Source organism: Propionicicella superfundia DSM 22317 (genome assembly GCF_000423465.1).
Taxonomy (GTDB): Bacteria; Actinomycetota; Actinomycetes; order Propionibacteriales; family Propionibacteriaceae; genus Propionicicella; species Propionicicella superfundia.
This window is the reverse complement of the sequence record NZ_KE384021.1, coordinates 57,672-104,395: the sequence shown is the minus strand read 5'-3', so window position 1 is coordinate 104,395 and position 46,724 is coordinate 57,672. Positions and strand designations below refer to the sequence as shown.

Here is a 46,724-nt window from a genome sequence, read left to right as displayed (position 1 = left end):
TCCTTGAGCTTGTCGAAAGGACCTCGGCCTACGTCACGCTCCTTGAGCTTGTCGAAAGACCTTGAGCTGCAGTCACGCTCCTTGAGGAGACAATCCGTCCCCGCCAGGGTCGCCCGATCCTCTCATCGCCGCGTCCGGGGCGAGATGTCACATTCGCCCACGACTCGCCGCGTGACAAACCATCCGAGATCACGTTCCACCAGCACCGTCCGGAGACCTCGCCGCCGCACCCGGCTCACAATGTCACAGCGCGTCCACGCGCTGGGCTCGCCACGATCGAGGTTGCGGACGTGTGCACCGTATGGCGGCGGCGCACCCCGCCGAGCGGCTCGGTCGCGCAGTCATGTACCGAATCGCGACGCTCAGCCGGCCCAATCGGTAGAGAAATCCGCATCCGGTGACTGGACCGCTTGAGACCACGTCCGGTCCGGCGTCATTCTGCGCACAACGTCGCAACCGCGACCGTCGGCGTCGGCCTGGTGGAGTGGCGGTCTGCGCTGCCGGCGGGACTCGCGACCAGGAGATCGCGTAGTCGGGTTTGCCGGCGCCTCGGCGAACCCGTCACCCACTGTGACATCCTGCCCACGCCTGCGCCTCACCGGCCTCCGCTGGCGACCGCATCCGCGCACTTTGGACGGAATGTAACGCCCCACCCCGGCGGCACCGGGCGTGACAAACCCTCCAGGATCACGTGCCCATCGACCTCTCCTGGAGGCCCCATCACCGCATCCGGGCCGGAATGTCACAGCGGATGCGTTCACGGCTTGCCCGGTCACGCGCCACGCGCGGCAGGCCCATCTGCCCGCCGACTCCGTTCGGCACCAGATCCCGCCCGGGGTCCCACGCGCGGTAGGTCCATCTTCCTGAGACGCCACGTGGCCCTTGGCCGACCCTCTGACCTGCGAGACAACGGCCCTAGCCGCAAGCCCGCGTCCCGTCGACTACCCGGTTCCGGAAGCTGCGGCGCCGCAACACGCGATATCCCCTATCTGATTGACGTCCGCGGGTACGCGACGTTACGTTTCCTGTCACCGGCAACCCCGCCGCGACCCGAGAGGATCACCCCAATGTCCGCCTTCACGACGTACCTCGCGGCCGCATCCGCGCGGATGGCCGTAACTGACGTGATGTGAGCAGAAGCCACCGCGCGTGGGGTTGGATCCTGCTGGCCTCCCTGGCCGTGACCGTGGTCGGTGGCGGCGCGTCCTATGCCCTGGGCTACGTTGCCGACGAGCGGAACCTCAGCGACACTCCCCTGCCCTGGCTGACGGGCGCGACCCTCGTAGGCCTGCTGGGCGTGCTCGTCGCGCTGTCGGCGTGGCTCGGGACCAGGCGGTCCACGTAACCGGGCCTCCCCGGTTCTCCTGGCAGGACCGTCACCACCGTGACATTCCGTCCAGGCCTGCCTCTCATCGACGTCCGGACGCGCCTGCCTCCACGTACATGGGACAGTTCGTCACACCCGACCCCCAGAGCCCGGTGTGACACACCGGCCACGCCCGCCCGCCTCCGACCCCCGACAGCGCCTCCCCCACACACACGGCACGGCCCGTCACACCCGACCCCCAGAGCCCGGTGTGACACACCGGCCACGCCCGCTCGCCTCCGACCCCTGCGCGCCCCGAACGGCACCGCTCCTGAGCGGAATGTCACACACCCCCGCCGAGGGGGTTCCACATGGTCGTCGCGATCTGCGGTCTCGGTGAGTCGCCGGGGCGACACCGGGCGTGACAAACCGGCCAGGACCCCATCTCATCAGGCTCTCCCCGACGCCCCGCCACAGCATCCGGGCCGGATTGTCACACCCCCGTGCATCGACACCGTGCCTCGCTTCTCTGCTCACCGGGCACTCGCACGGAACGGCCACATTCTGAGACGTCAGGGTGGCCCACGGGTGAGCGCTCCCGCACGACGACGCCGCTTGCCAAGGGTCGATTCCGGACGGCCGCAGCGGCACGGGCGCAGGGCGCCCGAACCTCAGATGTCCCCTATTTGATTGACATTCGCGCGGCGGCGACGTTACGTTCCCTGCCACAGGCAACCCCGCCAGACCCCGAGAGGACCACCCCGATGTCCACCTCCACCACGGACCTTGCGGCCGCATCCGCGTTCGCCGTCATCGGAGCCGGCGCCATCGCGTCCGCCACCCCCGCCCACGCAGGGCCCGTCTCCATCAGCGGCGACTCCAACTGGCGGGTCTCCGCCCAGTCGACCGTCAGCACCCACTACCCGCGCGTCGGCAACACCGTCACAGCGACCGCCACCATGAAGTACAACGCGCAGTTCCTCGGCCTTCCGGTGCCGGTCACCGGGTACTACACCCAGACCTTCCCGACCAAACCGTTCGCCACCCCCACGCTGGTGAGCGTGGTGAACGCTGACCTGTACCGTCGCCACTACGTCTCCAGCCGCGACACCTACGTGGGCAGCAGCGCATGGGTTGTCTCCGGCCAGAGCACCTTCTGGGGGAGCAAGACCGTCACAATCAAAGCGAGCGCGAAGGCCCGGTCGAAGGGCTCCAGCGGCTACGTGCATGGCGGTACCGGGAGGGGACACTCGATCGACGCCAACTCGATCGACTACATCAAAGTGTCCTGAGGCTCCGCCGAAGGAGACCCGAGATGTCCTCTCCCGCCGCGGCCCTGTGGCCCGTCGTCCGGCGCGAGCTGGCCAGGCTGGGGCTGACGGTGCTGGTCGGCGCCGGCCTGGCCGTCCTACTCGGCATGATCTATCCGATCCAGCGAGAGATCGAACTGGGCGCCTACAGCCACGGTCAGTTCGATCTGTGGTCCAGCACCGCCATTCCCGCCGCGCAACTGCCGATCGTCGACGCGGCGATCGATGCTCCGCATTGCGTGACGGCGCTCTGGTTCACCCGCCTGACCGCGGCGGACCACGTCATCGACAACGTGCAGCTCGCGCCGCTGGCGCCGACCTGCGACGAGCGCGTCACTCCCTTCCCCGACGCCACCGTGATCGCCGGCTCGCGCTCGACGACCACCGAACGCTGGATCGACCTGACCGCCGACGCCGCGAAGGATCTCGGGGTCGCCCCCGGTGACACGGTGGACGTCGGGACCGGGGAGGATCTCCCTCCGGTCACGCTCACCGTGCGCGCCGTCTTCGCCGTCCGGCAGACGGGGGCCGAGTACTCGGCGCAGGCCCCGGCCGAACCCCTGTTCGCCGCCGCGCCGGAGCCGCAGGAGTATGGGCAGGTCTACGTCGCCGGGCTCAGCGCCGACGAACTTGCCGCGAGGCTCTCGACGCCGGAGATCCGCCGGATGCTGGAGGCGACCGGCAGCTACCCCGTGGACTCGGAGTCGCGCGCCGGGCTGGAGGCACGAACGGACCAGGCCGCGACCACGGGGCTCGGTCTGATCCGCGTCATCGGGGCGCTGGCGATCCTCGGCGGTCTCGGGCTGGCGGTGCGCGAGCTGGACGTCTTCCGGCGTGCCGTGTTGCCGGTGCTGGACCTCACCCATCAGCTCGGCGGCGACCTTGGGCGGATCGTGCCGCGCGTCACGGCCATGGCCACCCTGACGGCCGGCACCGCGATCGTGGTGGGAGCCGCGCTCGGCTCGCTCGCCTTCTTCGGAGCGTGGCTCACTCCCGGGCTCCCGCCGACCCAGGTTCGGCTGCTGGGCCTCGTCGTGGCCGGCACCGTCGGGGTCGTCGCGGTGACGGGCGCCGCCTTCGGCGTCCACACCCTCCGCTCGCTGGAAAGGACATCGTGAGACCCACCCTCGTCACCTGGGGCACCCTGCCCCGCCATCTGAAGCCTGCCGAGGTCGCGCGTGACCTCGTGATCCTTGTTCTCGTGGGCGCGCTGGCGGGCTTCGCGGTGCTGTACTGCTCACGGGGGTGGTTCGACCGCCTGCGCTGGGAAAGCGGCCTCGACTACGCCGCCAAGAGCCCAGGCACCAACGCGGATGGCCTGACGGTCGCGACCAGCAGCGAGGTCTCGACCTCGCGTCCCGCCGACGACATGTTTCTAGACTCCATGCGCCCGACGACGTGGATCTACCCCGACGGGCGGCAGGCCGATGTGGCCCGTCTCGTGGCCGGAAACCTGGTGGAAGGAACTCTTCGCGACGGTCAGGCGGTGCTCGACCAGGCGAGCGCGGCCACCCTCGGCGTCGGCGTCGGTGACGAACTGATGGTCGAATGGGCTCCGTCGGTCGATGAGGAGCCGCGCCGCACCGTGACCGTCAGCGGTATCGTGCGCCCCTTCCACCTTCCCGACAACGGCGGCAACGGCGGGCTGCTGATCCTGAGCGCCACAACGGCAGAGCAGACTATCCCCGGCCTCGACATGACGTCGCTGGACTCGACCACCTACGACGGCTCCGCCCCGAGCGGAGTGACGAGCCAGACGCACCTGTCCGCGCTGCTGGACATAGCGTTTGGCAAGCTCGCGATGACACCTTTCCTGTGGTCCCTCATCCTCATCGGCCTCGCGATCTGGCTGCTCGGAGTGGCACGCGTCACGCGCACCCTTGTCGATCGGCTCTCGCCCATCGCCTCGGTCATCGTGGACCTCGGTCAGACCCCGCTGATCGGGCGACTGTTCGCGGTGTTCGCGATGGCCCTGCTCGCCGGGACGGCCGCCGCCGTCGCCTCCTGGGCCGCCCGCGAGTTCATCATGGCCTGGACACGCTTCTACGTCACCAGCGCGCAACTTCTCGTCGCCACCGGCGTCCTCGCCGGCCTCGCCGTCGTCTTCACCCTCGCCCGGACGCGTCAGGTCGGGCTCGCCACCACCCACAGGAGCTGATCGTGCCCGTCCCCAGCGTTCTCGAACTCGACGACGTCTCGTTATCCTTCATACACCGGCGGCGACGCGTGCACGTGCTCGACGAGTTCTCGATGACCGTCGCGCCCGGCGAGCGGGTCGCGCTGCTGGGCGAGTCCGGGTCGGGCAAGTCGACGGTGCTCGCGCTCGCGTCCGGCGTCCGGCTGCCCGAGACGGGCGACGTGCGGTTGTTCGGCGACTCCCTGGTCGGCGCGAGCAGCGCCGCCCGGGCGGCGCTGCGGCTGAGGCACCTCGCGCACATCTACCAGGACTTCCGGTTGCTCCCGATGCTCACGGCACAGGAGAACGTGGCGTTCGTCCTGCGGCTCCGCGACGAGTCCCGGCAGTCGGCTCTGGCGAAGGCCGAGGAGGCCCTGCGTGAGGTGGGCATGGCGCGCCGCCTGGGGCACCGTCCCGCCGAGCTGTCGGGCGGCGAACAGCAACGGGTCGCGATCGCCCGGGCGCTGGTCAGCCGTCCCTCGCTCCTGCTGGCCGACGAACCCACCGGGTCGCTCGACGCGACCAAGCGCGACGGCATCCTCGACCTCATGCTGCGCGTGATCCCGGACGCCGCGATCATCCTCGTCACGCACGACCCCGCCGTCGCCGAGCGGGCCAGCCGCGTGGTGGAGCTGGCCACGGAGACGTCGGCCGCCTGACCCGGGACGCCGAACGCTCCCGAACTGCCGGAAAACGGCCCGGATCCGGCGGTTTGGGAGCGTTCGGCGCGGGTCCGGGGGCTATGAACCGGCGGCCAGTTCCCGGCTGCGGTCCCGCGCGGCCTCGATGGCGGTCATGAAAGCCGCCCGCACCCGGTGGTCCTCCAACTGGCGAATCGCCGCGGCGGTCGTGCCACCCGGGGACGTCACCTGTTCGCGGAGCCGGGTCGGATGCTGGTTGGTCTCGCGCAGCAGCTTCGCCGAGCCGTACATCGTCTGCACGGCCAGTTCGGCCGCGATATCACGCGGCAGTCCCAGCAACACCCCGCCGTCGATCATCGCCTCGACGACGTAGAAGAGATAGGCCGGGCCGGTGCCCGACAGAGCCGTGACCGCATCCAGGTACTTCTCGGGGACGACCAGCGCCTCGCCGACGGCCTCCAGCAGACCCTTCGCTGTCGCGACCTGCTCACGGCTGGCGTGCCGTCCCGCCGCGAGGGCGGCCATTCCGGCCGCGACGAGGGCCGGAGTGTTCGGCATGACACGGACGACCGCCGTGCCGGCCGGCAGCCGCTCCTCGATGAAGGACGTCGTGATCCCGGCGCACAGCGACACGACCAGCGTGGACGGCCGCACGGCCGGGGAGATCTCCTCCAGCAGGTCGGCGACGTCCTGCGGCTTCACGACGAGGACGAGCGTGTCGGCCACCTCGGCCGCCTCGGCGTTCGAGACGGCGCGCACACCGTACTTCTCGGTCAGCTCGGCCTGCCGCGACTCACGCCGGTCGGTGACCACGATGTCGGCGGCCTCCCAACCGGACGCCAGCAGACCCGAGAACAGGGCCTCGCCCATGACCCCCGCGCCGAGGACCCCGATCACCGGGCTGCCACCAGCTCGGCGATCTGGATCGCGTTGAGCGCCGCGCCCTTGCGCAGGTTGTCGCCCGCGATGAACATCACCAGGCCCTTGCCTTCGGGGGCGGCCTGGTCGACGCGGATGCGGCCCACATACGACGGGTCGCTGCCCGCGGCCAGTCGCGGCGTGGGCACATCGGCCAGCACGACGCCCGGAGCCGACGACAGGATCTCGGCCGCTCGCTCGGGCGACAGGTCATCGGTGAACTCGGCGTGGACCACGAGCGAGTGCCCCGTGAAGACCGGCACCCGGACGCACGTGCCCGACACGAGCAGGCCCGGCAGGTGGAGGATCTTGCGGGACTCGTGGCGCAGCTTCTGCTCCTCGTCGGTCTCGCCGGTACCGTCGTCGACCAGGCTCCCGGCGATCGGCAGCGCGTTGTACGCGATCGGCGCCACGTACGGGCCGAGATCCGCCGTCAGGTCCTCCAACCCGTCGTAGGTGAGGCGAGCAGGATCGTCCAGAGCCGTCGTCTGCGCCGCCAGCGTCGCGACGCCGGCCAGGCCCGACCCGGACACCGCCTGATAGGTGGCGACGCGCAGGCGAACAAGGCCCGCCGCGTCGGACAGCGGCTTCAGCACCGGCATCGCGGCCATCGTCGTGCAATTCGGGTTGGCGATGATGCCCTTGGGCGGGTTCGCGACATCCTCCGGGTTGACCTCGCTCACGACGAGCGGGACCTCGGGATCGCGCCGCCACGCCGACGAGTTGTCGACCACGACGGCACCCGCGGCGGCGACCCGGGGAGCGAACTCGCGCGACGTCGCGCCACCGGCCGAGAACACGGCGACGTCCAGCCCCGTGAAGTCGGCCTTCGCGGTGTCCTCCACCACGACCTCTCCGCCGCCCCACGGCAGCGTCCGGCCGGCGGACCGGGCGGAGGAGAAGAAACGGATCTCGGACACAGGGAAGCGGCGCTCGGCCAGCAGCGTCCGCATGACGCCCCCGACCTGCCCGGTCGCCCCGAACACACCAACACGCATGGGGTGAACTCTACCGGCGGCCCGCGCCGCGCCCGGCACGCGTCCGGGCTACAGCCAGTCGACGTGCGGCGCGAGCGCCGCGTACCCCACGAACGCCGCCACGTCGAGCAGGGTGTGCGCGACGACCAGCGGTGTCACGCGCCGCCAGTGCAGGTACAACAGGCCGAAGACGATGCCCATGACGAGGTTCCCGACGAACCCGCCGAATCCCTGGTACAGGTGGTAGCTCGCCCGGATGAACGCGCTCACCAGCAGGTACGCGACCGGTCCCCACCCGATCCTGCGCAGCCTGTTGAACAGGAACCCGAGCATGACGACCTCTTCGACGACGCCGTTCATGCACGCGAGGAGGATCAGCACCGGCACCGTCCACCAGTGCTCGGCGAGGTTCGCCGGAGACACGTTGGTGTTCAGCCCCACCGCGCGGGCCCCCAGGTACAGCGCCAGTCCGGGGATGCCGATCCCGGCGAACACGAGCGCCCCCCGCGACAGGTCGAACCAGGGACGGCTCCGGTCGAGGCCGATCTCGCGGCGGTCCCCCGACAGATGCATCAGGTACAGGGCCAGCGCCACCGGCACCAGCGGGAAGACGATGTAGGTGAGCTGGTAGGCGAGGTCCAGCCAGGGACGGTCGGGCGTGACCGAGCTGTTGATGGACGTCGTCTGCTGGTTCAGCGGAGTGTTGACCGTCAGCTTGTCGATGATCGAGAGGATCGAGTACACCGCCGAGCGGCCGAGGGAGATGCCGAGGACGATGATGACCTCCCAGCCGAACCTCGGCCGCGCGGACGGCGCGGACGGCTCCAGCAGTGACCGCAGCGCTTCGGGACGGTCGGGGGGCGGCGCGCTCACGGGCGGCGCCTGCCCAGGGCCCGCAGCATGAGACCCAGGTTGGCGGGACGCTCGATGAGGCGGCGCGAGAAGTAGCGGTACCACTCCGTGCCGTACGGCAGGTACAGGCGGACGCGTTCCCCGGCGTCCCGCAGCCGCTCCTGGTCCTTGGCGGCCACGCCGTACAGGAACTGGAACTCGTAGCTGCCCGGCTCGCGCCCGGCCCGCGCGGCGAGTTCCTGCGCGATCTCGATGAGCCGCGAGTCATGGGTCGCGATCATGGGGTACGCGTCGGCGGCGAAGAGCTGCTTCAGGCCGCGCACGTACGCCTTGTCGACGTCGCGGGACCTGCGGTGCGCGATCTCGGCCGGCTCGGTGTAGGCGCCCTTGCAGAGGCGGATCCGGCGACCGTCGACCGCCAGCTCGTTCAGGTCGTCGGGAGTGCGGAACAGCCGCGCCTGCAGGACGGCCGCGGTCCGCGGGTAGTCGGGCAGCAGGGAGCGCCAGGTGCCGAGGGTGAGGTCGGTCGTGGTGTGGTCCTCCATGTCGAGGGTGACGGCCGACCCGATGCCGTGCGCGGCGGCACAGATGAGCCGCGCGTGCTCGCCGCTGAGGCCGTCCCCGTCGGGAAGCGCCTGCCCCACGGCGGACAGTTTGAGGGACACCTCCACGGCGTCGGTCAGCCGTTCGGCCGCCAGCCATTGCAGCAGGTCGAGGTACTCGGTGCTGTTCTTCTCGGCGGCGGCCGCGGTCTCGACGGCTTCGCCGAGGACGTCCATGGTGACGAGGAAGCCGTCGGCGACGAGGCTCTTCACGACCGGGAGCGCCTCCCCGAGCGTGTCGCCGGCCACGAACTGGGCGGCCAGCGCGCGGGCGGGCGGGAACGCCTGCCCGACGGCGGCCAGTGGCTTGGAGCCGACGACCGCCGCGACCGTCCTGCGCAGCATCGGTGTTCCCTTCGTCTCGTTGCGAGCCTACTGCCGTCCCCGCAGGCCAGGGACCGGCTTTGTCGCTAGCTGGGCTGCTCCACCCGCTGGCCGAGGTGGGTACGCGCGAAGTCGAGGGCCTCGGCGAGCTGGGCCTCCCGGTTCGCCCGCGAGCCGGCGCTGCGGCTGTTGATCTCCAGGACGACCTGCCCGTCGAAGCCGTTCTCGCCGGCCAGGCGGAGCACCTCGGCGGCCTGCTGGTCGCCGTGCCCGGGGATCAGGTGCTCGTCCTTGAAAGAGCCCGTCCCGTCGGTGAGGTGGATGTGGCGCAGCCGGTCTCCCCAGCTCCGCACGTAGTCGACGGAGCTCATCCGGGCGGTGGACGCGTGGGACAGGTCGAGCGTCAGATGGTCGTGGTCGAAGTCGGTCGGATCCCAGTGGGGGCTGTACGCCTTGAGCTCGCCCGCCGGTGTTCGCCAGGGATACATGTTCTCGATGCAGAACAGGATCCCGGTGTCCTCGGTGAGCGCACGCACGCCTTCGACGAAGTTCCCGGCGTAGCTCGACTGCCACCGAAACGGGGGGTGGACGACGACGACGGTCGCACCGAGTCGCTTCGCGGCCTCGGCCGAGCGGACGAGCCGCTCCCAGTGGTCGCTTCCCCAGACGCGCTGCGTCACGAGCAGGCACGGGGCGTGGATCGAGGTGACCGGCATCTCGTGGTAGTCGCGGAGCTTCTCCACCGCGTCGATGTCGACGGCGACGGGGTCGATTCCGATCATGAGTTCGATGCCGTCGTACCCCAGGGAGCTGGCGACCTCGAAGGCGCTCGCCGTGGACTCGGGATAGACCGACGTTGTGGACAGGACCACGGGTGTGGTCGCAAGCGCATTCACGCGGCAAGTGTAATCCGGTCGGCGGAGTTCGCCGTCGGGGAGTCATCCGGGGCTCCCGGGGCTCCGGTCCAGCACGGCTTCCTCGGACGCCTCGGCGACCAGGCAGGCGCGTGGCGCCCCGCCCGGGCAGGACACGTCCGGGCGCCCGAGGGGTTCGTGTCGCCGCGTCGGTGCCCGGGCCGGGGGCGTCCCCCGGGACCGCCGATTTCGTCTCTTCCGCCCGGCGAGTCCAGAATGAGGACATGCATGTGGATCACCTGGTGTTCGCGGCCAGTCCCGGCGGTCTTCTCGCCGAAGCGGATCGCCTCGGTGCCGCGCTCGGATGCAGGTTTCGCGACGGGGGGTTCCACCCGCGATTCGGCACGCGCAACCACATCCTCCCCCTGCAGGACGACCGCTATCTCGAAGTGGTCGAGGTGCTGGAGCATCCGGCCGCTGAGAAGGCGCCCTTCGGGCAGGCCGTGCGGGCGCGTACGCACCTGGGCGGTGGATGGATGGGATGGGTCGTGTCGGTCGACGACCTGTCGTCCTACGAGGACCGGCTCGGCCGCCCGGCCGTCGCCGGGTCGCGCCGGTTCCCCGACGGCCGCCTTCTGGAGTGGGAGCAGATCGGCGTTCGCGACCTGATCCGTGACCCGGAGCTCCCCTACTACATCCGCTGGAAGAGCGAGGAGGACGTCCTTCCGAGCGCCCTTCCGGCCGCCGCCCGGCTTGTCGAGTTCGAGATCGCGGGCGCGCAGTCCGTGGTGGAGGACTGGCTCGGCGAGAGCGTCGCCGACGCGTTCGACGGTGTTCGCGTGCGGTTCCGCGAGCCGGAGGGCCCGGCCGGGATCGTCTCGGCGACCTTCGAATGCCCCAACGGGATCGTCAGCATCTGAGCCTGCGGTCTGCGCCGCGGAATCGGCGCGACACCGCGGCGGCGCGCCCGGCGCCGCGGCACCATCGAAATCCTGTCGGTGCCGCGCGCTAGGTTGCGGATGTGGGCAAGAAGACGCAGGGCACCGCGTACCGGTGCAGCGAATGCGGCTGGCAGACCGCCAAGTGGGTCGGCCGCTGCGCGGAGTGCGGCCAGTGGGGCACGGTGGCCGAGCCGGCCGCGGCGACGGTCGGCCGCGGGGAGGTCCTGCCGATCACCGAGGTCCCCGCACAGGGGACGGTGGGCAGGCCGACGGGCATCGGCGAACTCGACAGGGTGCTGGGCGGCGGGCTCGTCGCCGGCGCGGTCGTGCTGCTCGCCGGCGAGCCGGGAGTCGGCAAGTCCACGCTGCTGCTGGAGGTCGCCCGGCGGTGGGCAGGCCGGCACGGCCGCACGCTCTACGTGACCGGCGAGGAGTCGACGACGCAGGTCCGCCTCCGCGCCGAGCGCACCGGAGCGGTCACCGACGGGCTGCTGGTGGCGGCCGAGACCGACCTGGGGACGATCCTGGACGACATCGACGCCGTCGACCCGGGGCTCGTCGTGGTCGACTCGATCCAGACCGTGCAGGTCGCCGGGGGCGACGGTGTCCCCGGCGGGGTGAGCCAGATCAAGGAGGCCACGACCGGTCTCATCCGCGTCGCGAAGGCCCGCGGGCTGCCCATCGTGATCGTCGGGCAGGTGACGAAGGACGGCTCGGTCGCGGGGCCGCGCTTCCTGGAGCACCTCGTCGACGTCGTCCTCTCCTTCGAAGGAGACCGGCACACCGGCATCCGGCTGGTGCGGGCGACCAAGAACCGGTTCGGCCCTGCCGAAGAGGTCGGCTGTTTCGAGCTCAGCGAGCTGGGGATCGTCGAGGTGACCGATCCGTCCGGGCTCTTCGCCGGGCAGCGCCGCGATCCGGTGCCCGGCACGTGTCTCACCGTCACGCTCGAGGGCCAGCGTCCGCTGCTCGCCGAGGTGCAGGCGCTCGCGGCGCCGAGCGCGTCCACGCCGCCGCGGCGCATGACCCACGGTCTCGACGCGGCGCGCGTCGCGATGGTGCTGGCCGTCGCCGAGCGGAAGGGCCGAGTGCGCCTGCCCAACCACGACGTCTACGTGTCGACGGTCGGTGGGGCGCGCATCGGCGACCCCTGCTCCGACCTGGCCGTGGCCGTGGCGATCGCGTCCGCGGCTCGCGAGCAGGCGGTCCCCGACGGGCTCGTCGTGTTCGGTGAGGTGGGGCTGTCGGGCGAGCTGCGGCCGGTGCGGGCACTTCCGCGTCGGCTCGCCGAAGCCGGCCGGCTCGGGTTCACGCGGGCACTCGTTCCGTCGTCGCTCGGTGGCGAGCCCCCCTGCGATGTTCCCGACTCCATGCGGGTCGTCGACGTCGCCACGGTGTCCGACGCGCTGACGATCCTGGGCCTCTCGCGACGGCTCGCGGCGGTCGAGCACGCCGCGGACGGCACTACACTTCCGGCAGGACGGGCCACGACGGCCACCTGAGCGAACGGGAGGGGACGTGCACGATCGCCTGCGCACGTACGAGGCGCAACTCGCGCCCGGAACCGAGCTGCGGGCCGGCCTCGAACGCATCGTCCACGGACGCACCGGCGCCATCATCGTCCTCGGCACCTCGCCCGCCGTGCAGCAGATCAGCACCGGAGGCTTCGGGCTCGACGTCGCATTCAGCGCCACGAACCTGCGCGAGCTCGCGAAGATGGACGGCGCCATCGTCGTCAGCGCCGACCTGGCACGCATCCTCGCCGCCGGTGTGCATCTCATGCCCGACGCGTCCGTGCCGACCTCCGAGGTGGGCACGCGGCACCGCACAGCCGAGCGTGTGTCGCGTCAGACGACCCAGGCCGTCGTGACCGTGTCGGCGTCGATGGCGACGATCGCCCTGTACCTCGACGGGACGCGCCACTGGGTGCAGAGCACCGAGCAGTTGCTGATCCTCGCCAACCAGGCGCTGCAGACGCTCGGGCGCTACCGCACCCGGCTGCGAGAGGCAACGGCGAGGCTGTCGTCGCTGGAGGTGCAGGACGAGGTGACCCTCCGCGACGTGGCGCTCGTGGCACAACGGCTGACGATGGTCGATCGCTTGACCGGTGAGCTCGGCGACTACGTCGTCCAGCTCGGCACCGACGGCCGCCTCGTGTCGCTGCAACTTCACGAGATGACGGCGGGCCTGGCAGAGCTCCACACCCTGCTGGAGCGCGACTACGACTCTCCCGGGCGCCCGTTCACGCTCGCCGCGCTGGCCGACCTTTCCACCGAGGACCTGCTCAACCCGAACGCGGTGGCCGTGGCGCTCGGGTTCGACCCCAACGAACCGCTGGAGACGCCACTCACCGGGCGAGGCTATCGCCAGCTCGCCCAGATCACGCAGATCCCGGCATCGCTCAGCGACCGGCTCATCGAGCACTTCGGCAGTCTTCAGCAACTCTTCGGCGCCAGCATCGCCGACCTTCGCGGCGTCGAGGGCGTCGGCGCCGGGCGTGCCCTGGTCATCCGGGACGGTCTCGAACGGCTCGCCGACGCGAGCTACCTGGAGCTCGCGAGCGACACCTGAGTCGCGCGTGAGGTCAACGGAGGGCGAAGACGAAGCGGGCGGACGGAACGTCGGTGAGGGTCGCGGTGGCCACGTAGGTTCCCGCGCCGAGCGTCCCGCCCGCGAGCCTGCACCCGGACTGCGAGCGCTTCGCCGACCAGGGAACCTTCCACTCCTGGGTGCCGCCCGGTTCGATCGTGGCGTCCCCCGTCAGGCCCCAGGCATCGCAGTCGGCACTCCCCCAGATCCGATCCGATCCCGATGACACGGTGAGCGTCAGCGGCCGGGACTCGAGCGTGAGTCGACACGCCTCGGCACCCGAATTCGTGACACGGACAGTGAAGGAATGGGTCGAGCCGCGCTTCATCTCCGACGATCCGGTGATCGACGTCGCGAGGAAGCCGGGTGCGCACTCGCGCGCCGTGTGCGTCGCGACTTTCACGACGGCGGCCGGAGTCACGTCGGAGCCGGCCGTGGGCCGATCCTGGGCGTTGAGCCACACGACACCGCCCGCCACCGCCAGACCGGCCACCAACGCCGCGGTCACGAGCAGGCGGCGCCGCCAGTAGACGGACGCGGATCGCGTGCCCACGGGGCGAAACCAGCCGGCCATGGCCTCAGCCTATGGGTTCGGGTGCCATCGAGACGCTCCGCTCGGACCCTGTCCGGCGGCGGTTCACCGGGCGTCCTGGAGAAAACTCGGCGCGGCCGACCGGAACCACCACGAGGCCCGGCACGTCGAGAAGGCGCAGGATCTGGCGATATGCCATGTCTTTCTGTCATGATTCGGCTTCGAGAGACCAACAACCAAAGGAGAAGCATCAATGGCGAGTTACGGCAACACTCAGCTTCCGGAGCACCCGAAGGCGCAGAACGTGTTCATTCTGGGTATCGTGGGTATCTTCGTGGGCATCTGCGCCCCGATCGCCTGGTACCTGGGCGCTCAGGCGCAGAAGGAGATCGCTGCCAACCCCGGCCAGTGGAACCCGGCAGGTAACCTGAAGACCGGTACGCTCCTCGGCAAGATCTTCACGATCCTCTACATCGTCGGCATCGTCCTCTACATCATCTTCATCGTCCTCATCGTCGGGCTGGCCGCAACTCAGCAGTGAGCTCAACCGATGTGGGCGCGGGCTGTTGCCGCGCCCACATCGGATACGATCCGTTCACGGCGGAACCACCAACCCGGCGGTGGCGTCGTGTCTTTCGACACCGACACCCACGTCACCCGTCCTGAGGGGACACCACAATGAGCAACCCGTACCAGACGCCCGATCCGCAGTCCGACCCCTACGCGGCACCCACGGATCCCTACGCGGCACCAGCCGATCCGTACGCTGCGGCCAATCCGGGTGCGGCGCCCGCCGATCCCTACGCGGCACCCACCGCGCCCTACACGGCACCCGCAGATCCCTACGGCGCGCCCACCGCGCCCTATGCGGCACCCGCAGATCCCTACGGCGCGTCGACCGATCCCTACGGCGCCGCCGCCGTGCCGTACGCGGCACCGACGGATCCCTACGCGCCGCAGGGGTACGCCTCGGGCAACTACAACACGTCACCCTCGACGTTCGGCTCCCCGTCGGCGTCCGACGCTCAGGTGTCTCCGGCCGGCTACGGGACGCCTGCGCCGGCCCCGCAGTACAACACCTACGAGTCGCAGGGGTACGCGACCTACGGGCAGCAGACGCCGTACGCCGCGCCCGGTATCGCGCCCGGCTACCCGATGGTCCTCCCCGACCATCCCCAGGCCACCACGGTGCTCATCCTCGGGATCCTGTCCATCACCGTGCTGCAGCTCTGCGGACCGTTCGCGTGGTACTTCGGCAGCAAGGCTCGCAAGGAGATCCAAGCGAATCCCGGCGTCTACAAGGACGGCGGCTCGCTCACCGCCGGCTGGGTCATGGGCATCATCGGGTCGATCCTGATGATCCTCTGGGTCGCCTTCATCATCATCTACATCATCTTCATCGTGTTCGTGGTCGCCGCCAGCACCTACTGACGGTCAGGGACAGGCCCCGACACAAAGGCCCCGCGCTGAGCGCGGGGCCTTTTTGTGCGGCGCAGACGGCGACGGGCGGCCATCGCGAAGGAATGACCGCCCGTGCGCCGGGATGATGCGACCGGATCAACCGACGTCGACGACGTCCGGCACCGGGGACTGCTTGGTTCCCGTGAACGTGAACGCTGTCTCGGACCCGTCCTCGGCGACGTCCACGACAACGATCTCGCCCGTGCCGACCTCGCCGAACAGGATCTTCTCGGCCAGGATGTCCTCGATATCCCGCTGGATCGCACGGCGCAACGGCCGGGCGCCGAGCACGGGGTCGAAACCGCGCTTCGCGATCAGCTTGCGCGCCGCGGGCGTGAGCTCGATACCCATGTCCTTGTCCTTGAGCCGGTCCTCGATCTCGCCGACCATCAGGTCGACGATGTTCTCGATATCGGCCTCGGTGAGCTGGTGGAACACGACGATCTCGTCCACGCGGTTCAAGAACTCCGGACGGAAATGCTGCTTGAGCTCGTCGGAGACCTTCGCCTTCATCTTCTCGTACGTGCTGGCCGAGTCATCGGAGCGGCTGAAGCCGAGGTTGACCGACTTCGAGATGTCCCGTGTGCCCAGGTTCGTGGTCATGACGATCACGGTGTTCTTGAAGTCGACCACCCGTCCCTGCGCGTCGGTGAGACGGCCCTCGTCGAGGATCTGCAGCAACGAGTTGAAGATGTCGGGGTGCGCCTTCTCGATCTCGTCGAACAGGACCACCGAGAACGGCTTGCGACGCACCTTCTCGGTGAGCTGCCCACCCTCTTCGTAGCCGACGTATCCGGGCGGCGAGCCGAACATCCGCGAGGCCGTGTGCTTCTCGGAGTATTCGGACATGTCGAGCGTGATGAGCGCGCTCTCGTCACCGAACAGGAACTCGGTCAGGGCCTTGGTGAGCTCGGTCTTCCCGACACCGGACGGCCCTGCGAAGATGAACGAACCGCTGGGTCGCTTCGGGTCCTTCAGGCCGGCACGGGTCCGCCGGATCGAACGCGACAGCGCCTTCACCGCGTCGTGCTGGCCGATGTACCGCTTGCCGATCTCCTCCTCCATCTTCAGCAGACGCGAGGACTCCTCCTCGGTCAGCTTGAACACGGGGATGCCGGTGGCGCTGGACAGCACCTCGGCGATCGCCTCCTCGTCGACCTCGGCGGGGACGTCCTGGTCGCCGACCTTCCACGCCTCCTCCTTCTCGGCGCGGGCGGCGAGCAGCTTCTTCTCGTCGTCGCGCAGACCCGCGGCCCGCTCGAAGTCCTGCGCGTCGATCGCGGCCTCCTTCTCGAGCCGGACGGCGGCGATCTTCTCGTCGAACTCCCGCAGGTCGGGCGGGGCGGTCATCCGCCGGATGCGCAGCCGAGCGCCCGCCTCGTCGATCAGGTCGATCGCCTTGTCGGGTAGGAAGCGGTCGGAGATGTACCGGTCGGCCATCTGCGCCGCGGCCACCAGCGCGTTGTCGGTGATCGTGATCCGGTGATGCGCCTCGTAGCGGTCGCGCAGCCCCCGGAGGATGTCGATCGTCAACGCGATGGACGGCTCCGCCACCTGGATGGGCTGGAAACGACGCTCCAACGCGGCGTCCTTCTCGATGTACTTGCGGTACTCGTCGAGCGTCGTCGCGCCGATCGTCTGCAACTCACCGCGCGCGAGCATCGGCTTCAGGATGGACGCCGCATCGATCGCGCCCTCGGCGGCACCCGCCCCGACGAGAGTGTGGATCTCGTCGATGAACAAGATGACGTCGCCGCGCGACTTGATCTCCTTGAGCACCTTCTTCAGGCGTTCCTCGAAATCGCCACGGTAGCGCGACCCGGCGACCAACGCCCCGAGATCGAGCGTGTAGATCTGCTTGTCACGCAGGGTTTCCGGGACGTCCCCGCGAACGATCGCCTGAGAGAGTCCCTCGACGACGGCCGTCTTGCCGACGCCGGGCTCGCCGATCAGGACGGGGTTGTTCTTCGTGCGCCGCGACAGCACGGTCATGACACGCATGATCTCGGTCTCGCGGCCGATGACCGGGTCGAGCTTGTTCTCGCGCGCCGCGACCGTCAGGTTCCGCCCGAACTGGTCGAGGATCGTCGCCGCCGTCTGCGAACCCGCGGCCTCGGGCGCGCCGGCCGTCGCGGCCTCCTTGCCCTGGTAGCCCGACAGCATCTGCAGGACGGTGCTGCGCACGCGCGGCAGATCGGTGCCGAGCTTGATCAGCACCTGGGCGGCCACGCCCTCGCCCTCGCGCACGAGGCCCAGCAGGATGTGCTCGGTCCCGATGTAGGAGTGGTTGATCTGCAGCGCCTCCCGCAGGGACAGCTCCAGCACCTTCTTCGCGCGCGGCGTGAACGGGATATGACCGGTCGGAGCGGCCTGACCGCGTCCGATGATGTCCTCCACCTGCTCGCGGACGGCCTCAAGGGTGATCCCCAGCGATTCCAGCGCCTTGGCGGCGATCCCCTCGCCCTCGTGGATCAACCCCAACAGGATGTGCTCGGTGCCGATGTAGTTGTGGTCGAGCATCCGCGCCTCGTCCTGCGCAAGTACGACGACGCGGCGGGCACGGTCGGTGAACCGTTCGAACATGTGCACTCCTCACTATCGGCGCCTGCACGCAGAAGCCTGCAGGGACGCGTTCAGTCTAGTGAACGTCCCCTGCAGGCCATCTGTTCCGCTGTTCGCCTGCGGCTCAATCCCGGATCGTGGCCGGAGACGAGCCGTACGATCTCAGCCGTTCTCCGCCTCGTACGCGGCCTTGATCTCGGCCGGGACACGGCCACGCGCATTCACCTGCATGCCCTTCTCCTGCGCCCAGGCCCGGATCTCCGATCCCGTGGGACCACCTGTGCGCGTCCGCTTGGCGCCGCCGCTCGCGCGCCGCACCTTGCGCGCATGAGCGATCCAGACGGCCATCTGATCGCGGAACTTGTCCTGGTTCTTCTCCGACAGATCGATCTCGTACGAGACCCCGTCGAACGCGAAGTTGACGGTTCCCGCTGCGAGACTGCCGTCGACATCGTCCGACAGGATGATCTCCACACGTTGTGCCATATTGCTCCTCCGACTTTCACCTTGACCTAGAAACCACTGAGCCCTGTCGCCGCGAATGTTGCCCGCGCTCGTCCACGACGTAGCCAGCCTAAATCATTACCTATTCACCATCAAGGCCGGGTCGAGTTAGTGTCAGGCCTTCCCGGTCTTTTCCGAGAGAGTACCCCTCGCCGGGGTAATCTCGGCCGTCATCACAGAGCGGATCCGGCGGGCCGCACTCGCCACGAGCAGCGGATCAGCCGCCGGATGACACACAGGGATTTGAAGCCGTCCGGGCCGGAAACCGCCCGCGCCACCGGGATCGCGGCGCCAGAGCCGGTCAAAGCCGTGCGCACACACCGGGATTCAGTGCTATCGGGGGCCGCATTCCGGCCACGAAGGCGAGCTCTCCCGAAGGTCCCCCGCAAGGGTGACTCCACCGGGACCGAGACGTGGATAGCCCGCGGCAACCGATCTCGCGCGACATCACCACGAGCACCGGAATTCCCAATTCTCCGGCCAGAAGGCGTCCGCGCAGCAACCGGGCCCTTGGCCCACGGCGATTCGGGCCAATGCGGGCCGGATTACTCCCGAGTCGTCGGGAACGATCCCAGCAGCACAGGCCACGAATCGGGACAAGGCACGACCCGGTCCTCCATTCGCGTGGACGGGCCGGGTCGTGAGCCGACGTTCGGTTCAGGCGTGATCGCGGCGGACCTCCTCGACGAAGGGGAGGGCGAGCGCTTGGAGGTCGATGACCGTCGGGAAAAGGTCGTCGTCGGGGCGCGCCTCCGCGCCGTCGCGGCCGACCCGTCGCGGCAAGGACAGGACCTCGGCGTCGGCCGGTTCGAGGACCAGTTCCGCCTCCAGCGCGGCGACGCGCTCCCGCAGCGACGCGATCTCGGCGGCAGCGCGCTCCACATCAGAGGTCAGGGCGGTCTTGTCACCACGCAACGTATTGAGTTCGATCAGCAGATCCGCATGCGTGATGCGCAGCTTTCGGAGCTGCGCTCGCAGAGCGTCCTGTCTCGCGTTGAGCGTGTCGAGCACCTCGGTGTGCTGCTGCCGCTGCTCACTCGCCGCCACGGCCTGGCGATGCATCGCCGCCACACGTTCGGCCTCGCGGTCGCGCTGAGCCTCGGTCACCTGGCGCCAGGCCAGGAAGCAGGCGATCACACCCGCGACAAGGGCGATGGCGACACCGGCGCGCACCACCCAGATAGGGCCGAAGGCGGCTGCAACGCTCAGCACGCCACCGGCGATGAGGACGACGAGTCCGGCACGACGCACGGACGAGGAAGGGGTCGCCAACTCGGGCTTCTTACTGCTCACGGCCCCCACGGTACCGCCGTATACCCGAGGTCACCGGACGTCGGGGGGCGCGTCGCCCGAATCCTTACTTCGTGGGTCCACACAGGATCTTTCCAGAAACCACCCCGCGACCGCGAGCACGACGGCGCACAATGCAGCGATGCCGCCGTTGACGACACGTTCCAGCGGCAGCGGTGCTGCGATTCGCGGCACGTACAACGCGACGATCGTCAGATATCCGCCGGCGAATGCGGCGCCCGCCAGAAGCGCGGTCTTGCCGAGCACGAGTCTGGCCACAGCCCGGCCGGGCTCGATCCTCTCGCGACGTCGCTGAACCTGCTGATGGGTCACCCACGCCAGCACGGCCGTCGCCGCGGCCACGGCCGCCAGAGCCAGCCAGGACACGGCGGTCACACGCGGAGCGGACTGGCCGAGATTCTCCACCGTCCCGAAGAACATGTACGAGGCGAGCGCGCCGAGCATGGCGGCGACAGCCACCACGGTGGGCGGCGTCGGGCGGAGCTTCTCCCGATCGTCCTGCGGCTCGGTCACGGCACGATCACCTCCGGCACGACGCGGATCCCCTCGTCGGTGACGGCGTCGGCAAGGTCGCGCACGGCTCCGCGGCCCGGCAGGACGGCGTCCGGCTCGACGTCCAGCCACGGGAAGAGGACGAACGCGCGCTCGTGCGCCCGAGGATGCGGCAAGGTGAGCCTCTCGGTCTGCAGCACACGGTCTCCGACCACGATCAGGTCGACGTCGAGCGTCCGCGGCCCCGGCTCGTGATCCGCCGGACGCCCGAGTGCCGCCTCGATCGCCTGCGCCCGCTCCAGCAGCACAAGCGACGGCAGCGTGCTGTCCATCACCACCACGGCGTTCAGGAAGTCGGGCTGCGGATCCCCGACGGCGACGGTCTCGTACACCGGCGAGACCCCGACCAGGCGGGTCAGCGGCGTCCGGCGGAGCGTGGACACGCCCAGCCACAGATGCTCCAGCCGATCGTCGATGTTCGAACCGAGGGAGAAGACCACCCGCCGCACGGGCCGCAGGCCGACCTCGTCGTCACACATCGTCCCCCCTCACATGCCGCACCGTCACCGCCACGTCGGCGACCGGCACCGGCATCGGCGCCTGCGGCTTGTGGACGGTCACCTCGACCCAGGACACCCGCGCCAGGGACAGGCAGTCCCGCGCCACCCGATCGGCGACCGTCTCGATGAGGTCGACGGGGTCGGCGGCGACGAGATCGTGCACGCGCTGCGCGAGCGCCGCGTAGTCGACCGTGAGGCCGATGTCGTCCCCCTCCGGATGCGTGATCCCGCAGCGGACGTCGACCACGAACTCCTGGCCGCTGCGGCGTTCGGCGGGCAGAACGCCGTGCCGGGCGAAGACACGGATGCCCGTCAGCTCGACGCGCGTCGTCCCAGCCATCGTCACCCCTGCTCGCCCGCGGCGCGGATTCGTTCGGCGACCGAGATCGCCGCCACCTGGGAGAAGACCTCATGGGTCCGCACCGCCCACACCCGCCGGGCGGCCACGAGCGCCGTGACGGCCACCGTCGCCGCGTCCCGATCGGTCGGCCGCGCGTCGAGCCCGCCAGGACGGCCGAGGAAGCCCTTGCGGGACACACCGACGAGAACGGGGTACCCGAGCGCCTCGACCCGCTCCAGGCCGGCCAGCAGCGTCCAGTTGTGGGAGTAGTCCTTGGCGAAGCCGAAGCCGGGGTCGATCGCCAGCGACGCCGGCTCGATGCCGGCCTCCAGCGCCGCTTCGACGCGGGAGGCGAGCTCGGCGCACACCTCGGCGACGACGTCGTGGTAGCGGGCCTGGTCGTACATCCCGAACGAATGCCCGCGCCAGTGCATGGTGACGTACCCCGCGCCGGAGGCGGCGACCGCCGCCAGCATCTCGGGGTCGGCGAGCCCACCCGACACGTCGTTGATGATCGCGGCCCCCGCGGCGACCGCCGCGGCCGCCACATCGGCCCGCATCGTGTCCACGGACACGACCGTCCCCTCTGCGGCCAGCGCTTCGACGACCGGCAGCACACGCCGCAACTCCTCCGCGGCGCTCGGACGTTCCGCACCCGGACGGGTCGACTCGCCGCCCACGTCCACGATGGCCGCTCCCGCAGCGACCAGTTCGCGCCCGTGCGCGACGGCGCGGTCGAGGTCGGTCCAGCGGCCGCCGTCGGAGAACGAGTCGGGTGTGACGTTGAGAATCCCCATCACCCTGGTCGGTCCGGCAGCGAAGACCTCCATGGCTCAGCCGATGATGAGGCTCATGGCCTCGGCCCGGGTGGCGGTGCGGCGGAGCAGCCCGCGCACGGCGCTGGTGACCGTCCGCGACTCGGTCTTGCGGGCACCGCGCATCGTCATGCACAGGTGCGAGCACTCGATGACGACGATGACGCCCTGTGGCCGGAGATGCTCGACCAGGGCGTCGGCGACCTGGGACGTGAGCCGCTCCTGCACCTGCGGGCGACGGGCATACACGTCGACGAGACGGGCGAGCTTGGACAGGCCCGTGACCTGCCCGTCGGGGATGTAGCCGACATGGGCGACCCCGGTGAACGGGAGCAGGTGGTGCTCGCACACCGACCACACCTCGATGTCCTTGACGAGGACGAACTCGTTGTGGTCGATGTCGAACCGGGTCGCCAGCACCTCCGCCGGGTCGGCGTGCAGGCCCGCGAAGATCTCCTCGTACGCGCGGGCGACCCGCTGAGGCGTCTCCACGAGGCCCTCGCGGTCGGGGTCCTCACCCAGTCCGAGCAGCAACTCCCTCACGGCCGCGGAGATCCGGGCCTGGTCGAACGCAGCCACGGCTAGGCCCCCTGCGGCCCGCCAGGACCCTGCGGCCCGGCCGGGGGCTGGTTCTGGCCGGGCGGTCCGTACGGGTTGTCGCCACCACCGTTCTGCTGAGGCGGCCCGTACCAGGGACCACCCGCCGGCGGCTGGGTGTCGAATCCGGGCGGGGTCGAGCTGTACGGCGGATGCGATCCGGTGCCCGGGGGCGGCACGACGATCTTGCCGTGGGAGGGAGCGTGGCCCTGCGTGACGGGGCGCGGCTGGCGCGGCGGCACCGGCACCGGCGGGATGTCCGACGGCACACGCGTCTCCGAGCCCGTCCACGGGCCCCGCTTCGGCCACCTCTTGAGCGGTGCGAAGACCCGCGCGAGCTGGTCCTTGTCGAGGGTCTCCTTCGCGAACAACTGCCGGACGAGCTCGTCCAGCACCTCGCGGTTGGCCGAAAGCACCTCGAACGCCTCCTGGTGGGCGTTGTTGATGAGCTTGGCCACCTCTTCGTCGATCCGTGACGCGACGGCCTCGGAGTAGTCGCGGCCCTCGCCGAAGTCCCTGCCGAGGAAGGGCTCGCGGTCGCCCGAGCCGAGACGGACCGCGCCGAGCGACTCGGTCATTCCGTACTCGGTCACCATCGCCCTGGCGACCTTGGTCGCCTTCTCGATGTCATTGCTCGCGCCCGTCGTCGGATCGTGGAAGATCATCTCTTCGGCGGCACGTCCGCCGAGCATGTACGCCAACTGGTCGAGCAGTTCGCCGCGGGTCCGCGAGTACTTGTCCTGATCGGGCATCACCATCGTGTAGCCGAGCGCCTTGCCGCGCGGCAGGATCGTCACCTTCTGCACCGGGTCGTTGCCCGGCATCGCGGCGGCGACCAGCGCGTGCCCACCCTCGTGGTAGGCGGTGATGAGCAGTTCGCGCTCGTCCATGATCCGGCTGCGCCGCTGCGGACCCGCGATGACGCGGTCGATCGCCTCATCGAGCGCGTGTGCGTCGATAATCCGCTGATTGTTGCGGGCGGTGAGCAAGGCCGCCTCGTTGAGGACGTTGGCCAGATCGGCACCGGTGAAGCCCGGCGTCCGCGCCGCGACCCGTTCAAGGTTGGCGTCGGCGGCCATCGGCTTGTTCTTGGCGTGGACGCGCAGGATCTGCAGCCGGCCGGCCATGTCGGGCGCCTCGACGGGGATCTGCCGGTCGAACCGGCCGGGACGCAGCAGCGCCGGATCCAGGACGTCGGGACGGTTCGTCGCCGCGATCAGCACGACACCCACCCGGGCGTCGAAGCCGTCCATCTCGACCAGCAACTGGTTCAGGGTCTGCTCGCGTTCGTCGTGGCCGCCGCCCATCCCGGCTCCGCGGTGCCGCCCGACGGCGTCGATCTCGTCGATGAACACGATCGCGGGGGCGGCCTCCTTGGCCTGCTCGAACAGATCGCGGACGCGGGATGCGCCGACGCCGACGAACATCTCGACGAAATCGGACCCCGAAATGGAGAAGAAGGGAACCCCGGCCTCCCCGGCCACGGCGCGGGCGAGCAGCGTCTTGCCGGTGCCGGGAGGCCCGTACAGCAGGACGCCCTTCGGGATCTTCGCGCCCACGGCCTGGAACTTCGCGGGCTCGGCGAGGAACTCCTTGATCTCCTGAAGCTCCTCGATCGCCTCCTCGACGCCCGCGACATCGGCGAACGTCGTCTGCGGCGTTCCCTTGTTGGCGATCTTCGCCTTCGACTTGCCGAAGCCCATGAGGCGGTTACCGCCGGACTGCGCCGAGTTGAGGAAGAAGAACAGCAACGCGCCGAACAGCAGGAAGGGAACCAGGGTGAACAGCAACGTCCCCCACATGTTTCCGTCGGGATTCTCGCCGCGCCACGACTCCAGCGTTCCGTCGGCGACGCGCGCGTTCAGCCGCTCGATGATCGCCTCGGACTGCGTGCCGACCCAGGTCGCGCGAATCTTCGTCCCGTCGCTCTTCTCGACCCGGACCTCCTGCTCGCCGTCGACGAGCACGACCTCCTTCAGCTTGTCGGTGCCGTTGATGACGGACACGACCTCGCTGGTCGGCTTCGACTGGTAGCCGTTCGCATTGCTGACGAAGTCGACGATCAGGAAGATCGCGAGCCCGCCCAGCAGAATCCAGATCAGCGGGCCACGGAACAGCCGTTGTGCTTTCAAGTTCTTCCTCTTCCCACGCGCCCTCGCATTGCGCGAGGCTGCGTGAATCCCTGGTGGAGCACTAAGACTGTACCGGCCGGGGCCAAGGGCTAGCTGTACACGTGCGGGGCGAGCGTCCCGACATCGGTCAGATTGCGGTAGCGACCCGCGTAGTCGAGCCCGTACCCGACGACGAACTCGTTCGGGAGGTCGAAACCCACATAGCGCACCTTCACGGAACTGGACAGGGCTTCGGGCTTGCGGAACATGGTCATGATCTCGAGGCTGGCCGGCTTGCGCGACTGCAGGTTCTGGATGAGGTAGGCGAGGGTCAGGCCGGTGTCGATGATGTCCTCGACGACGAGGACGTCGCGGCCCTCGATGTTCGTGTTCAGGTCCTTGAGGATCCGCACCACCCCCGACGACTGCGTCCCGGCGCCGTAGGAGGAGATCGCCATCCAGTCCATCTCGCAATGCGACTTCATCGCCCGCGACAGGTCGGCCATGATCATGACGGCACCGCTGAGCACCCCGACCAACAGAAGTCGCCTGCCCTCGTAGTCGGCGTCGATCTGCGCGGCGATCTCCTTGACACGGGCCTGCACCTCGGCACCGGTGTAGTGAAGGGAGGCGAGTTCTCCCGATACATCGTTAGCGTCCACGGGCCTTACCCTAACCCGATCCTCCGGGCCCGGCCCCCGCTCCCACCCGATGCGCAGATGCGTCACCGGCCGACGGTGTGACGATCCGGCCCGCCACGACGTGCCACCACCCCTTCGGAACGGGTCGCCGCTCCCTTCCTGCACGAAACGTCACACCCGCCGCGAGCGTGACGAATTGCGCCCCCAGGGAACGGGACGAACGCCCCGGTCGCCCCGCCGCGCACCGGCGGGACGGTTTGTCACATCTCGGGAGACGCGGGCACTACCCTCGCTGCATGGACGAGAGACCGCTCTCGCCGCGCGACGCAGGCGAGGTGCTCACCCTGCAGCGGGCGGCCTACGTGTCGGAGGCGCAGGTGTACGGCGACCCGTTCCTCCCGCCGCTGACCCAGACGTTCGCCGATCTCGAACGGGAGCTGTCCGGCCCCGGCATCGGCATCCGAGACGGCGGACGGCTGGTCGGGGCGGTGCGCTGGACCGTCGCCGACGGCGTCGCCCACATCGGGAGGCTGATGGTCGCTCCCGACCGGCAGGGGCGGGGAATCGGGACACGCCTGTTGCGCGCCGCCGAGGCCGCCAGCGGCGCCGCCGCCTGCGAGCTGTTCACCGGTCACCTCAGCGCCGGGAACGTCCGCCTGTACGAGCGTGAGGGATACGCGATCGTCCGCCGCACGACTCTGCGCGAAGGTGTCGACCTGGTGCATCTCCGGAAGGAGTGCGTCTCCGGCAGGGCGTGAGCGCGACCGGCCCGTCATGCCGTCGGCCCCTCCCCGGCGACCACCTCCAACCGGTCGCCGCGCCGGGTGACCCGGAGCCCCGGGACGTCGACCTCCCGCCGGCCCCGTCGCTGCACGGCGAGATCGGCGACAGCGGCCACATGGGCCTCCCGCAGGTCGGCCGCGCCGCTCCGCTCCAGCCACGCCTTCACCGCCCGGGTCCGCAGCGGCCCCGGCAACGCCGCGAGCGTTGCACAGTCCGCCGGGTCGCCGACCGCCGCCGCCTGCGCGTCCAGGAGGTCCGCGTCGGCCCGCGCGAGCCGGGCGGTGCGGGCCAGCGCCTCCGCGATGCCCGGACCAAGCGCCGTCTCCAGCACCGGGAGCGCCTCGGCGCGGACACGGACGCGGGCGAAGCGACGGTCCTCATTGTGCGGATCGTGGTGAGGCGCAGCGCCCCACGCCGCCGCCGCCTCCGCGACGAGCACGCGTCGCAGGCCCAGCAGCGGCCGCAGGAAGCGCCCCCGTCGCGCCGGCATCCCCGCCAGCGACCGCGTTCCGGAACCGCGGGCCAGCCCCAGCAGCACCGTCTCGGCCTGGTCGTCCAGGGTGTGGCCCAGAAGCACCCACTCGTCGGGGGCGGCCGTCCGTGCCAGCGCGGCATAGCGCGCCGCACGAGCCGCGGCCTCCAGACCCCCGGCCGTCCCGACCGCGACCCGCACGATCTGCCCCGGCACACCCCACTCGCCCAGTTGCCCCACGGCGGCGCGAGCGACGTCGTCCGACCCCGGTTGCAGCCCGTGATCGACAGTGACGGCCCTGCACCCCAGACCCCGCCGACGCGTGGCGACGAAGGCTCCTGCGGCCAGGGCCAGCGAGTCCGCACCGCCCGACACGGCCACGAGGACACCCGCCGCGGGCACGGCGCCCGCCCTGTCGCCGATGGTCGGGCCCGCCGCGTCGAGAGCGGCGCCGACCGCCTCGGCCACGGCCCACTGCGCGGGACCCAGCGCGCGCCGCGCCATCAGCCCACGCGCCTCAGCCAACGATCCGGCTCCTCGATCTCGTCGGGAGCAGGAAGAGCGTCGGGCCCGGCCAGCGGCCGGTTCAGCAGATCCAGACCGCCGCGCTCGTGGAGGTAACGGCAGAAGGCCGCGCCCCGCTCGTACTGGGACACCTTGTGCCCCAGGCCGATCGCGCGCTGGACGAGCCCGAACAGACCCGGCGACCGCCGCCGGCCGTCGAGACTCCGCCGCAACCTCGACAGCGACCGGACAAGACCCACCGCCGTGATGTCCATCTGCACCTCGGCGTGCCCCTCCAAGAAGGTCATCGCGGCCGACAGCACCTCGAACGCATCCTCGGAGCGTGACGCGTCATCGGTACCCAGCAGGTCGGCGGCGAGACCGCGCAGATGGCCGGCGAGCCAGGGCGCGTGCGAGAACTGGAACTGGTGCGTCTGCTCATGCAGGCACACCCACAGCCTGAAGTCACCGGTCGCGACGCCGGAGGCCCGCTCGAAGCCGACGACGTTCGGAGCGACGAGAAGGAGTCGCGGGTCGGGGGACAGCCCCTCGAACTGCCCGAGGATACGGGTGCTGACCACCGCGAGAACGGCACCGGCCTGCACCCCGACCGTCCGCGCGACGACCCGCGGCGAGCGTGCGCCGGGCAGGATGTCGCGCATCAGCCCCTCGGCCATCGCGGCGTTCGCGGCGATCCAACCCGGTCGGTCGACGACGACGACGGGCACCCGCCCGGGATTGCGCAGACCGCTGCGCTCGGCGATGACCTCCGCGGCCCGATCCGCCGCGACGCGCAACCCGTCCACCGCGGCCGTCGCCTGGGCGAGAGGGACCACCGGCCCGGCCGGCACGACCCGGCCGCCGATGCGCGCGGCCAGCCCCCAGTCCAGCTCCGGCAGCGGACTCACCTCTCCCACCCCGTCACGAACACCCGCATGTCACCACCGCCGACGTGATCGCGTCCAGCGCCGGTTGCGCTATGCCTCGGTCGGCCTGCCCGTTCACGAGCATCGAGAACACGAGGACGTCGCCGTCGAGCGTCACCAGGATCCCCGTCAGCCCGTGGATCCCGGACAGGAAGCCGGTCTTGGCCCAGACCTGGCCACGGCCCGCGTTCGTCGAGTATCGGGTCTGCAACGTCCCCGACACCCCGGCCAGGGGCAGGCCGCTCACGACGGCACCGAAGGCGTCCGAGTGCAGCGACGCGCGGACCGCACGAGCCAGCATGCCCGTCGTGACGCGGTTGGACTTCGACAGGCCGGAACCGTCGCGGATCAGCGCGCCGGAGTCCAGCAGCCCCAGCTTCGCCAGCACCGCCGTGATGGCGGCCGCCGCTCCGGTGAAGCTGGCCGGCTGCCCGGACGCGAGGGCCGTGTGCCGGGCCAGCGTCTCGGCGGCGTCGTTGTCCGAATGGAGCAGGATCTGCTCGACGATGACCGACACGGCCGGGGAAGACACGGACGCGAGTTGCGTGGCACCCGCGGACGCCGTCGCCGGAGCCGTCGACGTGACCGTGATCCCCTGCCGGGCCAGTGCCGAGACGAAGGCCGTCACCGCGTTCGCGACGGGATCGGCGACGGGCATGCCCTCCGAGGTGCGCGACCCGTCCACCGCGAGCGACACGACCCTGGCCACCTCCGACGAGTACCCATCGGTCCAGTCGGGATGCCAGTCGGGACCGCTGAACAGAGAGGTGTCGTACCCCAGCACGACCGTCGTCGTCCCGGTCTTCTTCAAGGCGGTCGCGGTGCGCTGGGCGAGCTGCTCCAGCGACGCCCGTTCGGGGTAGTCGGACCGGGTCGTCGCCGTGAGGTACGGGTCGCCGCCTCCCACGAGCACGATCTGGCCCGCCCCGGACGTGACGACCTCCGTGGTGAACGTCGTGCCGGGCCCCAGGACCTCGAGGGCGGCCAGGGTGGACAACACCTTCATGTTGGATGCCGGCGTGAGCGCCTGCTGCGCATTCTCGTCGTACACCACCGTGCCGTCGGCGGCGTCCAGGAAGGTCATCGCCGTCGTCCCCAGACCGGTGCGCGAGACCGACGCCACGCGCGACGCCACCGCCGAGGCCGCCGGGACGGCCGTGGCCGTGCGCGGCGTGGCGACCGCCTCGGGGCTCACGGGCAGGTCGGCCGCGTCGCCCGTCGGCTCGGGCACGTCCTCGAAGAAACCGGGCGTGACGGTCGCCGAACCCCCATCGATCCACAGGCCTGTGGCATACAGCGCCGGGGGGCCTCCCAGCATGACAGCCGTAGTCACGACGGCGACGGCCACACCGAGGACGATCCACCGGCGCGAGCGACCGGCCACGGGGCGTCCCACCTTCGACAACGGACCCTCCCCCGCGATAAGACTGTGATCAGCGACTTCAAGCATAGGGAGGCACACCGTGACGCCGACACCGGATGAGAAGTACGAACCCATAACGTTCGACGTGACCATCGAGATCCCACAAGGAACCAAGAACAAGTACGAGATGGATCACCAGACGGGGCGCATCCGCCTCGACCGGACTCTCTTCACCGCGACCGCGTACCCGCAGGACTACGGGTTCATCGAGCAGACCCTCGGCCTCGACGGCGACCCGCTCGACGCGATGGTGCTGATCCCGCAGCCGACCTTCCCCGGAGCGCTCATCGAATGCCGGGCGATCGGGATGTTCCGGATGACCGACGAGATGGGCGGCGACGACAAGGTGCTGTGCATCCCGACCGCCGACCGCCGACAGGACCACCTGAAGGAGATCGAGGACATCCCCTCGTACACGATGCTCGAGATCGAGCACTTCTTCACGGTCTACAAGGACCTGGAGCCCGGCAAGTCGGTCGAGGGCGCGACCTGGGTCGGTCGCGACGCGGCCGAGGACGAGATCCGAGCGAGCATCGAGCGCGCGCGGGGCACCCACTTCGAGCACAAGCACGTCAACCTGGCCTGACGGTGAGGATCTCGACGCAGCCTCGTTGAGTGCGGTGGGCTGTGGTCGGTGGCCGCGTGCGTGACTCCTGGCCCTTTCCGCACCGCAGCTCGGGCCGCCCACGGTCGTCGCGGGCGGCCCTTCGCGCACCGCGCGCCGCTCGGACCCGCGACCGCACTCGACCACCACCGCCCCGCGGAATGGCGGGCACAGGGCTCCGCCGACGGAGGGCTCAGCCGCTGCGGACGTAGACGACCGCCCCGGACCCGCCACTGCACTCGATCCAGACACCCCTCGTGCAGGTCATCGAATAGTTCTGCCCGGTGACCGGCGAATAGGCGCTGACGACGAGCGGGTCGATGTCGCCGGCCTGGCGCACGGCGATCACGACATTCGCCGCGAACTCGCACGACGCCGACTGGTTGCGTGCCACGCCGTCGCTGCACAGCACCGCGCCCGCGGGAATCGCAGCAGCCGTCCCCGTGCCGGACACCGACCCGGATGTCGTCGACGGCGAGAGGGTCGGAGCGGGGCTGTTGGTGAGACTGGACACGAGGAACCCGATGCCGAACACAGTCACGAGGAGCAGGGTCACCGCTCCGATGGCAAGGGCGCGCGACCGTTTGTGTCCTTCGCTCCGGTCGGGCGTCGGAGGGGATGCCGGCGTCGCCAGGTGCGGGGAACGAGGCGTCGGGACGGCGAGCGGTTCCGGTGGCGTCATCGGGACGGTCTGCTGCCCGGTCGTCTCGACGAGACCTCCCGGCTGCGCCGGTGTGCGCGCGGAGGGGCGGACCGAGGTGGCGACATCGGCCTCCGCGTCCTGGGCCTCCGGCAGGTCGACAGCGGGGCTGCCGGTGCGGAAGATGGACGCGAAATAGGCGGTCGAGTCCTCGTCGAGCGGCATGAGGGCACCGCAACTGACGCAGTACTTCACACCGGCTTCGCACTCGGCGTGGCATGCCGTGCAGATCAAAGGCGCCCCCTCCCGGCCTCCGAGTGTGCCACAGGACTCTGAGAGGATCCCGAACAAAACAAGAGAAAATCTTGCAGAACGCCCGGCATCGAGTCGGTTCCGGAGCGCGGGACGAAGCCCGCCGGACACTCCACGGTCGCAGGGCTCCGGACTCGATCGGGCGTCGAGAGCGCTGCCGTGCCCACGCGATCCGCGCCTCTGCCTCGGGGCGACCCTCGCGAACACCGGCCGGCTCCCCGCGCCGGTCACCGGTCGATCCGGACCAGAATGGGGGCGTGAAGACTCCCGATCTCGTCATCGCCCACCTCAGCGACCCGCACCTGGCCACCCCGGGGCATCCCGACGCCGAACGCACGCGCACCCGGCTCGCGCTGGCGCTGGCAGCCGTCGCCGGACGCGAGCAGCCACCGGCAGCCGTGGTGATCACCGGCGACCTGACGCAGGACGGCGACGAGGCGTCGTACGCGGACCTGCGGGATCTCGTGCACCCCGCCGCCGCGGCGATGGGGGCGCAGGTGCTGTGCGTGCCCGGAAACCACGACAGACGCGAGGCGTACGCGGAGGTGCTGCTCGGACGGCGGAGCAGCGAACCCGTCCTCCAGGTGCTCGACGTCGCGGGACTCCGGGTGATCGGGCTCGACTCGTCGGTGCCGGGACGCCACCACGGCGCCCTCGACCCCGACCATCTCGACGCGCTCCGGGCCGAGCTCGCCACGCCCGCCCGCCGTGGAACCGTGCTCGCGCTGCACCACCCGCCGCTGCCGCCGGTGCTGGACTTCATGCAGGACTTCATCCTCATGACGCGCGACGAACTGGCATCCGCGATCGCCGGGTCGGACGTCCGGGCGATCCTGACCGGGCACCTGCATCACCCGTACTTCGCGACGTTCGCGGGCGTCCCGGTGGCGACGGCGTCCTCGATCTCCCGGCCCGTCGATCTGACCCGCCCGTCGGCGGAGGTCGTGGACCGTGACGGACCCGCCCTGTACAACCACGTTGCCGTGTACCCCGACGCGATCACGCACGCCGTCGTGGCGATCGGTGAATGGGAACGACTGCCGTCACACAGGGATCTGTGACGGGGGGTGTGCGGGGAATCCCACCCTCACAGGCTCATCGGCGCCGGCCGACGGCGTGCGCCACGTTCTCGGCGAGTTCGACCAGCGCGACGAAGTCGAGGGTCTGCCCGGCCTCCGCACGCTTGGAGATCATCGTCACGGGGTACGCGTACACCGGCTCGGGAACCTCCGACAGGAGAAGCGCGGGAACCGCGTCCAGACCGTCGGCGACCTGCACCCACGGATACCCGTAGGCCAGCCCGATCGCATCCCCCAACACGACGCCCAGCGCCTGCAGCTTCCAGGTCTCTCCCGGCCTCACCTCGGCGAGGACGGCCTCGATCACCCGGAGCTTCGTGCCCGGGTTCGTGTCGTAGTCGTCGGCCCCTTCGAACGCGTCCGCGACCCACTCCCGGCACTCGGCCATCCACCGCTGATTGCCGGGGGTCAGCGGCGCATGTGACTTCTCGCCTCCCATTGCCCCGACGCTACCCGGCGCCGGACGTCGGTCGCACCACGCCGGCCCCGGTGGACCAGGTGTGACACACCGACCGGCGAAAGACCGCCGACACCGGGTTACGGCGCTCTGCCGCGCCGAGCCGGCCCGGAATGTCACGCGCCGCGCTCACCGAGCCGCCCCGGCGGGCACGGGGACGACCGGCTCGCGGGCGGCGGCACAGGCCGTCGCGACCGCATCCCGGGAGCCCGCCACGATCACGTACTCCACGTTGCGCAGACGCTTCGCCTCGCCCACTTTGTGCCCGGCCGGGTTGTACACACCGATCTGGGCACCGACATACCGCTTCGAGTCGAAGGCGAGGAGCTCGACGGCCTCGCGTCCGGTGTCCCGCAGCCACCCCGCCACCTGATCCGGCGTCACCCATCCTTCGTCGTTGTACGAGACGAGCAGGAGGTCGGCTCGCGCTCGGGCGAGGACATCGGCGAAGGCGTCCGGCATCAGCCTCTTCGAGTCGAACGCGCTCCGGGTGGCCGCGTCGCGTGAATCGGCTCGCTTGCAGGCGATCCCGTAGTGGGACGGACGATCCCACCGGATGAGAGTCTCCCAGATGTGGTAGTTCGTGAAGTACCGGTGCTGGTTGTAGGGAGGGTCTATGTACACGAGGTCGACCGGCGGGAGGACGGCCACGGTGTCGAGGACGTCCCCGGCCACGGTCGCTCCCGGGCCGCTGAGCAGTGCCGGGCGACGCAGGACGAGGTCGTTGGACGCCCGGGGCGCCCAGGTCTTGAGATAGGCCATCTGCAGGCCGGTCGTCGAGTCGACGCGATCGGCGGCCAGCAGCAGCGAGGTCAGCAGGATCGGGTACAACGCGGTGTCACGCCAGCGTTCGACGGCGTCGCGGATCGCGTCGATCCGCGCCCCGTTCTTGGGCTGGAAGAAGCGTGCCTGTTCGCAGAAGGTGGCGGTGACGTATCCGCGGCGACCGGGCAGGGCGTCGAGTTCGCCGAGTGCGTCGTCGAGTTCCTCCATGTCGACACCGGCGGCGTCCGTCGCGATGTAGCAGTCGGACAGGACCGCCGAGTAGGTCGCAAGGTCGGCCGCGGTCGTGTAGAGGCCCCGCCGCTTGAATTCCTGGGCAACGCGGGTGGTCCCCGTGAACAGGTCGACGGCCGTCCGCGCACCCACCGCCGTGGCGATCGCCCCGAGAACGGGCACCAGCGCCCGCTTCGACCCCAGGTACTTGATCACCCTGCCACTCTAGGCATCGACCGGCCATGCGCGGGCCCCAGCCTCTTGCCAGTCTGGAATCCGGCAGCGTGACGACATGCGCCGGCTGCGCCGGAGTCGCCTCGCATGGGCCCCACGCGGTCCGCAGCCCGGACACTGCGTCACGCGAGACGACGGCGCGAACGGGCTCGGGGTGGCCGACTCTCCCGCCGAGTACGCGTCACGGGCCGCCGCTCGCTATACTCGTCCAGGCGATCGCCACGGCGATCCCTTGCCGCCTTAGCTCAGTCGGTAGAGCGTCTCACTCGTAATGAGAAGGTCTGGAGTTCGATTCTCCAAGGCGGCTCCCTCTCAGCCGAGCGCATCATGGCCCGCCGCCGGATGTGATCGCGCCCACGGCGACGCGAGTCCCGCCGTCCCGTCCCGAAACCAGCAGGCCTTCCCGCTTCGGCGTCCGACCGATCCCGGATCAGCCCGCCGTGCAGACGAGACCGTCGGCCGTCGCCGCCCCCGTCGTGAGGTACGCCACGACAGCGGAATCGATGCAGGACGACTTGCCGCCGTACGCCCCGTGCCCCGCTCCGTCGAACGTGACGAGGAAGCCCGATTCGAGCTGATCGGCCATCCACTTCGCCTGTTGATACGGCGTCGCGGAGTCCCCGGTGCCGCCGATCACCATGATGGGCTTGGCTCCCGACGCGGTGATCACCAGTTTGGACGCCGGCTGCGCGGTCCAGACGGGGCAGGTGTACCCCACCCCGAAGTACTTGGCGAAGAACGGCGCCTTGTCCTCGTCGGCCTTCCACTGCGCGTATGCCGCGGCGACGCCTCGGTCGGCCTCGTCGGCACAGAGGATCGCCGAGAATCCGTAGAACATGCTGCCGTAGGAGTTGCTCTGGCGGCTGTTGAGCAGGTCTGCGGCCTGCAACAGGTACTCGCCCCGGCCGTCCATCGCCTCCGCCAGCGTGGAGAGCAGATTCTCGTACTGCGACTCGTCCCAGTAGAGGAACAGCGCGAGCCCGCTGGCCGCGAGGGTCTGCGTCAGCGTGCGGTCCCCCACCGTGACCGGATGCTGGTCGAGCCCGTCCAGCCAGTCGCCGATCGTGCCTTTCACCTCGTCGACCGTCGAGCCGAACCGGCAGCGGTTCGACGCGCACCACTGCGCGAACGTGTCGAACGCCGTCTCGAACCCCATCGCCTGGATGACCGACTCGTCGTCGGTGATGTTCACCGCGCCGTCCAACATCATCCTTCCGACCTTGTCGGGGAACATCTGGGCGTAGGTCGCGGCGATCATGGTCCCGTACGAGACGCCGGCGTAGTAGAGCTCGTCGTCCCCGACCAACTGCCGCAGCAGGTCGAGGTCGCGGGCCGTGTCCTGCGTGGAGACGTGTGCCAGCAGAGCCCCCGAGTGCTCGAGGCATGACCGGGCGAACGCCTTCGTCCCTTCGAGCAGCGCGCGGTTCTCCGCATCGTCGTCGGGGGATGCGTCCAGTTCGACGAACGCATCCGTCTCGGAGGTCCCGTAGCACGTCACCGGTGTCGACTCACCGGATCCGCGCGGGTCCCAGCCCACGATGTCGAACCGCTCCAGCCCGGTCGTCTGAAAGCTGTCGACGTAGTCCTGACCGGACGCGCCCGGCCCGCCGGGGTTGATGAACAGCGTGCCGATCCGAGGTCCGGCCGTGGCTGCCCGCCGCGTCATGGCGATCGTGATCGCCTGCCCGTCCGGAGCGGAATAGTCGAGCGGGACGCGAACCGTCGCGCACTCGTTCTCGCCGCATTCCCGCCACTCGATCTTCTGGCTGAGATAGCGCTGCATCCCCGACCCCGCCGGAGGATCGACGAATCCGTCGGGTTGGACGTCGGGGGTGGACAGCTTCTGCCGGTCCGGGGAGGTCTCGGGTGCGGTCGTCGTCGCCGCGGTGGTCGCCGACCCCGTGGATGTGGCGCGACCGCTGGGCTCGCTCCTCCCGGCGTCGGGATCGGAGAGGGAACAGCCGGTCATGACCAGGAGCAAAGCCACTCCCAGTGCGATCCTGCGCGTCAGCGTCACGGCCCCAGAGTACGTGCCCGCATGTCACCCACGCGTGACACCCCGCACAGGCTCACCCGCCCACGAACCGCCTGCCGAACCATCCACACCAAGACAGCCACCCCCGTCACGTCCAACCGCCACGCGTGACACCCCGCACACGCTCACCCACCCACGAACCGCCTGCCGAACCATCCACACCAAGACAGCCACCCCCGTCACGTCCAACCGCCACGCGTGACACCCCGCACACGCTCACCCACCCACGAACCGCCTGCCGAACCATCCACACCAAGACAGCCACCCCCGTCACGTCCAACCGCCACGCGTGACACCCCGCACACGCTCACCCACCCACGAACCGCCTGCCGAACCATCCACACCAAGACAGCCACCCCCGTCACGTCCACAGGCATCCGGCGGGGCCGACAGGCTCGACGCCGGACGTCTCACAGCACGGGCATGTTGGGACGAGAGTTGGTGGAGGCGATCCTCGCGGGCGAGAACGGCGTGATCGCCATCAGGAAGTACCGGAGTCTTCGCTCCACGGTGTGGCGGCTGGTCCGCTCGGGAGCCCTGACCCGAGTGTTCCCGGGCGTCTACGCGCTCACGGCCGAGGCCGACAGCACCGCGATCTGGCTCGCCGCGCTGGCCGCGTGGAAACCCGACGCAGTTGTCGCAGGCAGGACCGCCGACGCGTTGCTCCGCGGCGCACTGCCTCCGCACGTCGGCGGGCTGAGCCGCATCGAGGCACATCGCCCGGTCAGAACCCGCGACACCGACCGCGTGCGATGGCGCCGCCGGGTGCACCCGCCGGAGGCGCGCGAAACCCGGTCGGGCGTGACGGCATTGACTCCCGTGGCCTCGGCGGTCGAGCGGGCGGCACACGACGACGGGCGGGCGATCGACGACCTGTTCCGCCTGCGCCAGGGCGACCCCGACGACCTCGCTATCGCGATGGCGACCTACACGCACACGCCCGGAAACCCCGCGCGGCGGCGCATCGTGGCCGACAGCGCATCGCGCCCGTATTCCTTCGGCGAGCGGGAGTTGCATCGTGTGCTGCGGTCCCACTCCCTCACGGACTGGGTTGCCAACGAGCCCATTCGTGTGGGCGGGAGGATCGTCGTGCCGGACATCCGCATCCGCGGGCTACGCCTGATCATCGAGTTCGACGGGCGGGAGTTCCACTCCGGTGCAACTCGGTTCGAGTCCGACCGCGAACGGCAGAACCTCCTTGTCCGGCACGGGTTTCTCGTGTTGCGCTTCACCTGGGCGATGCTTCACGACGACCCGAGTTCCGTGGTCGCCGCCATTCGGGACGCCTGCCGGCACGCGGCGCGAATGCCCTCCTGACCGCCCTGACGAGAACCCCGGCCCGCCGCACCTCGACCGCCCCGTGACACGAAGCGCACCCACGCTCGGTCGAGGTCCGATCTCGAACCCGCGAGACCCGAGATGGTACGGAACGTCACACGCACGGGACGGGTGGCAGGGGCAGGCACGGCGCTCCGGAGGTGAGCACGAGCGAGATACCCGCTGTCGACCCGGCGGGGTGGCAGACCACCGGAGTGCGAGGGCACAGCCCCCACAGCCCGGCAAGATCCGTCGCCCGTGGCCTGCGGCGCCAACAGCCAGCCGCGAGCACCACCCGAAGCAAGAAACGCAGACCCCGCCACACCTCCGACAGAATCAGCCACCGACGGCCCTGCGGCGCCAACAGCCAGCCGCGAGCACCACCCGAAGCAAGAAACGCAGACCCCGCCACACCTCCGACAGAATCAGCCACCGACGGCCCTGCGGCACCAACAGCCAGCCGCGAGCACCGCCCGAAGCAAGAAACGCAGACCCCGCCACACCTCCGACAGAATCAGTCGCCGGTGGCCTTGCGGCGCTGACGATTGCGCCGGAGGCGGCGGTCGAAGCCCCAGCCACCTCCGCCGGTGAACAGCAGGAGGAGACCGACGCCTGCGAGGACGAGCTCGTACTCACCGGTGAACCCGAACCGGCCGTCGACGAACGGATTCGCGGCGCCCCACTGCACGAACACCAGCGCCAGGGTGGCGATGGCGGCGATCCCCAGACCCGCGATCCGGGTGAGCAGGCCGAACAGCAGGCCCAGCGCGATGAGCAGTTCGCCGGCGCACAGGACGATCGCCATGATCGCCGGCTCGGGGATCCACGTGGTCGCGATGAGGTCGTGGGTCGCCTGGAGGTTCGTGAAGTGCTGCACCGCGCGAACGCCGAAGATCGCCGCGAGGATGATCCGCAACAGGAACAGACCCAGCGACGGGAAGAACTTGTCGGTGGTACGCACGACGGGCGTGGGAACAGGCTCCGGCTCCGGCGTTCGAGCGACGTTGCCGAGCGCCTTGTCACGTGCCGTCTTTCGCTCGGCCCGCTCCGCGGCGAGCAACTCGGCCTGCGACAGCTCGGCGGTGGGTGCGGCCTCCGCGACCGCGGCGCCCGCAGCCGTGCCCGCGGCGGCAGCGGCGTCACGGAACGGCGAGTACTCGGCCTCGGCATCGATCGCGCCGGGCGGCGGGAGGGGTTCATCGGTGACCGCCTCGCGCACGGCCGTGGCGTCGGCATCCCCGGCTGTGGCCGGGGCATCCTCGGCGGACGCAAGGGTGTTGACCGACGTTGCGTCGCCGGTTGCCGCAGCGACATCGGCGGACGTCTCTCCCGCCGCCCCGGTGATGTCGGGGGACACGCGAGCCGAGGCAGGCTCGGCCACCGCCGACGAGGACGCCTCCGAGGCGGCCTCAGCGGATTCGGTCGACGCGGCGGGAACGGGTTCCACCGCCGCAGACTCTCCGGTCACGGACTCCACCGGGACAGACTCCCCGACCACGGACTCCACCGGGACAGACTCCCCGACCACGGACTCCACCGGGACAGACTCCCCGACCACGGACTCGCCGGACACGGCTGCGGGCTCGGATACCTCGGTCTCCGCAGGAAGCCCGGCAGCGGGAGCGTCCGCCGACGGGCCGGGCACATCAGCAACGACCGGGACGGGCGCGGCCTCCGCGTCGGGCGCGGACGACGCCTCGCCCGGGTCGACCGTCCCGGCTGCCTCGGTCACAGGAGGCTCGACCATGGGCTCGACCGGCTCGGAGGCCGCGTCGACGACCTGGTCACCATCGGCCGCGGACGCCACCGGCGCGAGGGACTCCTCGCCGGCCTCGACCGGGGCCTGTGCCTCATCGATCGTGGGTTCGTCTCGTCGTTCCTGGTTCTCGTCCACCGGTCACTCCTCATGCCGGGGGCATCACCCCGCGGTCAAACTGGTGGTCACATGGTCGCACCCGCCACCTGTCCTCACGAGGACCGACACCGGGTTCAGCCGAGATCGGCCAGCGAGATCAACAGCGACTCCATCGCCAGCAGCGGGGCCACATTTCCGGCCAGCGCGACCCTGCATGCCAGGATCGCGTCGAGCCTCCGCACGGTGTCGACCGGAGAGCAGGCACGCGCCGCCGCGAGGATCTCCGCCCTCACCTCAGGATTCACCAACTCCGCTCCGGCACCGGTCTGCACAGTGAGGACGTCCCTGTAGTACGCCGTGAACTCGGTCAGCACACGATCCAGCGCGTCACGCTGCAACCGCTTCACCCGCGTCTTCTGCCGGTCCTCCAACTCCTTCACCGCTGCGGCCGAACTCCGCGGCCGCGCGCCCTTCGCGCCGATGCCCAACGCGGCGGACAACTCGGCGAGCTCCCGCGCATCGAGCTCCGACGTGGCCGCCCGGGCCTCGTCGGACGACCCCGAGATGAGGGCGGCCGCCGCGGTCAGGCATGCACCGAGGGACGACAAGCGCGACGGCAGCACCAGCACGTCGTGGCGGCGGCGACGGGCGTCGTCGTCGCGGGCCAGGACGCGGGCGCGTCCGATGTGTCCCTGGGCGGCCCGCGCCGCGAACGCGGCCATGGCCGGGTCGATCCCATCGCGCCGGACGAGCAGTTCGGCGATGTCGGCCTCGCGAGGCGTGCGCAGGTGAAGGTGGCGGCACCGCGAGCGCAGGGTCACCACGACATCGTCGGCCGTCGGCGCACACAGGACCCACACGGTGCGCGGAGCCGGCTCCTCGATGCTCTTCAACAGCGCATCCGCTCCGCGTTCGGTGACGAGGTCGGCGTCTTCGATGACGAGCACCTGGTACCTCCCCCGGCGCGGCGCCATGGACGCGCGCACGACCAGGTCACGCACCTCGTCGACCCCGATGGACAGCAGTTCGGTGCGCACCAACGTCACCTCGGGATGCGATCCGGCCAGCGCCGACCGGCAGTCGCTGCACACACCGCACCCGCCCTCGGGGCACTGCAGTGCGGCGGCGAACGCCTTTGCCGCATTGGACCGGCCGGACCCCGGCGGCCCGGTGATCAGCCACGCGTGCGTCATCGCATGGGCACCGCCGGCGACGGCGGCGCGCAGGGTCTCCACCGCGGCGGACTGCCCGATGAGATCGGCCCACACCCCGTCGGTCATGTGTCCAGTGTCGCAGCCCGCCGGGACAGAATCCGCATCACCCGATCGTGCACGAGCGCGGCCGTCGCGTCGAGCTCCTCCATTCCCGGCGTCACGAGGTACCGCTCGGGGTCGCCCGCGGCCAACGCCAGAAAGCCCTGACGCACCCGCTCGTGGAACTCCACACCCTCGCCCTCCAGCCGGTCCTTGTCGGCGATCCGGTGGACGGCCCGTCGCGGGTCCACGTCCAGCAGGACCGTCAGGTCGGGACGCACGTCCCGCGTCGCCCACCGGGCGACCCGCTCCACGTCCTCGACGTCCAGCACTCTCCCGGCCCCCTGATAGGCGATCATCGAGTCGACGTAACGGTCGCACACGACGACCGCACCCCTGGCCAACGCCGGCATGACCACCGCAGTGAGATGGTGCGCCTTGTCGGCGGCGTACAGCAGGGCCTCGGCCCGCGCGTCGAGGTCGCCCGTGGCAGGGTCGAGGAGGATGTCGCGGATCCGCTCGCCCGCCGCGGTCCCCCCCGGCTCACGCGTCTGGACCACCTCGTACCCCGCAGCGCGCACGGACGCCGCCAGTAAAGCCGTGTGCGTCGACTTGCCGCTGTGATCCCCGCCCTCGAAGACGACGAACACGCCCGTCACGGCTTGATTCCGAGCTGTTTGAAGTACCGCTGATGGTCGCGCCAGTTCGCGACGAACTCGACCCGCGCCGCCTCGGATCCGATCACCGCGCGCTCATACGCACGCCCCGCCTCGAACGCCTCCGCCGGTGCCAGCCCGTCCGTGCTCGGGGTCGGCGGCGTGTCCGGCAGGCAGGCGTCCAACTCGGCCACGATCATGTCGAGCCGGCGACGCAGCCCGCGCGCGCGGGAGCCGAAGTACTGACGCGACACACGCGCGATACGAAACGCGTGGACAGCCGACGCGCGCGTCTTCTCCCAGCGCTGCTGCGGCGCATGGCGATCGAGCCGGCGGGCGCGGTTGATGAGCGACAGGAGCGTCGTGTCGATCTCCTGCGTCAGCGCGGCGGCGGCCGGGCGCGTGTCCCACTCCCCGAGGCGGGGTTGGCGCGCGAACGCCAGCAACCCGTCGATCACCGACAGGTATCGCTCGCTGAACGGCGCGGCGCCCGGGCGCTCCAGCACCCATTCGAGGTCGGAGCGAACCATGTCCGTGTCGAGCCTGCTCGCCCACGCGAGCCCGTCGAGCGTGCGCAACGCCCGTCCGAGCTGTGCGTACAGGGCGTCGGGCGAGGAGTCGATGCCCCGTCGGAACGCCAGCTCGGCCTCCACGATCCGGCGCACGCGCCGCCGCACCGCGCCCTGCGCCATGTCGTGCATCGTCATGTCGGGCGTGAACCGCTCGACGAAGGAGAAGTCCTCCGACCTGTACCGCTCGCACACCAGCGCGACGAACGGCTCCGCCGCGGCGACGCGACGGGCGCCCACGGCCTCCAGCCCGGACAGAAGCGCCGCGACCTGCTTGCGGGACCCGTCCCGCTGGGTCACGGTCGCCACACGCAGGACGGCCGGGGGCACCGACCCGAGGTCGGCCGTCAGCGTCGTGTCGCGCAGCGTCGCGAGGACCTCGCCCGCCGGGCCGACGGCCGTGAACTCGCGCGACTCGGTGGTCAGATGGCCCTGCACCCCCAGCGGTGCGAGCCGCCGGAACGGCGACGTCAGCGCGGAGAAGTCCTCGGGCAGATCGCCGTGGCCGAACGGTTCCACGGTCTCGGCCTGCAGGTAGGGATCCCAGCCCGACGTCCGCAAGACCCATTCGCCCAGTCCGTCGACGACCCGGTGCACGAGCAGGACCCCGGCTCCGGCGAGCCGGAGGTCGGACGTGTCGATGACCGTGAGCTGCGGCTGCCGCCGCGCCCCGAGCCTGGTCCGGATCGCCGCGATGCCTGCCTCGGGCCTCGCCAGCGGGCCGGGGACGGCCCCGACGGGCACCTCCAGCCGCACGACGGTCATGACGATCGCTTCCGCGTCGCAGAGCGGGCCGACGTCGCGGTCGCGGTCTTGCGCGTCGAGGACCCTGCGGGCCTCGTCCGCCGCGCCGGCTTCTTCGCGGGCCCGGCGGCGCGCTTCTCGGCCAGCATCTCCGACGCCTGCTCCAGCGTCATCGCCTCGACCGAGTCGGTCTTCTTCAACGTCGCGTTGTACTCGCCGTCGGTGACGTACGGCCCGAATCGTCCCTGCTTGACCGTCACCTCGTGACCGGTGGACACGTCGGTCCCCAGCACCCGCAGCGCCGCGGTCGCGCGTGCCCCACGCGCCTTCGGCTGCGCGTAGATGGCCTCCGCCTCGGGCAGCGTGATCTCGAAGAGCTGCTCCTCGGACGCCAGCGAGCGCGAGTCGCGTCCCTTCTTCAGGTACGGCCCGTACGGCCCGTTCTGCGCGGTGATCTGTTCACCGTCGGCGGCGGTCCCCACGGTCCGCGGCAACGACAGGATCCGCAGGGCGTCGGCCAGGGTGATCGTCGCCGGGTCCATCGTCTTGAACAGGGACGACGTCCGCGGCTTGCGTGTCTTCGGCGCGTCCTCGGGCAGGACCTCGGTGACGTACGGTCCGTAGCGGCCGTCCTTCACGACGAGCGTGTGGCCGGTCTGCGGGTCCTCGCCCAGCTCACGACCGGTCGCGGGCCGCGACAGGAGTTCTCGCGCGAGGTCGACGGTCAGTTCGTCGGGGGCGAGGTCGGGCGGGATGTTCGCCCGCCGTTCCTCGGCGTCGGTCACGTAGGGCCCGTAGCGGCCCACGCGGACCACGACCCCGGAGTCGCCGAGCGGGAAGCTCGACATCTCCCGCGCGTCGATGTCGCCGAGGTCGGACACCAGCGCCTGGAGCCCGTGGGCGCCGTCCCCCTCGGGGCCGAAGTAGAAGTCGGTGAGCACGGCGAGCCGATCGGCGTCGCCGTTGGCGATCTGGTCGAGGGTGCCTTCCATCTCGGCCGTGAACCGGTAGTCCACCAGTTGGGGGAAGTGCTCCTCGAGGAGCCGCGTCACCGCGAACGCCAGCCACGTGGGGACGAGCGCCGACCCGCGCTTGAACACATAGTCGCGCGTCGTGATCGTGCGGATGATCGAGGCGTAGGTGGACGGCCGCCCGATCTCGAGCTCCTCCAGCTTCGCCACCAGCGACGGCTCGGTGTACCGCGCCGGCGGCCGGGTCTGGTGCCCGGATGCCTCGATCGACTCGGCCCGCACCTCCTGGCCGACCGTCAGCTCGGGCAGCCGCGCCTGCGCGTCGTCGGAACGGTCGTCGTCGGTGACCTCGACATATGCCTGCAGGAAGCCGGGCTTCGTGATCGTCCGCCCGCTGGCGGTGAACGTGCACGTCGACGCCGGTTCGGCGTCCACCTCGAAGGGCTCGGGGAGCGCGGCGTCGATCAGCACCTTCACGTTGTTGCCCTCGGCATCGACCATCTGCGAGGCGAGGGTGCGCTTCCAGATCAGCTCGTAGAGACGGAGCTCGTCACCGTGCAGGCCCGTCTCCCGAGGCAGCGCGAACGTCTCCCCGGCGGGCCGGATCGCCTCGTGCGCCTCTTGGGCGTTCTTCACCTTCGACGTGTACACGCGGGGGCGGGACGGTACCGCGCCGGGTCCGTAGAGCGCCACCGCCTGGGCGCGGGCCGCGGTGATCGCGGTCTGGGAGAGGGTGACCGAGTCGGTCCGCATATAGGTGATGTACCCGCCCTCGTACAGGGTCTGCGCGACCGACATCGTGCGCTGGGCGCTGAACCCCAGTTTGCGGCCGGCGTCCTGCTGCAGGGTCGTTGTGCGGAACGGCGCGTACGGGCGCCGTGTGTAGGGACGGCTCTCCACCGAGGTGACCGAGAAGGAGGCCCGCTGCAGTGCCGCCGCCAGTCCCTCCGCAGTCGGCTGGTCGAGCCGCAGCAGCGTCGCCGGGGAGAGCGTGCCGTCGCTCGCGAAGTCGCGTCCCGTCGCCACCTTCCGGCCGGCGACGGCCGTCAGACGGGAGCTGAACACCGGCGGGACGGCTTCGGAACCGGCGTCCAGGTCGGCGTCGATGCCGAAGTAGTCGGCGACGGTGAAGGCCATGCGCTCGCGCTCGCGATCCACGACGAGCCTCGTCGCGACCGACTGCACCCGGCCCGCGGACAGGCCCGACATGACCTTCTTCCACAGGACGGGCGAGACCTCGTAGCCGTAGAGGCGGTCCAGGATGCGCCGGGTCTCCTGGGCGTCGACGAGGTCCAGGTCGAGATCGCGGGGGTTCTTCACCGCCTCGGCGATGGCGCTCGGGGTGATCTCGTGGAAGACCATGCGCTTGACGGGGACCTTGGGCTTCAGCTCCTGCAACAGGTGCCACGCGATGGCCTCGCCCTCGCGGTCCTCGTCGGTGGCGAGCAGGAGTTCGTCGGCGTCGGCGAGCTTCGCCTTCAGCGAGCGCATCGTGGCCTTCTTCTCGGGCGCCACCACGTAGAGGGGGGAGAAGTCCTTGTCGACGTCCACCCCGATGCGCGCCCACTTCTCGCCCTTGTACTTGGCGGGCACCTCGGCCGCGCCGGTGGGCAGGTCGCGCACGTGACCGCGGCTGGACTCGACGACGTACCCGTTGCCGAGGAAGCTCGCGATCTTGGTCGCCTTTGTCGGCGACTCGACGATCACGAGTTTGCGCGAGTGTGAAGTAGCCACGTCAACTACCGCTTCCGGTTCGTAACATCTACGGTGCCTCGATCGTAACCGCCGGAACACCGCTGCCCTGTCCGTCGATCTCGGCCTGCAGCCTGGGAGTATGCCACCCTCGCGGAGAAATGGTGCCCCGTTTCCCCCTCCTGGCCCGAGGCGTGCGCGCGACGATCCCGCACGGCGTCCGACGCCCGTCGCGGGCCGAGCCCCACCCGCGCAGGGCAGGCGGAGTCGGAGCCTGTGCCTGGCTGATCGTTCCTGCGAACCCCGCCCAGGGACGGGTGTGACATGTCGTCCGGTCACGGCCGCGCCCTGCCGCCAGCGGCGATTCGCCACACGGATCCGGTACGAGCTGTCACACCTGCCACGGCGTCGGGCCCCCGCACGGCCGGAAGGGACACAGTCGGGTGGACTGGGCTCTCGCTGGAGGGCCCCGCGCCGTCGGAGGACCGACCCGCGCGGCAACCCCGCGGCTGTCGGCCATGGTCGGGTCCGCACGACCGAGGGACCCGCATCGACGCGTGTCCACGCGACGCCGCCCGCCGGCCCCCGGGTCGGTGAGCCCGCCGGTCGGTCCGACACCGCCGACGCGCCGCGCCACCGCGGACCCCTCCCGGCCCGGGGCCGTGACAATCCGGCCGGTATCGCCGGTCGCCGAACCCCGACGCACCCCCACCGGACCGGACAGCGGGCGGAATGTCACACGCCGTGGGCGAGGATGGGTCACGTGGAGAACGCCCAGGCCCTCGCCGACGCCCTGCTGACCGCCGAGTTCACGTGGGACGGCGTCGCCGCCCGGATCGGCGAGCCCGGACTGTCCGGACTCGCCCGCAACTCGACGATCCCCGCCGCCGACACCGTGGGGGACGATGCACTGGGCACACTGGTCCGCCTCTGGGCCCTCGGCGCGACCGTTCCCCGCGCCGCAGCCGACGCCGCCCTGCCGGGACTCGTGCCCTCCCTGGTGCGCGCCGGGCTCCTCGCCATCCCCGACGACGGAGTCCGCGCCCGGGTGGAGATCAAGCCGTACGCCACAGACACGGGCTGGAGCGGCTGGGTGTGCTCCGACCTCACGCCCGGGCTCGATGGCGGGCCGACGCGACCCCGCCCCGATCATGTCCTCGGCGTCTCCCCCGCGTCGACCTCCCTCGCCCAGCTCACGATCCCCGACCACGTGGGGGCCGCGCTCGACCTCGGCACGGGCTCCGGCGTCCAACTGCTGCACCTCGCGCCGCACGCGAACCGGCTGGTGGGGACCGATCTCAACCCGCGCGCCCTCGCCCTCGCACGGATCACGCTCGCCCTCAACGGGGTCGCGGCGGAGCTCCGCGAGGGCGACCTGTACTCCCCCGTCGCCGACGAGGCATTCGACCTGATCGTCACCAACCCGCCCTTCGTGATCTCACCGCCGAGTCCCGAACGACTCACCTACCGCGAGGGGATCCTGCCCGGTGACGAACTCGTCCGGCGCGTCGTCGTCGACGGCGCCGACCGGCTGGCACCCGGCGGCACGCTCCAGGTGCTGGCCAACTGGGCGGTGACGGCCGAACCGTGGGAGGAACGCCTCGCCGGCTGGGTGCGCCCGACCGGATGCGACGCTCTGATCGTCGAGCGGGAGCGCCTGGACGTCTACGCGTACATCGAGATCTGGCTCTCCGACGCGGGTCTCGACGGCAGCCCCGAGTATCGCGCCCGCTACCGCGAGTGGCTCGACTACTTCTCCGCCCTCGGCGTCACGGCCGTCGGCATG

General features: G+C 70.4%; 43 protein-coding genes and 1 tRNA gene (1 of these 44 only partly in view). 16 read left to right on the top strand and 28 right to left on the bottom strand.

Translation table 11 applies throughout. The features are described 5' to 3' along the window. The first annotated feature begins 1,129 nt into the window (after positions 1-1,129). From G555_RS0110355 to G555_RS0110335, 5 genes are all read left to right on the top strand, one after another. Positions 1,130-1,345, top strand: a complete 216-nt coding sequence (locus G555_RS0110355) for a hypothetical protein (protein ID WP_028708825.1) — start codon at positions 1,130-1,132, stop codon at positions 1,343-1,345. Between the two features lie 725 nt (positions 1,346-2,070). Further along, a complete protein-coding gene (locus tag G555_RS0110350; RefSeq protein ID WP_028708824.1) occupies positions 2,071-2,598 on the top strand; it encodes a hypothetical protein in 528 nt (175 codons plus the stop codon). Positions 2,599-2,621: 23 nt separating this feature from the next. After that, positions 2,622-3,734, top strand: coding sequence for a hypothetical protein (locus tag G555_RS0110345; protein ID WP_028708823.1), 1,113 nt, complete (start codon positions 2,622-2,624; stop codon positions 3,732-3,734). Further along, positions 3,731-4,774, top strand: coding sequence for a hypothetical protein (locus G555_RS0110340; protein WP_028708822.1), 1,044 nt, complete (start codon positions 3,731-3,733; stop codon positions 4,772-4,774). Before G555_RS0110345 ends, G555_RS0110340 begins: the two co-directional genes overlap by 4 nt. A 2-nt stretch (positions 4,775-4,776) precedes the next feature. After that, positions 4,777-5,451, top strand: a complete 675-nt coding sequence (locus tag G555_RS0110335) for an ABC transporter ATP-binding protein (RefSeq protein WP_051208776.1) — start codon at positions 4,777-4,779, stop codon at positions 5,449-5,451. A gap of 81 nt (positions 5,452-5,532) precedes the next feature. Here the strand turns inward: G555_RS0110335 and proC are convergent, their stop codons facing one another. The 5 genes from proC to G555_RS0110310 form a co-directional block, all read right to left on the bottom strand. Next, positions 5,533-6,330 (bottom strand): pyrroline-5-carboxylate reductase, encoded by a 798-nt coding sequence (proC, locus tag G555_RS0110330; RefSeq protein ID WP_028708820.1) that lies wholly within the window; start codon positions 6,328-6,330, stop codon positions 5,533-5,535. Beyond that, complete coding sequence (locus G555_RS0110325) at positions 6,327-7,349, bottom strand: aspartate-semialdehyde dehydrogenase (RefSeq protein WP_028708819.1); 1,023 nt, start codon at positions 7,347-7,349, stop codon at positions 6,327-6,329. Before G555_RS0110325 ends, proC begins: the two co-directional genes overlap by 4 nt. Positions 7,350-7,397: 48 nt before the next feature. Next, positions 7,398-8,201, bottom strand: coding sequence for a CPBP family intramembrane glutamic endopeptidase (locus G555_RS19230; protein WP_342662673.1), 804 nt, complete (start codon positions 8,199-8,201; stop codon positions 7,398-7,400). Further along, positions 8,198-9,127, bottom strand: coding sequence for a proline dehydrogenase family protein (locus G555_RS0110315; protein ID WP_028708818.1), 930 nt, complete (start codon positions 9,125-9,127; stop codon positions 8,198-8,200). Before G555_RS0110315 ends, G555_RS19230 begins: the two co-directional genes overlap by 4 nt. A gap of 65 nt (positions 9,128-9,192) precedes the next feature. Beyond that, positions 9,193-10,002 (bottom strand): sugar phosphate isomerase/epimerase family protein, encoded by an 810-nt coding sequence (locus G555_RS0110310; RefSeq protein WP_028708817.1) that lies wholly within the window; start codon positions 10,000-10,002, stop codon positions 9,193-9,195. A 242-nt stretch (positions 10,003-10,244) separates the two neighbouring features. Here G555_RS0110310 and G555_RS0110305 point away from each other — a divergent pair, with 242 nt between their 5' ends. The 3 genes from G555_RS0110305 (at position 10,245) to disA (ending at position 13,472) form a co-directional block, all read left to right on the top strand. Further along, complete coding sequence (locus tag G555_RS0110305; RefSeq protein ID WP_028708816.1) at positions 10,245-10,880, top strand: VOC family protein; 636 nt, start codon at positions 10,245-10,247, stop codon at positions 10,878-10,880. Positions 10,881-10,981: 101 nt separating this feature from the next. After that, positions 10,982-12,403, top strand: a complete 1,422-nt coding sequence (radA, locus tag G555_RS0110300; RefSeq protein WP_028708815.1) for a DNA repair protein RadA — start codon at positions 10,982-10,984, stop codon at positions 12,401-12,403. A gap of 16 nt (positions 12,404-12,419) precedes the next feature. Beyond that, positions 12,420-13,472 (top strand): DNA integrity scanning diadenylate cyclase DisA, encoded by a 1,053-nt coding sequence (gene disA / locus G555_RS0110295; protein WP_028708814.1) that lies wholly within the window; start codon positions 12,420-12,422, stop codon positions 13,470-13,472. 13 nt (positions 13,473-13,485) lie between these two features. Here disA and G555_RS21270 read toward each other — a convergent pair whose 3' ends face one another. Further along, a complete protein-coding gene (locus tag G555_RS21270; RefSeq protein WP_051208774.1) occupies positions 13,486-14,064 on the bottom strand; it encodes a hypothetical protein in 579 nt (192 codons plus the stop codon). Between the two features lie 211 nt (positions 14,065-14,275). Here G555_RS21270 and G555_RS19225 point away from each other — a divergent pair, with 211 nt between their 5' ends. Both G555_RS19225 and G555_RS21265 read left to right on the top strand, forming a co-directional pair. Beyond that, entirely contained in the window at positions 14,276-14,563 is a 288-nt protein-coding gene (locus tag G555_RS19225) for a hypothetical protein (RefSeq protein ID WP_051208771.1), read from the top strand. A gap of 137 nt (positions 14,564-14,700) precedes the next feature. Then, positions 14,701-15,453, top strand: coding sequence for a DUF4190 domain-containing protein (locus G555_RS21265; protein ID WP_051208769.1), 753 nt, complete (start codon positions 14,701-14,703; stop codon positions 15,451-15,453). A 126-nt stretch (positions 15,454-15,579) separates the two neighbouring features. Here G555_RS21265 and G555_RS19210 read toward each other — a convergent pair whose 3' ends face one another. The 10 genes from G555_RS19210 to hpt form a co-directional block, all read right to left on the bottom strand. Further along, positions 15,580-18,066: an ATP-dependent Clp protease ATP-binding subunit gene (locus G555_RS19210; RefSeq protein ID WP_036922413.1), complete on the bottom strand. Its 2,487-nt coding sequence runs from the start codon at positions 18,064-18,066 to the stop codon at positions 15,580-15,582. A gap of 141 nt (positions 18,067-18,207) precedes the next feature. Beyond that, positions 18,208-18,531, bottom strand: coding sequence for a histone-like nucleoid-structuring protein Lsr2 (locus G555_RS0110265; protein ID WP_028708812.1), 324 nt, complete (start codon positions 18,529-18,531; stop codon positions 18,208-18,210). A 675-nt stretch (positions 18,532-19,206) separates the two neighbouring features. Beyond that, positions 19,207-19,842 (bottom strand): hypothetical protein, encoded by a 636-nt coding sequence (locus G555_RS0110260; protein ID WP_156887511.1) that lies wholly within the window; start codon positions 19,840-19,842, stop codon positions 19,207-19,209. A 30-nt stretch (positions 19,843-19,872) separates the two neighbouring features. Then, positions 19,873-20,373 carry a DUF3180 family protein gene (locus tag G555_RS19205; protein ID WP_051208766.1) on the bottom strand — a complete coding sequence of 167 codons (501 nt, stop codon included), beginning with the start codon at positions 20,371-20,373 and terminating at the stop codon, positions 19,873-19,875. Continuing rightward, positions 20,370-20,891 (bottom strand): 2-amino-4-hydroxy-6-hydroxymethyldihydropteridine diphosphokinase, encoded by a 522-nt coding sequence (gene folK / locus G555_RS0110250; protein WP_028708810.1) that lies wholly within the window; start codon positions 20,889-20,891, stop codon positions 20,370-20,372. Before folK ends, G555_RS19205 begins: the two co-directional genes overlap by 4 nt. Next, positions 20,884-21,252 carry a dihydroneopterin aldolase gene (gene folB, locus G555_RS0110245; protein WP_028708809.1) on the bottom strand — a complete coding sequence of 123 codons (369 nt, stop codon included), beginning with the start codon at positions 21,250-21,252 and terminating at the stop codon, positions 20,884-20,886. Before folB ends, folK begins: the two co-directional genes overlap by 8 nt. A 2-nt stretch (positions 21,253-21,254) precedes the next feature. After that, on the bottom strand, positions 21,255-22,082 hold the full coding sequence (gene folP / locus G555_RS0110240; RefSeq protein ID WP_028708808.1) for a dihydropteroate synthase: 828 nt from the start codon (positions 22,080-22,082) through the stop codon (positions 21,255-21,257). Between the two features lie 3 nt (positions 22,083-22,085). Beyond that, complete coding sequence (gene folE / locus G555_RS19200) at positions 22,086-22,646, bottom strand: GTP cyclohydrolase I FolE (protein WP_036922411.1); 561 nt, start codon at positions 22,644-22,646, stop codon at positions 22,086-22,088. A gap of 2 nt (positions 22,647-22,648) precedes the next feature. Next, positions 22,649-24,796 (bottom strand): ATP-dependent zinc metalloprotease FtsH, encoded by a 2,148-nt coding sequence (gene ftsH, locus G555_RS0110230; protein ID WP_028708807.1) that lies wholly within the window; start codon positions 24,794-24,796, stop codon positions 22,649-22,651. Positions 24,797-24,885: 89 nt separating this feature from the next. Beyond that, positions 24,886-25,437: a hypoxanthine phosphoribosyltransferase gene (hpt, locus tag G555_RS0110225; protein WP_028708806.1), complete on the bottom strand. Its 552-nt coding sequence runs from the start codon at positions 25,435-25,437 to the stop codon at positions 24,886-24,888. Positions 25,438-25,712: 275 nt separating this feature from the next. On the opposite strand from hpt, the gene G555_RS0110220 reads away from it, so the two are divergent. Continuing rightward, a complete protein-coding gene (locus tag G555_RS0110220) occupies positions 25,713-26,174 on the top strand; it encodes a GNAT family N-acetyltransferase (RefSeq protein ID WP_028708805.1) in 462 nt (153 codons plus the stop codon). A 14-nt stretch (positions 26,175-26,188) separates the two neighbouring features. On the opposite strand, the gene tilS is transcribed toward G555_RS0110220, so the two are convergent. The 3 genes from tilS to dacB are packed head-to-tail and all read right to left on the bottom strand — an operon-like array spanning position 26,189 to position 29,485. Continuing rightward, a complete protein-coding gene (gene tilS, locus G555_RS0110215) occupies positions 26,189-27,196 on the bottom strand; it encodes a tRNA lysidine(34) synthetase TilS (protein WP_245581258.1) in 1,008 nt (335 codons plus the stop codon). Further along, complete coding sequence (locus G555_RS0110210) at positions 27,175-28,083, bottom strand: zinc-dependent metalloprotease (RefSeq protein WP_036922408.1); 909 nt, start codon at positions 28,081-28,083, stop codon at positions 27,175-27,177. The genes tilS and G555_RS0110210 overlap by 22 nt, the downstream gene beginning before the upstream one ends. Positions 28,084-28,096: 13 nt before the next feature. Continuing rightward, positions 28,097-29,485, bottom strand: a complete 1,389-nt coding sequence (gene dacB / locus G555_RS0110205; RefSeq protein ID WP_051208764.1) for a D-alanyl-D-alanine carboxypeptidase/D-alanyl-D-alanine endopeptidase — start codon at positions 29,483-29,485, stop codon at positions 28,097-28,099. 79 nt (positions 29,486-29,564) lie between these two features. Here dacB and G555_RS0110200 point away from each other — a divergent pair, with 79 nt between their 5' ends. Continuing rightward, positions 29,565-30,110 (top strand): inorganic diphosphatase, encoded by a 546-nt coding sequence (locus G555_RS0110200; protein ID WP_028708801.1) that lies wholly within the window; start codon positions 29,565-29,567, stop codon positions 30,108-30,110. A gap of 211 nt (positions 30,111-30,321) precedes the next feature. Here G555_RS0110200 and G555_RS21260 read toward each other — a convergent pair whose 3' ends face one another. After that, positions 30,322-31,062: a hypothetical protein gene (locus G555_RS21260; protein ID WP_156887509.1), complete on the bottom strand. Its 741-nt coding sequence runs from the start codon at positions 31,060-31,062 to the stop codon at positions 30,322-30,324. A gap of 275 nt (positions 31,063-31,337) precedes the next feature. Here G555_RS21260 and G555_RS19190 point away from each other — a divergent pair, with 275 nt between their 5' ends. Beyond that, the gene (locus tag G555_RS19190) at positions 31,338-32,141 is read left to right on the top strand and encodes a metallophosphoesterase (protein WP_051208759.1); all 804 of its coding nucleotides are present in this window, start codon (positions 31,338-31,340) and stop codon (positions 32,139-32,141) included. Positions 32,142-32,175: 34 nt separating this feature from the next. Here G555_RS19190 and G555_RS21255 read toward each other — a convergent pair whose 3' ends face one another. Next, positions 32,176-32,598, bottom strand: coding sequence for a DUF3806 domain-containing protein (locus G555_RS21255; protein WP_051208757.1), 423 nt, complete (start codon positions 32,596-32,598; stop codon positions 32,176-32,178). Positions 32,599-32,745: 147 nt separating this feature from the next. After that, positions 32,746-33,828 carry a DNA adenine methylase gene (locus G555_RS19180; protein ID WP_051208754.1) on the bottom strand — a complete coding sequence of 361 codons (1,083 nt, stop codon included), beginning with the start codon at positions 33,826-33,828 and terminating at the stop codon, positions 32,746-32,748. A 252-nt stretch (positions 33,829-34,080) separates the two neighbouring features. On the opposite strand from G555_RS19180, the gene G555_RS0110175 reads away from it, so the two are divergent. Further along, a tRNA-Thr gene (locus tag G555_RS0110175) sits at positions 34,081-34,153 on the top strand. 123 nt (positions 34,154-34,276) lie between these two features. Here G555_RS0110175 and G555_RS0110170 read toward each other — a convergent pair. Further along, the gene (locus G555_RS0110170; protein WP_028708800.1) at positions 34,277-35,863 is read right to left on the bottom strand and encodes an alpha/beta hydrolase; all 1,587 of its coding nucleotides are present in this window, start codon (positions 35,861-35,863) and stop codon (positions 34,277-34,279) included. A 441-nt stretch (positions 35,864-36,304) separates the two neighbouring features. Here G555_RS0110170 and G555_RS0110165 point away from each other — a divergent pair, with 441 nt between their 5' ends. Beyond that, a complete protein-coding gene (locus G555_RS0110165) occupies positions 36,305-37,198 on the top strand; it encodes an endonuclease domain-containing protein (RefSeq protein WP_084635165.1) in 894 nt (297 codons plus the stop codon). Between the two features lie 514 nt (positions 37,199-37,712). Here G555_RS0110165 and G555_RS21250 read toward each other — a convergent pair. The 5 genes from G555_RS21250 to topA all read right to left on the bottom strand — a co-directional run bounded on the left by G555_RS21250 (position 37,713) and on the right by topA (position 44,980). Beyond that, the gene (locus G555_RS21250; protein ID WP_051208752.1) at positions 37,713-39,092 is read right to left on the bottom strand and encodes a DoxX family protein; all 1,380 of its coding nucleotides are present in this window, start codon (positions 39,090-39,092) and stop codon (positions 37,713-37,715) included. A 95-nt stretch (positions 39,093-39,187) separates the two neighbouring features. Then, positions 39,188-40,333, bottom strand: a complete 1,146-nt coding sequence (locus G555_RS0110155) for a DNA polymerase III subunit delta' (protein ID WP_028708798.1) — start codon at positions 40,331-40,333, stop codon at positions 39,188-39,190. After that, positions 40,330-40,965 (bottom strand): dTMP kinase, encoded by a 636-nt coding sequence (tmk, locus tag G555_RS0110150; protein WP_036922405.1) that lies wholly within the window; start codon positions 40,963-40,965, stop codon positions 40,330-40,332. Before tmk ends, G555_RS0110155 begins: the two co-directional genes overlap by 4 nt. Then, positions 40,962-42,296, bottom strand: a complete 1,335-nt coding sequence (locus G555_RS0110145) for a hypothetical protein (protein WP_028708796.1) — start codon at positions 42,294-42,296, stop codon at positions 40,962-40,964. The genes tmk and G555_RS0110145 overlap by 4 nt, the downstream gene beginning before the upstream one ends. After that, entirely contained in the window at positions 42,293-44,980 is a 2,688-nt protein-coding gene (gene topA, locus G555_RS0110140; RefSeq protein WP_028708795.1) for a type I DNA topoisomerase, read from the bottom strand. Before topA ends, G555_RS0110145 begins: the two co-directional genes overlap by 4 nt. A 721-nt stretch (positions 44,981-45,701) precedes the next feature. Between topA and G555_RS0110135 the strand changes: the two genes are divergently transcribed. Next, positions 45,702-46,724 carry the 5' portion of a DUF7059 domain-containing protein gene (locus tag G555_RS0110135; protein WP_245581257.1) on the top strand. 456 nt of this gene lie beyond the right edge of the window, so 1,023 of the gene's 1,479 nt are visible here — the first part of the coding sequence; it begins with the start codon at positions 45,702-45,704; its stop codon lies beyond the right edge, outside the window.

Coding starts and splice junctions, on each gene's coding strand:
- G555_RS0110350 (WP_028708824.1), top strand. CDS start 2,071: ATGTCCACCTCCACCACGGACCTTGCGGCCGCATCCGCGTTCGCCGTC.
- G555_RS0110345 (WP_028708823.1), top strand. CDS start 2,622: ATGTCCTCTCCCGCCGCGGCCCTGTGGCCCGTCGTCCGGCGCGAGCTG.
- G555_RS0110325 (WP_028708819.1), bottom strand. CDS start 7,349: ATGCGTGTTGGTGTGTTCGGGGCGACCGGGCAGGTCGGGGGCGTCATG.
- G555_RS0110315 (WP_028708818.1), bottom strand. CDS start 9,127: ATGCTGCGCAGGACGGTCGCGGCGGTCGTCGGCTCCAAGCCACTGGCC.
- G555_RS0110305 (WP_028708816.1), top strand. CDS start 10,245: ATGCATGTGGATCACCTGGTGTTCGCGGCCAGTCCCGGCGGTCTTCTC.
- G555_RS21270 (WP_051208774.1), bottom strand. CDS start 14,064: ATGGCCGGCTGGTTTCGCCCCGTGGGCACGCGATCCGCGTCCGTCTAC.
- G555_RS19225 (WP_051208771.1), top strand. CDS start 14,276: ATGGCGAGTTACGGCAACACTCAGCTTCCGGAGCACCCGAAGGCGCAG.
- G555_RS21265 (WP_051208769.1), top strand. CDS start 14,701: ATGAGCAACCCGTACCAGACGCCCGATCCGCAGTCCGACCCCTACGCG.
- G555_RS19210 (WP_036922413.1), bottom strand. CDS start 18,066: ATGTTCGAACGGTTCACCGACCGTGCCCGCCGCGTCGTCGTACTTGCG.
- G555_RS0110265 (WP_028708812.1), bottom strand. CDS start 18,531: ATGGCACAACGTGTGGAGATCATCCTGTCGGACGATGTCGACGGCAGT.
- folK (WP_028708810.1), bottom strand. CDS start 20,891: ATGTGTGACGACGAGGTCGGCCTGCGGCCCGTGCGGCGGGTGGTCTTC.
- folB (WP_028708809.1), bottom strand. CDS start 21,252: ATGGCTGGGACGACGCGCGTCGAGCTGACGGGCATCCGTGTCTTCGCC.
- folP (WP_028708808.1), bottom strand. CDS start 22,082: ATGGAGGTCTTCGCTGCCGGACCGACCAGGGTGATGGGGATTCTCAAC.
- G555_RS0110220 (WP_028708805.1), top strand. CDS start 25,713: ATGGACGAGAGACCGCTCTCGCCGCGCGACGCAGGCGAGGTGCTCACC.
- G555_RS21255 (WP_051208757.1), bottom strand. CDS start 32,598: ATGGGAGGCGAGAAGTCACATGCGCCGCTGACCCCCGGCAATCAGCGG.
- G555_RS0110165 (WP_084635165.1), top strand. CDS start 36,305: ATGTTGGGACGAGAGTTGGTGGAGGCGATCCTCGCGGGCGAGAACGGC.
- G555_RS0110155 (WP_028708798.1), bottom strand. CDS start 40,333: ATGACCGACGGGGTGTGGGCCGATCTCATCGGGCAGTCCGCCGCGGTG.
- G555_RS0110145 (WP_028708796.1), bottom strand. CDS start 42,296: ATGACCGTCGTGCGGCTGGAGGTGCCCGTCGGGGCCGTCCCCGGCCCG.